Below are 57,671 nucleotides of genomic sequence, written 5' to 3' on the forward strand. Positions count from 1 at the left end.
GTGTACGCAACTCATGAGCGCTGTTGGCGGTAAAGCTGCGCTCGGCTTCGAGGGCCTTGCGCAAGCGCTCCAGCAGGTGATTGACCGCCTCGGCCAACGGATCGATTTCTGCCGGCAGGCGGGCCACGTTGATCGGTGACAGATCACCCACACCCCGCGCCTCGACCGCACGTCGATACGCCAACACGCTACGCAGGCTGATCCGCACGAACAACCAGGTGCCCAACAGGCTGACGGGAATCAGCGCCAACAGTGGCAACAACAAGGCAAACAAGGCTTCCCGCGCGGCTTCACGGCGATGATTCAGCGGCTCGGCGATTTCAATGAACAGCGTTCCACGCAATGCACTGGCGCCATACAAACGGTACTTTTCAGAGGTAGAAAAACCCTCGGTCGGTTGTTGATTGAAGATCTTCGGGTTGGCGTCGTGGGACTGCATCAGGATCTTGCCGCTGGCATCGCGCACCAGGTACGTCAGGTATTCCTTGTGCATTTTCAACGCCGCAACGTGCTGCGCTTCACGGGGTTCCTCCCGGTTGCTGATTTCCAACACGGCCAGCGGCAAGATGCGTTGCGCGGTCTCTTCCAGTGCGCTGTCAAATGCCTCGTCCAACTCATGCTGCACCACCAGCCAGGCGCCGACGGTTGCGCCCAGCCAGAGCAAGGTCATGCCCAGGGTCAAACCCAGGCCGAGACGTTTTTGCAGGCTCACAGAGGGCTTCATACAGCCATCAACCGGTAGCCCATGCCGCGCACGGTTTCGATCAGATCGCGCCCCAGTTTTTTACGCAGCCGACTGATATAGACCTCGATGGTATTGCTCTCGATTTCGGCACCGAAGGCATACAGCCGTTCTTCCAGCTGCGACTTGGACAGCAGCGCGCTGGGGCGCTGCACAAACGCTTCGAACAGCGCCCACTCACGCGCCGTCAGGTCCACGGTGGTGCCGGCACGCTGCACGGTGCGGGCGCTCATGTCGACCTGCAAATCACCGAGTCGGATCTGCGGATTGGGGTTGCCGCTGTAGCGTCGGGCCACCGCGGCCACACGGGCCGAGAGCTCAAACAGGTCGAACGGTTTGACCAGGTAATCATCGGCCCCGGCATTGAGACCGGCGATACGATCGGAGATCTGATCCTGAGCGGTCAGAATGATCACCGGGGTTACGTCCCCTGCCGAGCGCTGCTGACGCAGAAAGTCCAGCCCGCGACCATCCGGCAGCATCAGGTCAAGCAGGATCAGGTCGTAAGGCGTGGTGCGCACGCTGTTGCGCGCATGGTCCAGGCGCTGCACCCAATCGACGGCATGGCCGTCATCGGCGATCTGCTCGCGCACCGCCTCCCCCAACCCTGGTGCGTCCTCGACCAATAAAACCCGCATCTGGCACCTCCTGTGATGGTTGTCGTGCAGCACCTTAATCGCCTTACCTGACGTGAATCTGAAGATTCAGCTGGTTGTCAGGAATGCACCTTAGGGTATGCCACAGACGCCGACCTCGGCAGGAGACAGATCATGAAAACAGGTTTTATTGCCCAGGCCGCGCTGTTGAGCCTGCTGCTCAGCGGTTACGCCCTGGCCGATGACGACTGCAGCGACCCGGTGAGCGACTGGCAACCGCGCGAAACCTTGCGTCAGCAGGTCGAGCGGCAATACGGCTGGAGCGTGCAGCGCATCAAGGTCGACGACGGTTGTTACGAGCTCAAGGGCCTGGATCGCAAAGGCAATGCCATCGAAGCCCGTTACTCACCGGCCTCGCTGCGCCTGCACACACTTGAGATTCATTTCCGCGACGACGGCGATGCCAGGGATTACCTCGGCAGCCCGCCCACCGAATGACGCCGCATCTGTCGATGAATTTTTCCTGCGCTTCAGGTTGCTGTCAGCCAGCAGGTCCAGTCTCTCGACCTAACGATCAACAGGACACCCTCATGAAAAAGATCATCGCAGCGACCTGCCTCGCCAGCGCCATTGCCTTGCCGGGGCTGGCCCAGGCCCGTGAAGTGACCCTGACCACTCAGCTCAAGGACTACAGCGGCAACGACGCCTACCTGGCGATCTACGTCACCGACGCCAATGGCCAATATCAGAAAACCCTGTGGGTGGCCGGCAAAAAGGCCAAGTACTACAAGCACCTGGGTGACTGGGCCCGTGGCAGCGGGATGAACCCGAGCGAGTTTGACGGGGTCAGCGGCGCCAGTGTCGGCAGTGGACGCACGCTCAAAGTCAGCGTCGAACTGGCAGACACCCTGATTGATGCCGGGTACCAGATCCGCATCGACAGTGCCGTCGAGGACAAACGTGACGCCCGCGCCGATGTCAGCGTGCCCCTGACGTCCAAGGGCGCAGGCAAGCCGGCACCCGGCAGCGCCTACGTCGACTCCTTTACTTACGATCTGTAGCACCTGCCCTTTCTGGAGGCTGAACATGCTTCGCCAGTCCCATTCCCTGCCCGGCCTGATCGCTGCCCTGTTGGTCATGCTGTTGGCCATCAGCGGCGCGATTCTCTCGGTCAACCCGGCGCTGGAACGCTTGCACAGCACGTCCACTCCTGCCGGACAACTCAACGTCGGCCAACTGGCCGGGAGCGTTGCCAGCCACTTTCCGGGCGTAGAGCAGATCCAGCGCACAGCGTCCGGCACGGTCATCGTCTATTACAACCAGAATGGCCAGGCCGGTGCGGAAAAGGTCGACCCAATGACCGGCCAAGGCCTCGCGCCCTACGAACCATCTGCGTTCTCTCGCTGGGTGAAAGAGCTGCACCGCTCGATGTTCCTTGGCACGCCGGGCCATGGCGTGTCGGGTGTCGGCGCGCTGTTCATGCTGATGTTGTCGGTGTCCGGCGCGCTATTGCTGGCCCGGCGCCTGGGTGGCTGGCGCAACCTGCTGCGGCCGCTGCGGGGCACTTTCAGCCAGCGCTGGCACGCGGAAGTCGGGCGACTGGCCTTGCTCGGGCTGCTGCTGTCAGCATTGAGCGGGCTCTACATGTCCGCCACCACCTTTGGTTTTATCGCCGACGGCAGTCAGAGTGAACCCGCCTTCCCCGCCCACGTCAGTGCGGGTCCGGCCCTGCCCGTGGCGAATTTGCAAGCCTTGCAGGCCACCGACCTCAATGACCTGCGCGAGCTGGTCTACCCCAGCCCCAATAATGCGCAGGACGTGTTTTCTCTGCGCACGGCCCAGGGCGACGGCTACGTGGACCAGGCCAGCGGCGCTTTGCTGTCCTATCAGGCCCACGACTCGATGCACAACCTCTACGAATTGATCTATCGACTGCACACCGGCGAAGGCCTCTGGTGGCTGGGCCTGCCGCTCGGGCTCTGCGCCCTCTGCGTGCCGTTGATGAGCGTGACCGGCATTGTGTTGTGGTGGCGCCGCCGCAAGGCTGGCCCGAACATCCGCCACAACAGCCCGGCCCACTCCGCCGACAGCGTGATTCTGGTGGGCAGTGAAAACAACAGCACCTGGGGCTTTGCAAAAACCCTGCATGACGCTTTGCACCTGGCGGGACACCGGGTGCATAGCGCGACAATGAATCAATACGCCAATAATTACAGCAACGCCCAGCGCGTGTTCATCCTCACCGCGACCCACGGTGACGGCGATGCGCCGGCCTCGGCTTCGCAGTTCCTGGCGCGTCTGGCGAAAACCGGCCTCAAGCCCGGCCTGCCCATTGCTGTACTGGGCTTTGGTGATCGGCAGTTTGCGCAGTTCTGTCAGTACGCCCATCAGGTGCAGGACGCGATGTTGCAGGCCGGTGGCTCGCCGTTACTGGGGCTGGAAACTGTCAACCGCCAGTCGTCTCAGGAGTTTGCGCGCTGGGGCCACGCATTGGGCGAAGTGCTCCAGCATGACCTGACACTGGTCCATACGCCGCAGCGGCCACAGACCCATGCATTGGAGCTGACGGAGCGCATTGTCTACGGTGAGCAGGTGAACGCACCGACCCACGTCTTGCGCTTCAAGGCACCCGGCAAGCTGCCGGACTTTCTGGCCGGTGACCTGGTCGGGATTTTGCCCCCAGGCAGTCCGATTCCACGCTTCTACTCGCTGGCCAGCGGCTCGCAGGACGGCGTACTGGAAATCTGTGTGCGCAAACACGACGGTGGCGTGTGCTCGGAGTTTCTCCATGTCCTGGACATCGGCGGGCCAATCGAAGCGTTTATCCAGCCCAACCCGCAATTTCGCCCGGCGTCGGGCACACACCCGGTGATCCTGATCGGTGCCGGTACCGGCATCGGCCCCCTGGCCGGTTTTATCCGCAACAACACGGCTCGACACCCGATGCACTTGTATTGGGGCGGGCGCAACCCGGCCTCGGATTTCCTTTATGAACCGCAGCTCAATCAATACTTGGCGGACCGACGCCTCACGGCATTGCGTGCAGCCTTCTCTCAGGTTCAGGACCGCTGTTACGTGCAGGACCGGCTGATCGGCGATGCCCTGGCCTTGCGCCGACTGATTGAAAAAGGCGCCCAGGTGCTGGTGTGTGGCAGTCGCGAGATGGCCAAAGGCGTGATGCAGGCCCTCGATGAAGTGTTGGCGCCGCTCAACCTGAGCGTGCTGACCCTCAAGGCACAAGGACGCTACCGTGAAGACGTCTACTGAGTGGCAACGCTACAGCCTGAACGGCGAGACCATGGGCACTCGCTACACCGCCCTGTTCTATGCCGCTGCCGGGATTGATACCGACGCCGTCGGCCACAACCTCGCACGTGCCGTGGCCCGGGTGGATCAGCAAATGTCCACCTGGAAACCCGACTCTGACCTCAATCGCCTCAACGCCGCCCCAGAACAGCAATGGGTCTCGGTGCCTGAGGAACTGGCGACGGTGCTGTCTGCGGCACTGCGCGTCAGTCAGCAATCGGACGGTGCCTTCGACATCGCGGTTGGTGATCTGGTTGACGCCTGGGGGTTCGGCCCCGCAGAACAAGCGATCACAGCGCAGGCGCTCGCCACGACGTCGTCCCACGCACGACTGTCCGCCAGCGCCGCGCTGGTGGTTGATACGCAACGCAATCAGGTGCGCAAACGCGCACCACTGCAGCTTGATTTAAATGGCATCGCCAAAGGGTTTGGCGTGGATGAACTGGCCCGTTGCCTGGACGGATTGGGCATCACCCGCTACCTGGTCGGTATCGATGGCGAGATGCGCGCCCGGGGCGTCAAACCGGATGGCCAGTGCTGGGCCGTGGCCCTGGAAAAGCCCAACCGGGGCGTACGTGAAGTCATGGGCGTGATGGAACTGGGTGATGCGGCTATCGCGACCTCCGGGGACTATCGACACTGGGTCGACGTCGCCGGTCAGTCCTATGCGCATACCATGAACCCGGCCACCGGCGCGCCGTTGTGCAACCCGCTCGCCGCCGTCACCGTGGTGGCGTCCTCCTGCATGCTCGCCGATGCCTGGGCCACGGCGTTGATGGTGCTGGGTGAAACCGCAGGTCCACGTCTGGCCCAAGAGCGCGGGATGGACGCATTGTTCGTGCTGCGTGACGGCCAACAGTTCAAGGAAATATCCATTGTCGGCGGCCAATTGCAGGCGCAGATTGAAACCCGTCCGATATGAACCACCCAATGACAGTGAGTCGCGATCAACCATGAAATTCATGCACAGGCACACCGAGGCACACCGAAGCGATCGTATCGGCTGGTTGCGCGCCGCCGTCCTTGGGGCCAATGACGGGATTGTCTCCACCGCCAGCCTGCTGATCGGCGTTGCGGCAGCCAACGCCAGCCACACCACGTTGCTGGTCACGGGCATGGCTGGGTTGATGGCCGGCGCCATGTCCATGGCCGCAGGCGAATACATTTCCGTGCACTCCCAGGCCGATACCGAGCGCGCCGACTTGTCTCGCGAACGGGCCGAGTTAGCCAATGATCCGAAAGCCGAACACATCGAACTCGCCAACATCTACATGCACCGTGGTGTCTCCCCCGAGTTGGCGCATCAGGTGGCCGATCAATTGATGGCCCATGACGCACTGGGCTCTCACGCTCGGGACGAATTGGGCATCAGCGCCACCCTCACCGCCAAACCCTTGCAAGCCGCCCTCGCCTCAGCCGCCAGCTTCGTGGTGGGTGCCGCATTACCGTTGGCGGTCACGTTTGTCGCGCCGGAGCACAGTGTGGTGCCGTGGATATCGGGCATGTCGCTGGTGTTTCTCGGGTCGCTGGGCGCCATCGCCGCCAAGGCCGGCGGGGCCAATGTCATGACCGGAGCCTGGCGGGTGACATTCTGGGGGGCACTGGCCATGGGCATTACCGCACTGGTAGGGCACTTGTTTGGCGCCGTGGTCTAGTTCACGTTCTTTCCTGCAAAAAACAAAGGGCGCCCGTTAATGAAAACGGGCGCCCTTTGTACGCTGCCAACCTATGCCACGCCGACAAAATCACTCGCGGTAAGGGCCACATGCCCGACCAGATCAATCTGGAAGTCGGCGCCATTGCCGCTGTTTACGTTGCCCTCCACATAGGTGTGATCGACCCCGCCGACATTGACGAAGTGGTACTTCAATTGCGCCTGGTTGTTGAACTCGGTGCCGGCGCCGTTCCACGCGCCGAGGAACGTGAAATCCTGATTACCGGCGGCACCTGCGCCGGAGGTCCGTGCATCGATCTGGGACAAATCGATGTGATCGGTTCCCTGCGTAAAGTCGGTGATCACGTCGCGGCTTGCGGTCGTAGTCCCCGAGTCGTTCGTCGAGGTGAACACAAACATGTCCGCCCCCGCGCCACCGGTCAACGTATCGCGGTTGTCATTGCCGGTCAGTGTGTCGGCGCCACCGCCACCACTCAAGGTGTCGATACCGCCCTGCCCGGTCAGGGCGTTATTGGCGTTGTCGCCGGTCAGGGTGTTGGCACCCGTGCTGCCGATGACATTCTCGACACCGGTCAAGGTGTCGCTACCGGTTTGCGAACTGCTGGCCAGGCCGGTGGACAGGTTGACCGTGGCGCTGGCCGAGGTCCCTGACAGGTCATAGGTATCGGTGTCGCCACCGCCGTTGTAGATGTCGTTGCCGTCATTGACCGACGCCCGGAAGGTGTCATTACCAAGCCCACCGAACAGGCTGTCCGCGCCTTGCCCGCCAATCAACGTATCGTCACCGCTGCCACCGTCCATCCAGTCATTGCCGCCCTGGCCTTGCAACAAGTTGCTGACGCCGTCGCCCTGAATGTGATCGTCGCCAGAACTGCCGGTGACGTTTTCGATGCCGGTCAGGGAGTCGTTGCCGGTCTGGGTGCTGGTTGACGTACCGGCGATCAAATCGACCGTGGCGGGCGCCGAGGTGGCCGACAAATCGTAGGTGTCGGTGCCGGTGCCACCGTCATAGTGGTCGTTGCCGTCGTTCAGCGACGCCAGCATCGTGTCGTTGCCTGCCTCACCAAAGACCGTGTCGTTACCGGCCAGGCCGCTGAGCTGGTTGTTGCCGCTGTTGCCATGGATCACGTTGTCCAGCGCGTTACCGGTGCCGTTGATGTTGTTCGAGCCCAGCAAGGTCAGGTTCTCGACGTTGGCACCCAGGGTGTAGCTGACCGAGGACATGACCGTGTCGGTGCCTTCGTTCAAACTCTCCTGAACCACATCGCCATTGGCATCGACCATGTAGGTGTCGTTGCCGGCATTGCCGCGCATCGTGTCGTTGCCAGCGCCGCCGTCCAGCAAGTCGGAACCCAGCCCGCCATTGAGCACGTCGTTGCCCGAGTAGCCCATCAGGATGTCCTGATAGTTGGTGCCATTGAGCGTATCGCCGAAGAAGAATGAGTTAGTGCCTTCAATGAAGCGCCCTACCGCTTCCGAAGGGTCTGACGTCAGTTGTTCCACTGTGCCGCTGTTGTCGGTGTAAGTGGTGATGACCCGCAGCTGTTGGCCGAACTGCGCCGAGGTGGGCGCAAAGGTCGACGCGTTCGCCCCGGCGATACTCAGCCAGGTTGCGCCCACCAGTGCCTGCCACTGATAGGAGAACCCGCTTGGCCCAGGCAAGCCGTCCGCATCCTGGATGGCCGACGTGTTGGCGGTCAGCCGGTATTGAGCCGGCACCGGACGGCTGGGCGTGGTCGGCGCGGTGGCATAACCGGAGAGCACCACGTTGCCGGTCGGCAGGTGATTGGTGATGCTCAGGTTGATCGTGCGGTCGGCAAAGCGCAGTTTTTCAACGCCGATGACAATATCGGTGCCATCGACGTTAGCCGCGCCCACCCGCAGGTCCACCACTTTGAACGCCGTGATCAGCTCGCCGCCGGGCCGGGTATCGGTGAATTTGGTGATGCTGTAATTGGCATAGTTGCCCGAGTAGATGGCCGTGTCCGCCACGCCATCGGCGGTGCCGGCGGCCTGGTGGTTATCGCCCAGGACGAAGTCGGGGCGGGTCGATTGCAAGCCAGTGAAGTGCTCGGCAAACCCTTGACTGGCCAGCAGGTGATTGAGATCAGCGAGTTTGATCGAGTCACCGACGATCACGTCATTGCCGCCGTTGCCTTGGGAGACATCGTCACCACTGCCGCCAATCAGCCAGTTCTCCGTGGCATTCCCGATCAGGCCGGCCAGAGGATTGGCCGGCGTGGCGGTGTTGGCACGGGCGTCGCTGAAGCGTGAACCGATCAACCCTTCGATGTCCGTCAACAAGGCATTGAACGGCTGGAACAGCACGGAAGTACCCGGCGCGGCCACGATGTTCTGATTGTTGAGGTCAGCCGCCGCGTCCAGCGCAATATTCACATCGCTGAAGGCCGCAATATCGAAGCCCACATCGCCAAGGGCTTCGTCACCGTCACCCTGACCGGGCGCGCCACCCAGGCCCGGCAGCAGAATGTCGTCGCCGACACCGCCAAACTCCTGGTCACCGGTGGAGCCGCCGGAAATGATGTCGTCGCCGTCCTCACCGAACAGGATGTCCGGGCCGTCGCCGCCATAAATCTCATCATTACCGTCACCGCCATGCACCAGGTCGGTGTCGCCACCGGCGTCGATGTAGTCATTGCCGGCACCGCCGTACAACTCGTCGATACCGGCTTCGCCATAGAGATGGTCATTGCCGTTACCGCCAATCACCACATCGAGGGCACCGGCGCTGGTCCCGGCATAGATGGTGTCATCCCCTTCCCCGCCATCGAGGAAGTCTTCGATATCACCGCCATAGATCACGTCGTTGCCGTCGCCACCGTAGATGTGGTCGGCACCGGCCTTGCCATCCAGGATGTCGTCGCCGCCTTCACCGTAGATCGTATCGTCACCATCCCCGGCATCGAGCCAGTCGTTGTAGTCGGTGCCGACCAACACTTCGTGGGAGTTGTAACCCACGGCCGCGGTGCCATCGGGGTTCTCGCCCTGGTCCGGACGGTAGTCCCGGATATAGGTTTGCGCGGTATGCGTTTCCGGATTGGTCAGGCTGACCAGCAAGCCATTGCCGCCAATCCCGCCCGTACCACCGGTTGAGTAGACACCGACATGGTTGGCCGCGATCAGCGTGCCGTATTTGTGCTCGCTCTTGTACGCCGTGGCACTGGCGCCGGAATCGGTGTAGCTCAATTCGACGTAGCTGTCGGCATAGCCAAAGACATCACCGGCCAGGTGCCGGGCGTCGGTGGTGCGTTCAATGATGTCCTTGAACTGTTCGGTGACCACCTGCTCATTGAGGTTGGTCATCGCCGGCAAGCCGAGGTCGAGGCGGAACAGGTAATAGAAACGGTCACCGTCCATCAACCGTTCCATCTGGTCCTCGAAGATGGCGTTGAACGTGGTACCCAGTTGCCCGGTGTAGACGTGTTTTTCCGCCAGGCCACCGATCCACAGGTCAATCGCGTTGTAGCCGTCATAACCTGCCACATGATTGCCGTTGGCGTCCGCTGCGCCGGAGAGGAATAACGCCGCCTCTTCGGCCGTCACACTGCCCCCGGCATAGGTGGCAGTCACGCCGGACAAATCGGCATCGATAATCGCCTGGGCATGGGCCACGTCACCGTCGAAAGAATAGGCGGCGATAAAACTCACCAGGGACTCGGGGTGAATCATGTTGTTGGCGAAGTCACTCCAACTGGTATAGGGCGTCAAGCCATCGACGATCAGGTTGGTGTGGTGTTGCGCGCCGGCAGGTGAGGCCCGTTCGGCAATCAGCGCATCGTGGATCTGCTGACGCGCCTGGTTCAAGGTGGGCAGGCCGAGGTCGCGGCCACGGGCCAGGTTGATGGTCGCCAGGTCCAGCGGCTGTCCGAGCAAGCCTTGTTGCAACGCCGGGGTGACGAACTCGTCGATTTCGTTGCTGATCTGCCGGGTCATGCCCAACGCGATAGCGGTCGGCCCTACTTCGGCAAAACCGCCGGGGTTGAGGAAGGCCTGCTCCAGCGCATAGTGGGTGATCGCGCCGGTCAGGTCGTAGCCACCACTGGCATTTTTTTCCAGGGCATCGATGGTTTCACGCAATTGCGAGTGACCGAAACGGAACGCTGCCTGGCCATACTCCAGCGAGATGTTGGTATTGATGCCCGAGTCGTAAGTCACGAACTCTGGCAAGTCCGGGGTAATCAGCCGCGCGTATTGGTCGATCGCAACGTGCTGGTATTCCATCTCCACGGTCAACTTGGCGGCGTAGAACAACTTGTCCTGATCCCAGGACACGGTGACGCCATCGGCCAGGGTGAAGTTGCCATTGGCATCGGTATAGAAACCACCGCTGCCGTTACTCACCTGTACCTGCCAGTTGTGGCGCACAGTGGCGTCGGTCTGCGCCAGCACCTCGTTCTGCAGGTTGATCAGCTGCACGTTGTGGTCTTCGTGGAAGACGTGGTGAATGGCGGTCAGGCCGAAGTTTTCGTTCACCCGACCATCACCGGCAATGTAGTGGTCGCCCACCGATTGCAGGAGCAATTCGTTGGCCACCGCAAAATCGGCACTGCCGGGCGCGGCGCTGATAGAGAAGTCGGCAAAGTTGACGAAGCTGAACAGGTTCTTCGGCCCAGAGTTGTCATAGTTGATGACCATCCCGAACGGGTTGTTCGCGTCGAATGTGATGCTGGTGATGTGCGCATCCAGCGACATAAGCCTCGCCTGATCGATATGCAGATCATCGAAGTGCGGGTTCATGTCCAGCAGGATCGCCTCGCGGGTGTACACCGCTTGCACGCCTGCCGTGGTCGGGTCGGCGTCCAGCACATGGCCGTGGGCATCGCGCACGCGGAAGTTGGCGATGTCGTCCCAGGTCAGGTCGTCACGACCGGTGGCCAGCACGTGGGCGCGCAGCTCACTCAAGGTCGGCAGGGTCTGGTGGGTCAGCACACCGTTGAGGGTCCAGGCGGCTTCGTCACTGAGGGTCGTGCCGTCAAACAACGCCGCCCCGGCAATGAATTGGCCCGGGTGATTAGGGTCCGCCACCCACTGGCGCAGCAATTGCGTCACGGCATCGTTAGAACCATAAGTCTGGTTCTGATCGATGTACGGCGAGTCGAGGTTGACGTATTGCGCCTGGCCTTGCCCGTCCACTTCACTGACCGAGGCACGGTGCACCTTGATCGAGTAAACCGGCTGCCCGTCCGGGCCGATCGAGCCGTAAAGCGGATCATCCGGCGCCAAAGGAATAGTGATCGTCGCGTTTTGATTGGGCTTGTTGATGAAGTCCAGGCCATGGTCGAAGAACTGCCCGAACAAGGTGAACCAGCCGGTGGTCGACGGGTCGCCGCTGACGGTGTTCTGGTTGCGAATGTAGTACTGGCCGGAATCCGGTGAGGTGGTATCCACCTCGCCAATCGTGCCGAGAATGCCGGGATCCGTGACGATCGCCACGCCCGTGGCGGTGTGCTGGATGTGCCCATTGGCATCGGTGGCAAAGGTCACCCCACCACTGACGATGGTCTGGCTGATCATCCGTGGTGTGTAGTCCACCAGCGAGGCTGTCGGATCGCTATACAGTGAACTATTGTCAGTCAGGGGCGTGGCACCGGCGGGAACGCCCGGTCCTGCCAACGCGGCGTTACCCAGGTTCTGATGAACGTAGTGCGCGTAGTCCGAGTGGGTCAGGCGAATGAAGTTCTGCCCGAAACTGCCCCAACTCTGTCCGTCCTGGGTCAGGTTATTGAAGTGGCCAGAGACGTCACGCAAACCGATCGGGTCCCGTGCGCCGTTGTACCACTGGGTTTCGCCGGCCGGGATGTCCAGCGGGTTGAAACTGCCGAGAATCCCGAGCACATGGACATTGCCGTCCGAACCGTTGTAACCGTACAGCGGTTCACCGGCGGCGTTATAGCCCACGATATGAATGGTCGGAAACGTAACCTGCTGTTCAAGAAACGAAATATCGTTTTGATTGAGGGTAAAGCGCTTTAGCTCATACATGGCAAGCTCCAGATATCCGTTGAACAGCAGGGTTTTTCAACCGACTTATCACGATGATCAGGGAACAGGACCGATGGCAAAAGATGCAAAAGTCGAATCAAAAAACGAGACTTTTGTCGGTGACCAGACTGAGACTTTGGTCGAGCCTCTCTCGGCCAGCGAGCGTGGCCACAAGGCAAACTGGCGCATCAGGTTCAAGACCCGCGCACGCAACCTGAGTCGCTCTACACAATTCGTCATCGCCGCCGCGCTGATCCTCGGGCTGACGATGTTTTTCGTCGGCAAACTGGTCAGCGCGCGAATAGAACGCGCCGCCGTGCAAAGCGCCGCAGAGGCCGGTGCTCACTATATGGAAGCGTTCCTGGAACCCTACGTCCAGGAGATGAGCCGCGATAACGGGCTGTCGGCGTCGAGCATTGAATCCCTCGACCGCCTGATGGAGAGCCGCTCGCTGAAACGGCACATCGTCTCGATCAAGATCTGGCGGGCAGACGGCACGGTGGTCTACAGCACCGACAAATCCATCACCAATCGCAAATTCCCGATGGATGAAATCGCCGGTGCGATCAAGGGAAACGTGGTCACTGACCTTGAGGACCTGGATCAGGAAGAGAATGAGTTCGAGCGGAGGCTGAACGTACCGCTCTATGAAATCTATGCACCGTTGCGAGAGTTCAACTCCGGGAAAATCATCGCGGTGGGCGAGTTCTATGAAATGGCGGCCAGTCTGGAGCAAGAAATCAATCGCGTCCGCCAGCAAGTATGGATGGTGGTCGGTGCCGCGACCCTGGCGATGCTGACGCTGCTGTTCTTTCTGGTTCGGCGCGGCGACAAGATCATCCAGCGTCAACAAGTGGCGTTGCGTTTGCGACTGCTGGAGCAAACCCGGTTGCACATCAGCAATGCCGCGTTGCAACGCAAGATGACCAACGCGACTCAGGAGTTTTCACGAATAAACGAACTGACCCTGCGGCGCATCGGGGCCGACCTGCACGACGGCCCCGCGCAACTGTTGACCCTGATTCTTATCCGCCTCGACGACCTTGCCGAACACTGCACGGAGGTCGATCAGGAGTCGATGGAAACCATCCGGGGAGCAGCGACCGATGCATTGAGGGAGGTACGGGATCTTTCCCGGGGGCTGGCCCTTCCGGAAATCAACGATCTGACCCTGCTGGAGGAGTTGCAGCTCGTGGCGCAACGACATGAGCAGCGCACCGGCACCAAGGTCAAATTGAAACTGGGGCAACTGCCTGATGGGGTGCCGTTGCCGCTCAAGCTGTGCATCTATCGCTTCGTGCAGGAAACCCTGAACAATGCGTACCGCCATGCCGCAGGCAAAGATCAGGTTCTGAGCGGTAACCTTGTTGACGGGATGTTGCTCATCACGGTCAACGATAAAGGCCCGGGCATGAGCGTCGACGCCTTGGTGGCCGACACTCATGGCAGGACACGGTTGGGGCTGGCGGGGTTGCGTTATCGGGTGGAGTCGCTGGGCGGTGTGTTCCGCATTGATTCAACAACCGGCCATGGCACGTCGGTCACCGCACAATTCAAGCTGTAGTCAGGAGCCACCTCGGGCGTCCAGCGGTGGCGTCACCGACGTCACATGAAGTCGACCAATGCTCTCGCGCTCCCAATAGCGCCTCAAGGCCGTGACCGCTTCCACACGGTTGCGCGCATGCAGCTTTTGCATCACGCAGGTCATGTAGTACTTGACGGTTTTTTCGCTGATCAACAGTTTTGAAGCCACTTCCTTATTCGTCAGGCCCTTTGAGACTTCACGGATGATCTGCTCCTCCCGATGGGTCAGGTCGATCTTGCGAACCTCGGCCTCATGCTTTTTGAAATTGCTCAGCAGTTTGTTGGCAAATTCAGGGGTGATGTACGTATCGCCCCGGGCGATCGACCGGATCGCCAGCACCAGGTCCGGCCCGCTGACCCCTTTCAATACATAGCCACGTGCTCCCGCTTCGAGTGCTGAATAAGCATCATCTTCTGATTCGGACACTGTCAGCATCAACACCTTCACATCCGGCAACTGCGTAGAAATGAACCGCACGCAGCCAAACACGTCGCCCGGCATATTAACGTCCATCAGCATCACGTCCGGCCTCGTTCGCATCGCGATGCCCCGGGCTTCATCCGCGCTGCCACCCTGCTCCACGACTTGCAGATCCGCCCTCTTCCTCAACGTATTGGCAACACCTTCACGCAACAACGGATGATCGTCGACGATGCCAATCCGGATGAACGGGTTCATGACAAGCTCCTGAAAGGGCCAAGTATTCAAACACCCAATGATTAATAGCAGGTAACCCGAACGGGCGCCGGGCACCGGTCGGAAGTGCCGGGGACTTTGAGGGCAAAAATTAGACTTAAGTCGCACGAAATTTGACCGTCAATAAGCAATCTTCGTCATAAGCCTCTGAATAATCATCTTCCAACTCATTGTTTTTGAACGCTGTCAAAAACGTCAAAAAAACTTTTTGACGGAAAACCCGGATCAGCCCCCCATCCGACCAACAGTCGTTCCCCTACGCTGAGGTACATGAATCCACGGTTCGGGGACCCTCCGATGGACAAGAAAACCCAGCAGCGATCCGAGTTGGCCGAGGTGTTTTTTCGGCTGCGCCATACGTTTTATTCGCTGGCCGGGTTCAGTGGTGTGATCAACGTGCTGATGCTTGCCCCAGCCATCTACATGCTGCAGGTATATGACCGGGCGCTGGTCAGCAGCAACCTCACCACGCTGCTGATGCTGACCCTGCTGATGATCGGTTTGTACACCTTGCTGGCCATGCTGGAAGTGGTGCGCACCCGCGTGCTGATCCGGGTCGGCAACCGTCTGGACATGGCGCTGAACCGTCGTGTCTTTACCGCCGCGTTCGAGCGCAACCTGCAGCGGGCCGGCGGCAACCCGGCCCAGGCCCTGCAAGACCTGGCGCAGGTCCGGCAGTTTCTGACCGGCAACGGGTTGTTCGCGTTTTTCGATGCGCCATGGACGCCCATTTACCTGTTCGTTGCCTACCTGATCCACCCCTTGCTCGGAATCGTAACCCTGTGCGGATCGCTGATCCTGGTGTCCCTGACCTGGCTCACCGAGATCGCCACCAAAAAACCATTGGGCGAGGCGAACCTGGCGTCACAAATCTCGGGCACGTTCGCCAACAACAATCTACGCAACGCCGAAGTCATCGAAGCCATGGGCATGCTGCCAGCCATCACCCAGCGCTGGTTCGGCAGCCACCTGCGGATTCTCGAAATGCAGACCCTGGCCTCCGACCGGGCGGCCTACATCAGCGGATTGGGGCGGTTCGTGCGGATCGCCCTGCAATCGTTGATTCTCGGCACCGGCGCCCTGCTGGCCATCGAAGGCTCGATCACCCCCGGCATGATGATCGCGTGCTCGATCCTCAGCGGCCGCGCGCTGGCACCGGTGGAACAACTGATCGGCGCCTGGAAGCAATTGCTCACCAGCCGCCGCGCCTGGTCGCGGCTCAAGCAGCTGCTGCAAGCATTTCCGCCCCGAGCCGATGCGATGAAACTGCAACGGCCACTGGGCATGCTCTCGGTCGAGCACTTGCACGCCGGGGCGCCGGGCATGAGCCAATCGATCATTCGCGGGCCGCACTTCAACCTGTCGCCGGGAGAATCGCTGGGCATCATCGGCCCGTCCGCGTCGGGCAAATCCACGTTGGCGCGCCTGCTGGTGGGCATCTGGCCGGCGCAAAGCGGCAAAGTACGGCTCGACGGCGTGGACGTCTATTTGTGGAACAAGGAAGAGCTCGGCCCCTGGGTCGGCTACCTGCCCCAGGACGTGGAGTTGTTCGAAGGCAGCATCGCCGACAACATCGCCCGTTTCGGTGAAGTGGACAGTGACGCCGTGATCGTGGCGGCCAAACGGGCCGGTGTACACGACATGATTCTGCGGTTTGCCCACGGTTATGACACGACCCTGGATGTCGACGGCAACCCGCTGTCCGGTGGGCAACGCCAGCGCATCGGCCTGGCCCGTGCGTTGTACGGCGAGCCGTCGATCATCGTGCTCGATGAACCGAACGCCAACCTCGACGACGCCGGGGAAAAGGCCCTGATCGAGGTGCTGGAAGACCTCAAATCGCGAGGGTGCACCACGGTGCTGATCAGCCACCGCCCGAGCATCCTCGGCACCGTCGACAAAGTCCTGATGCTGCGCGAAGGCAGCACGCAATTGTTCGGTCCCCGGGAAGAAGTGTTTGCGGCATTGCGTCAAACCAGCGTGCTGCCGACGGTGGGCGCTCCGACCCTGTCAGCCGTTCGCGGGAGAGAATAAATGGGCGCCTTGAGTCTCGATCCGCATGCCCAGGATTTGGTGCGCGCGGCAGCCAATATCGATGTCGACGACCACCGTCCGGCACGTTGGGGCGTGTTGCTGGTGATCCTTGGTTTTGGCGGATTTCTGCTCTGGTCCTGGCTGGCACCGCTGGACGCCGGCATCGTCGCCACCGCCACGGTCAAGGTCACCAGCAACCGCAAAACCATCCAGCACCTCACCGGTGGCAGTGTCGAAGCGATTCTGGTGCGCGAAGGTGACAGCGTCACCAAGGACCAGGAGCTGGTTCGGCTCGACGCCACCCAGGCACTTTCGGAACAAGGGGTGGTGAACGCACAGTACATCGCCACCAAAACCATGGAAAACCGCCTCGAGGCCGAACGCGATGGCGCTGCCGACGTGGTGTTCGATCCCGCCATGTTGCAGCGTTTCGCGGGCAACGATCATCTGAACGACGCCATCAACCTGCAACGTCATCTGTTCGCCACGCGTCGCACCAGCCTTGAGGGCGAGATCGGCATCCTGCGCGAGTCGCTCAACTCCGCCGAAGCGCAGATCAAGGGTTTGCAGCACATCTACGGTGCCCGTACCGCGCAGATCGGGTTTCTCAATCAGGAGCTGGTCGGGGTCCGCCAACTGGCCGCCGAAGGTTATGTGCCCCGCAACCGGATGCTCGAACTGGAACGCACCGGTTCCGACCTCAATGCCTCCCAGGCCGACAACCTGAACAACATTGCCAAGGCACGGGGCCAGGTCGCCGACATCAAGCTGCGCATCCTTCAGCGCGAGTACGACTACCGCAAGGAAGTGCAGTCGCTGCTGGCCGACGTGCAGAAAGAAAACAGCGCCCTCACCGACCGTTTGCAGGCGCTGGACTATCAAGTCCGGCACACGGTGATCCGCTCGCCCATCGACGGCGTGGTCCAGGGCCTGAACGTGTCGACCATCGGCGGCGTGATCGCTCCCGGTTTCAAGATCATGGAAATCGTGCCGGCCCACGAACCGTTGCAGATCGACGCGATGGTGCCGGTGCAAGCCATTGACCGGATGACGCCAGGCCTGCCGGTGACCATTTCATTCCCGGCGTTCAATCACGTGCAGACCCCGAACATACCGGGGCAGGTGCTGACCATTTCCGCCGACCGCCTGGTCAGCGACGACAACAAACAGCCCTATTACCTGGCGCAGATCGAAGTGACACCCGCCGGCATGGCCCTGCTGGGCAGCAACCATATACGTGCGGGCATGCCCGCCTCCGTCACCATCAAGACGGGGGAACGCAACATGATGAGTTACTTGTTGAAACCACTGCTGGACCGTGTCAACAGCGCGTTCAAGGAGCAGTGACGTGAACCGCGGACGACGTTTTATCGGTTTTGCCGCGTCGTTGTGCGTGGCGCAGTCGGTGGCGGCGCTGGACCTGCGCGAGTCCTGGAACTTGATGCAGTTTCAGGGCCCGACTTACCTTTCCGCCGGTCACGAACGCGATGCCGCGCTGGAGAATCGCGCCATCGGTCAATCCGGCGTGCTGCCGAAAATCGGCATCACCGCCTTCGACAACCACATCAACGGCACGCAAAAGCAACCGGACTTTTTCGGCAACAGCCACACCAATGACCTGAACTACAACTCGAGGGGCGCGACCTTGCAGCTGCGCCAACCGCTCTTCAACAAACAGAAAATGGCCGAGTATCGCCAAGGCGAGTATCAGGCCGAGTACGGTGTGGCCGTGTTCGACGGCAAGGCGCAGGATGCCGCCGTGAAACTGGCCGGGCGCTATTTTGATGTACTGCTGGCCCACGAAACCGTAGCGCTGGCGACCGCCAAACTCAATTCCTTCAATGAACAAGTGGCCTCGACTCAACGGCGCAAGGACTTGGGCGACGGCACCATCACTGACGTCGACGAAGCGGTATCGCGCCGCGACCTGGCCCAGGCCGAGCTGATCGAAGCCGAGGACAGCGTGACCGTGGCCCGGCGCCTGCTGCAGGAGTATCTCGGTCAGACACCCGATGAAATCGCCACGCTGCAAGACACCTTCCCTACGCCGCCTCTGCAACCGGACAACCTGCAGGAATGGATCATCCGTGCCGGTACCGACAGCCCCTCGATCCGTGCACGACGCTTGAACGTCAACACCGCCGACGAGGAAGTCGCCAAGGCCAAGGCCGGTCACTGGCCGACCCTTGATCTGGTGGTGGGCTACACCGCTGCCGACAGCGAAACCCTGTCCACCCAGAACCAGCGCAACCGCTATTCTTCTGCCGGCCTGGAGTTGAACATTCCGTTGTACAGCGGCGGCTACGTCAGCGCCCGGGCGCGGCAAAGTGTTGCCACCCGAGATCAGGCCGAAGATGACTTGAATGCCACCCGGGAAGAAATCATCTCGGGGACCACCCGCGAGTTTCGCGGCGTGCAAAGCGGCGAAGCGCGTATCCACGCGCTGGAAAAAGCGGTGAAGTCCAGCGAACGCTCGGTGGACTCCTCGAAAAAAGGCTTCCTCGCGGGCAGCAGCACCAACGTCGACATCCTCAACGCCCAGGAACAGCTTTACACCGCCCGCCGCGACCTGTTCGAAGCCAAACTGCGCTACCTGTTGGCCAAACTGCGATTGGCGGCAAATGTCGGGGCATTGGGCGATGATGACATCGCCAGCGCCAATGCCTACTTGGGGCCAAAGTTGTCGTTTTGAGCTGAAGGTTTTTTTGCCCACGCCCGCTGCAACAGCCGCATGACCTCGGCATCCGACGTCTGGGAAAAATCCATGTACCAATGCCCGATCGACATCAGCCACTCCGGCATGATCGGGCACACCAGCTCATCGACTTCACTGCGCAACGCCTCGACCGTTTCGGGTGGGCCCACCGGCACTGCGACCACAATCCGGGATGGCCCGTGCAGCCGCACCGCGTGAATGGCTGCCCTCATTGAAGCGCCCGTCGCCAGGCCATCGTCGATCAGAATCACCACCTGATCCTTGAGCTGCACCGGCGCACGTGTTCCCCGGTAAACCTGCTCGCGCCGCAGCAACTCCCGCGTCTCCCGAGCCACCACTGCGTCGAACGCCGCCTTATCAATCGGGTGCGCCCGCAGCGCCTGTTGATTGAGAATCTGGATACCGCCACTGGCAATCGCGCCCATGGCGAACTCTTCGTGCGACGGCACGCCAAGCTTGCGCACCAGCATCAGGTCGAGGCGAACATCCAGCGCCGTGGCCACTTCATACGCCACCGGCACGCCACCTCGGGGCAAGGCGAGAACGATCACGTCCGGGCGATTGGCGTAAGCAAGCAACGGCGCCACCAGACGCCGCCCCGCCGCCGGCCGGTCCTGCAAAATCATGTGCGATGAGGGACTCATTAGAAAACCTCCTCAGGCGATCACGCCTGCCGGTTTCATCACGCAGTCCCGAGGAATTGTCGGCCTGAGCGCGGCCGACAGCAAGCCGCTTGGCTTACACCAATCGTTCGATCCGCTGGTGCCGCCAGACAAACCGGTAATACGCCGTCTGCAATGCCAGCATCCCCAGATACGCCACCGGAAACGCCATCCACACGCCCTGCAAACCGAAGTGCCCGTCCAGCACATACGCCACCGGCAACTGCACCAGCACCACGCAGAAAATCGACACCGCCATCGGCACCAACACCGTGCCGCTGGCGCGCATGATGCCGCCGACAATCGCCTGGAAGCCAAACACCAACAAGCTCCAGAGCATGATGTGCAACAGGTGCTCGGCCATCGCCCGCGTCGAGTCATCGGTGAGAAACAGCCCCAACAACCAGTGCGACAACAGGTAACCCAGCACCACCAATCCACCGGTCAGGCACACATTGATCAGCAACCCGGTGCGCAAAATCGGCCCCATGCGCTCAAGGCGCCCTGCCCCGATCGCCTGAGCCCCGAGGATCGACGCGGTGATCGCAATCGACAGCGCCGGAAACTGCACGTAATTGACGATCTGCGTCACCGCCCCATACGCCGCCGTCGCCTGCGAACCGTGCTGGTTCACCAGCGCCAGAATCACCAGCTCCGACACCGACAACACCACCATCTGCAACCCGGTCGGCAGACCGATGCGCAACACCTTGCCGAGAATCTCCCGGTCCAGCTTCATCGCCGCAAACATCTCCCGATCCGGCGCCAGCGGATGGCCCTTGCGAATCAACCGCCACGCCAGCCACCCCATCGCCGACAAGTTACCCGCCAACCCGGCATACGCCGCACTCTGAATCCCCATCATCGGCAACCCGAACCAACCCCGAATCAACGCCGGCGTCAGCGCCAAGCCGATACAGGTCGACACCACCAACGCAATCAGCGGCGACACCGTATCACTGACCCCGCGCAGCAGTTGGGTGAACAGCACGTAGACCAGCAACGACGGCATGATCCACATCATCACGTGGGCGTAAGCCACGGCGTCGTCCAGCACATCAGCCGGCGTGCCCAAACCCTGCAAGGCCGACCGCGCAAACACACTGCCGAGGACGGCGGCTGTCAGGCCGATCATTGCGCCTAGCAGCAAGGTGGTGCCGGCGATGGTTTTCACCAGATGCGGTTCACGGGCGCCCCACGCTTGGCCGATGAGCACACCCGCCCCCGCGCCGAGGCCGATGACCAGGGCGATGAAGAAAAAGACGATGGGGAACATGCCGGACACGGCGGCCAGGGATTGGGTGCCGAGCATTTGGCCGATGTAGATGCTGTTGACGGTGCCGGACATGGACTGGAGGAAGTTCGACAGGACCATCGGGGCGAGGAAAAGCAGGTAGGTTTTCCAGAGGGGGATTGGGTGGGTGGGGGTTTGCATTGAGGGTCCGTCTCGGGTGTGGGCGCGGTTTGGGGATTCTACGCCAGGGTCTTGTTCTGAGACCGCTGCTATTTGGAAAATTTGGAGGGTGTGACAAATGTATGGCGGTAATCCAGCCGATTGCTGCCCGTCGTGAAGGGCAATTAACGGCCAACAGCGGACTGTCCCGCAGCTACAGCAACCTCGGCTCTCGCCTGCAGCAAATGCGAAAAATGTGCGTGAAGAGCCAGGACGAAGCGGGCGCAATCGCCACTACGGCACACCCAAGCTTGCGATCGCCCTGCACAATACCGTCATCGGTATGATGAGAGAGCACGCCAGCAAGGCTAATAGGCCGCCTAAGTATGAGCTGTAGCTACCCAAAGCAGGACGGCTGGGTCATCATCAGCGCTGAAATCCCCCCAAAACAATGCCCCTCTTAAGGGCATTGTTTTGCCTCAGAAACGGTTCATACGTAGCAAAGCAGCGGGCACGAGAACGCCGCCATCGACTCCTGGGAAAACCCAGCTCGGTAATGATGAATGATCTTCGCCAACGGATTGTCGGCTGCCAGGAGCCCGGGCATGAGGCTAGCTTGTTTCTCATAATCCTGAGGCTTACTAACACCTGCATCGTGCATGACCCGAAATGCCTCAGGACTCGGCCCAAGGGTGCCCTTCGATAGGATCTCCTTGTTGGCGTTTACCAAGCCCTGTGGATCCGCATCGGGGAAGTAGTAAACCTCATGCACGCGCTTAGCCAAATGCACCACAGCCCCTATCGAGAACTGAGGCGACCCTCGGAACACGAAAGGAACGTCAATCAGCGCCTCTGGAAGCGCATAGCGCGACGCGTCAAGCATTGCCTGCAGGTTCTCAACAACGATAATCCGACGCTGCCCGGCAAGTAGCTCCGAAGGCACCGTCAACATGCATCCAGGCAGTAGCGGCTGAACGTTGTCACCCAGCAATATCTCTCCGGAAGGCGCCGAAACCAAAACGAGATTCCTGGCAACAGGCTCACGAGCCAGCTTCTCATCACGAGTGGAAGACGCGAGAACAGCTCGACTGCCCTGAACCTTGCTACCTGCCACATGAGGGTCCCAACCAGCGTGCCGCTCAGCAAGGCTGCGAAGTGCCTTCCTGTCAGCTGCGTCCAGCAGGAGTCTTTTGCCACTGATCTTGCCGACTCCGTATAGCTGATGAATTTTCATCCATACGCCGCCCAGTGCGACCTCATTTGAAGCCATACGAACAGCACGGCTAACCATCTCAACGACTCGCTTGCTGTGCAGCAACGAAGTCATGAACGCTCCCCATTTTTTCTAAGACGAAGAACCAGATCCACCACGACCTTATTGTCAAAGCCTTCATGTGATGGCGCCAGCACCGGTGCCAACATGAAGCGTGGCATCTTCCCGACTCGGGCGGCATCGGCCATAAGCGTCAGGTAGTAGGCATCCAACGCATAGAGCCAGATGGCGCTTCGGAAACCTTCATCAGCGATGTCATCCCAGTAAGCCTGGGCGCTTTGAGGAGAGAGATCACGCTTTAGCGCTGCAAGCATTCGATAAAAATGCGGTTCAACAAACGGCTCTGGCGCGTCCTCGACCTCCGGCACCACGGGGATCACTTTAACGGGCTCGCGACTAACCAACGGATCGTGGAATGACTTTCTGACCTTTGGCAAAGGCATTGCCTGAATCAGAGCCGACATTTCCTGAATGGCCTTTTCATCCTCGACAGGCGGGAACAGGTAGGCGCTGTTAGGCAAACGTGTAGCACGAATCCAGTTCTCCGCATCCACACGCTCAAGGATGTCGTCCAAGTCGGGGTTGTTGCCATCTTGCAGCCAGGAGAAGACGCTCTGTGCCACCCGGCGATAATGATTACGCCGACGCATGGTTGTGCCCAGCTGGTTCAACCGGTCGATCAGATCCCGGATACCCGTTTTGCAGTGGTCAATCGACTCATACAAACTGCTCAGCAACAGACGACGAAGCGAGCGATCACCCCGACACCAGTGACTCAGGGTGTCGCGATCAAAGGCCATGAGCTTTTCAGAAAGACGCCCGAGGCGCTTCACCGCGCTGTCGATATCTCTCAGACGGTCCTTGAATCGCGAGGAATACCCGTAGCGGGCCTCGATGAAGTCAGTTGCAGCCCGGTGCTCATCACGCAAGTGCGTAACGACCTGGCGAACAGAGAGCCGCACCTGTTGTAGCTCTCGATCCAGCTCAGAAGGCGCACTTTCCTTGGCCGAGTGGAATCGCTCACAGCCATGCTCAATCCGAATCAGCAGTTCCTGCAGGTCGGGGGCCGATAGTTCAAAGCGCTGCGCGCCAATACGAGACCCCAGGTCAAGCAACATCGACGACGGGTGCAGGCACCCGTCACAGTCATCGATAAGCCGCTGACTGACCAACCAAGAGAGCCCGGCCGTCATTTTCTCCGGCTTTGGCACACCCTCTTCGTCAGCCTGGCAAATATCCTCGATGATGTCCGCATTCGCGACCAGATGAGCACCGAACTCTCGCCAGTTCTCCGCCTTCACAGAAGCTCTCCCGTACCCTGTGACGGGTCAGCCTCAGGCTCTTCTGCAGGCAGCAATTTTTGACTGTCGGCGATCCAAGACACCACATGATAGAGATATCCCATCTTGCCGGTGGCCACATACAGGCTCGACTCAGCGCCCTTGCGAACTAGGTAACCGGCATCCACCAGCACCTTGAACACAACAGCCAGTTTTTCCTTGTTGCCTTCGACAGCCTTTACCCGAGCGAACAACGGGTAAACGCAGAGATCACGAAGCTGGTCACGGGCGACCGGGAATTGATCGATGTGCATAAGAAGGCCGCCAAAGGAAACCTCCTCGCCAGGTGACAGACAAACATCCCCTTGCCCTGCCCGGCCGCAGAGGTGAATGAAATCCAACACTGGCATTATCTGGTCGCGAATGCACTTCAGCTCATCCATAGCCTCGCGCCGATCGCCAGAATCGGACAGATCGACGTAGCGGGCGAAGAACGCCGTTACGTCGTCGCCTTCACCCAGATGCGCCAGCGCCCGTCCAAAAGGGCGAAGCGCGGCATCAATCGCGGCCGCAAATTCAGGCTGGCGAAGCTGTTCGTAAACCTCGCGACTGGAGTATGGACAAAAGAACCGCCCAGCGATTAGCCCCTCAAGAACTGCTCTCATGCAGAAACCTCCTCTTCCTCTGGAAGACCGGCATTCAGATCATCCAGAGCCACAGGGTCAGCGCCACGATACTCCTTCAGATAAACCCCGCCTGAGCGGCGTCGGTCGAGGGCATACAGATTTTTGAAATGCCTCATCAGCTCTGGCGCTCCACCCGGGAACCCCAGCATCAGCTTGACGTTGCGCGAGTTGAAATTGCCCACCAGCGTCGCCGCGTTGTTGACCTCAAGCTCCAGTGCCTCATCCACAGGCACGATCAGCTCAAAGTCGGCGTCACGCCGGATCATCTCGAATAGGGCGAGGTAGATCATCCCAACCACAATCTTCAGCTGACCGGTACTCAAGCCATCACCTAAGTCTGTCGTATTTCGGGCGACGCGCGGCTGACCATTCACCTGCCAGGAAAGACTGACCTCAAAGCACTCTTCGATCTGCGCGCCCCGCCACTGCTTATCAACCATGGCCGAGTGCAGCATGCGCAGAGCATGATCAAGACCATCGGGCGGGAAGGCGTCGTTGCCCATGGCATCCCATCTGGCCGACTGCATCTCAATCGCCCGGATGTGCTCCCAGATCGGCAGGTCGTTGAACTTCAGATCCTTGATCTTCGAGACGACATGAAGATGGAAATTGGTGAAGTCCGGGAAGCTACCGAGCACTTCAGATACTTGCAGTGTTGCTCGCCGGCCGACGTCCTGAATCGTGCGGTCGACTTCTGCAAGGATTTTGCCGCCCTCAACCAACTGGTTGCACAACGTGCGGATGTAGGTAACCAGCTTGCTCCTCTGCACATCGTGGCCGTCATCGATGTACATCTGCAGCTCAGGTGCTGCGTAAAACCAGACCCGCTCACCCGAGCTGTCAGCATGCCTGGCCCGCATGATGATGTCGTGCACGATCCCGGCTTCTGGGGTGGCACGATGTGCGAAATTAAAGGGCCCCTCCACATCACGGAGAAGCCCACGCCCCTCCTGTTTAATCTGGTGAGCATCCCTGAATATCCGGCCAACCTCCGACTCGATATCCGCTGCAGACAGCTTCTCCAGACTCTCGGTGCCGGAGGATGCCGTAGCGACTTGGCCCAGGCGCTCCAAGACCGAACGTAGCGCACTTGCCTGATCGAACAGCGTGCTGTTCCGGGCTGCCAGCTCGGCTTGGCGCACCTTGTAAGCCTTCTGCCGCTCTTCGTCCGCTGTGCGCATTGCCTGCAGATCGCGCCCAAGACGGCTAACCACCTGTTCCGCCTCTGCGTAGGCCGCCTCGCGGGCAGCCATGTTAGGCCAAGCCGTTTCAAGCCAGGCTCTGTAATCCTGAATGCGGGGCAGCTGCTCGACCAGATGTCGGACCGACTGATCGAGGCCGTTGACCGTCGATTCCAACCGGCGAACCGCCCCCGCATCAATGCCGGCACCCTTCAGGGCAGAATATCGGTCAGCCTCAATGCGCTTGATTTCTTCGCGATGAGCACGCTCAAGATCAGCCAGGGCAGCGGCAAGAGCCTCTTCAACGGAGCTTCGCTGGGCAGCAATGTCTTGCCGGGCCTGATCGGCGATGCTCTTCAGTTCCAACTTGTGCCGCCCGAAAGCGGCCTTCAGGCTTTCGATCTCAGCGATCTTTTCCAAGAGAGCGATCGAGGCCTTTTCGGCTAACTCCTGCGCCTTGGCGCGAGCAATGGAAAGCAGCTCTGCACCCTCATCACGAAGCGACTCCAGGCGCTGTTTTCTGGCTGAAGTATCCGCTTCAATGCTTGCCGTACGGGAGTCGAGAGGGATTCGCTCCTCGCGAAGCGTATTACGGCGAACCTGAGCGGCTGCTGATCGACGACTGAGAGCCTCCTCGGCATCATTGCTCTCTTCGATGCGCATATTCAGCCGCGCAATCTGCGATTCCAGCTCTTCCAGATTGAGCACGTCAACGGGATCAAGGCGCTCAAGATCAAGCTGCAAGCCAAAGAGCCCGGCACACGGAGCCGAAAGCGACGGTGACAGGTCTTCACGCATGAACAGTCGAGGATCGATGACGAGCCCGACCGTGGACTCCCAGTCAGGCATGCTGCCGCGAAGGAACGACAGCAGGGTATCGTCAGCTGCATTCAAGCGAGCGGTGAGCAATTTAACTTCTGTCCGCAGGTCATCGCGCCCTCGGGCAAGGCCCGACATCTCGGCGGCGAGGCCCTGCTGTTCAGTGATGATTTCAGCAACCTCTCTGTCGAGCCGGTCCAGATCCTTTCGCGTTTGCTCCTGCAACTCATAGAGCTGAGCGAGAGCGGTCTGCTCCGCATCAATCTGCTCAGCGATATCTGGCAGATGTTTCTGTCGAGACAGAAAGGCCACCTCTGCCGCCGAAGAAGCGGCGAGCGCTGCTAGTTCGCTGCGGGTTCGCTCATACTGAGCAAGGTCCTCAGTGTGTGCTTTGTGGGCCTGCCCAAACGCATCTTCCGAGGCTTCGTTGTGCAGTCGCAGTTGCGCATCGAACTCGGAGAGGCGCCCCTGGGCCTCGCCACGACGATTTTCGCGACGCGAAGACAGCGAGTCGATGGCGGCGCGTTCCATGGCCGAAAAACGAGAAACGATATCCGCACTTTTACTGGTCAACAGTGCCAATTGCTCTCGTTTGGCCGCCAGATCTTCCTGCATCGATGGAAGGTTGTCGATCTTAGCAAGCAATGCTGGCATGCCGGCCTTGTCATAGCCGGTTTTCTGATCTTCCAGTGTCTTCAGTAGTCGCAATTGCTCAGTAGAGGCTGCTCGGGCATCACCCAGGCGGCAATCAAGCTGACGCTGCTCGTCACGAGAACCATCCTGAGCAGCAAGCTCCTCTTTACGCTGCGTGTCCATAGTTGCAGCAACAGCTTCCTGCTCCTGCTTGACGTAAAGCTGCCGCGTCACGGCGACCGTCTTCAGGCGACCTAACTGCAGGTCACAAGCCATCAGGCGGCTACGCAAAGTCGCCAAACCAAGAATCTTGGCTTTGACTTCGCGATCCATCACGAGGTAACTCGCCCGGTTGCTGATCGCGCTCAGGAAAGACTGGACATCGATACCTGAAAGGTCGATCTCGCTGCGCATAGTCTCCTGCCGGATAATCTCCCCAACAGCAGACTCCATGGAGTCAAAGGTGCCCTTGGACTCCAGCAGGGAGAACATCAGGCTGTCGATGCCGGCGAAGTTGCGCCTCAACGGTGCGAGCGAATACATGCGCCGGAAAAGGTTGATCATCTTTTTCACGGATGCATCGGTGATGCCATCCATGTCTGCCGAGCCGGTGTTGTACTGGATGATCTTACTGTAATGGTTCCAACTCAACTCAGGTGTGCAGTCGATGCCCATACCTTGGATGCGGCTACCAACCTTGCCAGGCAGAACCAACTCGCCTGAGCCTTGATCCACATAAAGCAGCTTGGGCTTCCAGCCGGTAGCCGCCAGCCGGTAGGCGTAACCGTTAGAAGCCCGATGCAGGATGGCCGAGCGCAAAGCACCCTCGTGGTTCTCGTACTCGAAGACGATGTAGCTCGACGCATGAGGCAGATAGTGATCAGCGAAGCTGGTGGTATTGGTGCCCTTACGAACCATTCGACCAGCGGGGGCGCCGTAGAACAGTGGGATCAGCTTCAGAAAGGTCGACTTGCCGATGCCGTTGGTGCCTGTCAGGCAGGTGTTGTCGTCGGTTTTCACCTCGACGATCTCTCCTCGGCAAAGCGAGTCAATCAGGATGACCCGGAGAAGTTTGGCCACAGGGCCTCCGCGCGCAGAAAGGTGGACAAGTGTCAGCGCGGACGCGATAGTCGATACAAGCAAAGTGGCTATCGAATCTTTTTGATTCTGACATCGAATTAAAAAGATATATGATCGCATCAGGCAGTGGCAAGCTGAGGTTATATACAGTGTCCAACCCATCCCCCATTGAAGACATCCCACAGAAGCAACGGGACAGACTGGCGTTCATTGAGCAACAGGCATGGTTCTGCGGTGCGGTTTCTCGGCGGGATGTTGTCAGTCGCTTCGACATCCAGACGGCCGCAGCAACCAGGGATCTGTCGCTATACCGCGAACTGGCACCTGAAAACCTTTCTCTCGACCACCGAGACAAGGTGTATCGCCCAAACGAAGGCTTTAACCCTATATTCACCTACTCGGTTTCCCGCATCACAACTTGGTTGAGTCAGGGGTTTGGAGATGAGGAGCATTTGCGCTGGTCGACGGGGATCCCATGCACCGTCAGCGAATCCTTAGCACAACCCAAAATTGGCATCCTGGCGGCTGTCTGCCGCGCGATCAGGCAACAGCGCGCAATCGAGATCACATACGAGTCACTCACCCGATGCAGCACCAGGGTTATCGCGCCGTTCGGTCTGCACAGCGATGGCCGGCGATGGCACGCGAGGGCATACGATCGGGAAAGCGCGGAATTCAGGGATTTTGTGATAACCCGTGTGGGATCGGTACAAGATGCTGGACCGGCTCGCGAAGCCGAATGTGCCGATGAAGATGACCACTGGTCTCGCCGAGTCGTGCTTGAGCTGGTCCCTCACCCCGAGCTTGTGCGCAAAGAGCCAGTGCTATGCGACTACCCCTTCAACAAAGATGGCGTCATGTTCGTAAAGGTTCGCGCTGCCGTCGCTGGCTACGCTCTCAGACAGTGGGGCGTTGACTGCTCGCACGATCATTCTGGATCAGCGCGCGAGTATCAGCTCTGGCTGCGTAATCGGGAAGCATTACACGGAGTCCCCAACCTGGTGCTTGCGCCCGGGTACACCCTCTAATCCATTCCTGCAAAATGCTGATGCTGTCGCAGGTTCTGCCATAAGGGTTCTACCCCGTTAGCAAAGACCCGGTAAAAGTGGGTCGCAACGGCCCGAGTCACACTGGCGCTTGCCGAGGTGGCTCAGTCCGCCCAGGACTCGGCCATAGCCGCGGAAATGTACCTGGCCAGCGTGTGCTGGTGGATGACCAGCAGGACGCAGAGCGCGGGCTACATTGACGAACTGGCCGGCGCACTGCAAATCGACCCGACAATCCTGCACACATTTGATGGCTGCGCTGCCTGTGAGCTGCCTTCCATGTAGGGCAGCTATGGGTCGGATAGCGACGGTCTGTCGTAGACCGTCGCAGTGGATGGTCAGACTTCCGTCTGCTCTGCCATTTCCAAGGCATCATCGACCTCGATGCCCAAGTATCTGGCGGTGCTTTCAAGCTTCGTATGTCCCAGCAAGAGTTGAACTGCTCTCAGGTACTTTGTCCTGCGATAGATCAACGATGCCTTGGTTCGTCGTAGCGTGTGAGTCCCGTACATGGTTGGGTCAAGGCCAATGGCGGTCACCCACGCTTTGACTATTCGTGTGTACTGTCTGGTGGAAAGATGGTCTGAGTCGTGCAATCGGCTCGGAAACAAAAAGTCCTCGCTTCGGAGACGCGCCCGATGCATCCAAGCTTCCAATACCGTTCGGGTTTGCTCAGTGATTTCAAATTGCACTGGGTGCTGAGTTTTCTGCTGCATCACGATGGCCCGTGACGACACATGTTCCCCGTGGGCGATGTCGCGGACTCGCAGCTTGGTTAAGTCACAGGCACGCAGTTTGCTGTCGATGGCCAAGTTGAAGAGCGCCAGATCCCGTGTCTTCTCAGCAAGCTGAAGTCTTACGCGAATGGCCCAGATATCTCTGACTCGGAGCGGGGCTTTCTGCCCGAAAAGTTTTCCCTTATTCCAAGGCTGATGGCTGCATTTAGCAATAATGTTCATGGCTTGTCCTCCTGGTTGAGGGAGGACAAGGGTGGATCAGTCACGGTGCGTTGTGGTCGCTATCGACCCTTTCCGGTCATCCAGCAGTCTCTCAAGTAAGAAGGTGAAGAATTCGCCGCCCATTCAAATGTGATAAATCTTACTTGGGTCCAGCCAAAGCCAAATAGCGAGGGCCATGAGCAAAATCCAGGATAAGACGCGGACGACGATCGACGCAGACTGCCGCTTGCGCGGCACTGGCTCAGTCCCGTCGGCTCCCGGGAACAACCCAGGCGATTCGATCCACTCGGCGATCTTCTTCTGAACGGCGAGATCGTTGTAGAAGAAGCTGTGACGTTCTCCAGGTTTCGCCTCGCTTGGCGCCCTCCAGAATGACCACTTTGGACCGAAACCGGGTGATTTTCTGTCATGAATATCCAGCAACCAATTCAGCCAAAGAGACATTTCTCCATAGCCGTATTGGTGAAGCCTGATAAGCGGCCAGAGGATCATCAGACCATGAAGCAATAAAGACAACGCAAGCATCCATAAAAGCCCCCAAAACTGGAACTCCGCAATCCCGTAGATTGAGCGAATCAGAAATTCAACGATATCCGGAGTTCTTTCATAGAACAGATACAACCGTTTCAGAAGAACGGCGAAGCCGAGCACGAATGAAATGTAAACAGCCGGCCGAATTGCGTGAGACAAGACGTCGTGGGCGAGATGCGCGAGCCCACCTAGGCCACGCAACATTCGCAGGTACATGCGTGCTTCGTCAAAATCGACGGAAATGGCAAATAGTCTTAGGTCCGATACAAACCTGTAGGGCTCGCGCATAGAAGCGTAAAGAATATGCTGCTTGGTCCGGGCTTTTTTCAAGGTGGCAGCGAACACCGCGCGTAGGAAGCTTCTTCTCAAGCGCAGCTTGATGGACCACAAAAAAATTCCAATAAACAGGAGCAGACAGAAAACATCGACTGCATCGACTTCACCGTCTGCACCGTACACTATGCTCACCACTCCCAACAGGAGAGAGGCACTTGTCCACAGCCATGCTAGGGAAAGGTTTCGACCGAGTTTGACGATTTCTTCGCCCACGCGGACCGGTACTCGCAGGTCTCGTCGCCGGGAGTGAATGAAGGGCGTGCCGAGTGTGATGACGCCACTCAAAGACTTTCGAACCAGTTCGTCTCCACATGCGTGAAGGGCGATCGTTCCACCGTGGCTGTGCGCAATGACGAAGTGCTTGGCATCAGGATATTGTTGACGTTGACGCAGCAATACTTGGGCAATGTCACCCGATGCCTTCAACCGCCCCCCATGTGTGTTGATACCAGGCCATATCGGCGCAGTTATTAGACAGCCAGGAAATCTGCTCTCCAGGAACTTCCACATTAATGAGTTGGGTCGGATCCATTTGGCATCTGAACTGAAAGTGCCGTGGATCAACGTAAATACGAATGGCGGCTTCATGCATCATTCCCCTGAATGACGGCCGAGCCCACTAGCGACGCTAGGCTGGCGATCCTGGATCGAGTCAATGGGTAAGAAACGGATATCTCGAACGGCGGCTCCTGGCCGAAAGCAAACGTTCAATGCGAAGACAACAATCCAGCCCTACCCCACCCCGCCATGCAGCAACACCCCGTACGATTGCAAAAACTCCACCGTGCCATGAAAGATCAAACCAACCCCCATGGCAGAGACAAAGAACCCGACAATGCGCGTGGCAGCATCGATGCCTTGCGGGCCAATCGTCTTGAGGATGACTTGAGCGTAAGCCAGTGACAAATAGGTGGTGAACATGGTGGCGCAGATGGCCAGCGCCACGACGGCGAAAGACAGCACCGCATGACTGGCGTCCTTGATGGTGCTGGTCAGGCCGATCACGGTGGCAATCGCACCGGGGCCAAACATGATGGGCATGGCCAGGGGGATGAAAGACACGTCCTGGTCGGTGTCGTGCCCAGTGGGAATCAGGCTGCTGTTGGGGGTGGGGGCGAACAGCTCGAAACCGATCCGCATCAGAATCACCCCACCGACCACTCGAATCATGCTCAGGGGGACGTCGAACAAACGCAGCAGCAGGTTGCCGAAAATCAGGAAAAAGAACATCAGCAACAACGCAAAGAAACAGGCTCTGCGGGCTACCCGGCGCAGCTCGGCGACGTCCTTGCCTTGCAACATGCCAAGGAACACGGGAATCGCTTCCAGTGGGTTGATGATGGCCAGCAACGTGGTAAACATGCCGATAAACAGCGTGACATAGGTGTTCATAGCGCACCTTCGAGGAGAGACCGCGTTACATCACCTTAGCGGATGATGAGCAATGAGCCCGTCAGGAGCGCTGAACACCGCAATTTTTGTGGGAGCGAGCTTGCTCGCGATGACGGCGGCACAGTCAACACTTGTATTGCCTGACAGTCCGCCATCGCGAGCAAGCTCGCTCCCACAGGTTTTGTTCCCTGCCTGATAAACGTCGAGGCTTGCTCAATACATATGGATAACCGTATATTCGGATAACCATATGTATCGAGCCGTGTCCATGCTGACCCCCGCCGCCGTATTCAAATGCCTCTCCGACGAAACCCGTGCGCGGGCCACGTTGCTCATCACCCGTGAGGGTGAGTTGTGCGTGTGCGAATTGGTCTGCGCCCTGGACGACAGTCAACCGAAAATCTCCCGCCATCTGGCTCAGCTCCGTGCGTGTGGGCTGCTGCTCGATCGGCGTCAGGGTCAGTGGGTCTATTACCGGCTCAATCCTGATTTGCCGGGTTGGGTGCGCGCCATTCTTGAGACCACGCTCGCGGCCAACACTGCCTGGCTTGAGGAAAACAGCGCTCGACTCGATGCAATGGGCGACCGCCCGCTCAACACCACTGCCTGCTGCTGATTCTGTTCATCACCCTGGAGTCCCCATGCGCGTCCTGTTTATGTGTACCGCCAATAGTTGCCGCAGCATCCTGTCCGAAGCGATGTTCAATCATCTTGCGCCGGAGGGTTTCGAGGCTGTCAGCGCCGGCAGCTTTCCCAAAGGACAAGTGCTGCCGCGCAGCCTGACCACGTTGCAAGAGGCCGGGATTGCCATCGACGGGTTAAGCAGCAAAGGCAATGACGCCTTCGAGGCCAACCCGCCGGACATTGTCATCACCGTCTGCGACAAGGCCGCCGGAGAGTCGTGCCCGGTCTACTTCGGGCCGGCGTTGAAAGCCCATTGGGGGCTGGAGGATCCGTCCGAGGTGAAGGGCGATGAGGCAGCCGTCTCCGCCGCCTTTCACTCGACCCTGGCGCGCATCGAAACGCGCTGCCGGGCCTTCCTCGCCCTGCCCTTCACCGAACTTGATCGCGATGCATTGAAGCGCGAACTCGACCGCATCAGCACCCTATAACCGGAGCCCCCATGAACCACCCTCTGCCTAATCTCGATGCGTCTTTGATCGAGCCCATCGCCAAAGATCACGACGGCCAGCACAAGCCGCGAATCCTGTTGCTGTACGGGTCGACCCGCGCACGGTCGTTCAGTCGGCTGCTGGTGGAAGAAGCCGCCCGCCTGCTCGAACACTTCGGTGCAGAAACGCGGATCTTCAATCCTTCGGGTCTGCCGCTGCCGGACGATGCGCCGGGCGATCACCCTAAAGTCCAGGAGCTGCTTGAGCTGATGCAATGGTCCGAAGGACAGGTCTGGTGTTCACCCGAGCGCCACGGTTCCATGTCGGCCGTGTTCAAGGCGCAGATTGACTGGGTGCCGCTGGCATTGGGCGCCGTTCGCCCGACCCAGGGGAAGACGCTCGCGGTGATGCAGGTTTGCGGTGGCTCCCAATCGTTTAACGTGGTCAACCAGTTGCGCGTGCTGGGGCGCTGGATGCGCATGTTCACGATCCCCAACCAGTCTTCCGTGCCGAAAGCCTTTCTGGAGTTTGACGAAGGAAATCGCATGAAACCCTCCGCGCTGTACGACCGGGTCGTTGACGTCATGGAAGAGCTGGTGAAGTTCACGTTGCTGCTACGGGATCGTCCGGATCTGGTTGACCGTTATTCGGAACGCAAGGAATCGGCGCAAGAGCTGTCGCAGCGGGTGAATCAACGGTCGATTTGATCGCTCGGAGTACTCGCGCGGAATTGGCTTAGAGCGGATAAAGCCGATCATCGAACTGACTCAACCGCGGGTATTCGATGGGCTCATCGGCGTCGATGGTTTCCAGGCGCTGGCGATAGCTGAGCAGAAATGCCTGACGGGCTTCAGCGCTGATATACGGCACGTGCCACCCGACAAAAGGCGTTAGCACCTCCAACCCGACGTAAGCCAACGTCCCGCGCAACAGTGGGCGCAACATGTCCTCAAGGGGACCATGAATCGCGCCCTCGCCGAACATATGCTCACGCCCGCCCAACGTCACGGTGACCAGCGCTTTTTTGCCGCTCAGGCCACCTTGATCGTAGAAACGCTTGCCGCCGTAGCAGATGCCGGAGACCAGCACCCGATCAATCCAGCCCTTGAGGATGGCCGGTGTCGAGAACCAGTAAATCGGAAAGTTGAGGATCAGCAGATCCGCCCATAACAGCTTGTCCAACTCGTGTTGGATATCGGCCGCGAGTGTCTGCTCCTTGCTGTTGCACCGCTGTTCGAGCGCGTAAACCAGGTACTCGGGATTGTCCCTGACGCTGAAGTCTTCGGCACTAGCCACCGGGTTCCACTGCATCGCGTACAGGTCGGAGATCTGCACTTCATGCCCTTGAGCCTGCAAGGTCTCAACCGCCTGGTCGCGCAGTGCCGCGGTAAAGGATTTCGGCTCGGGATGGGCGTGGACGATGAATACTTTCATGGTGTTTCCTTGATCTTCGAGTAGCGGGGTTCACTGACGCGTCGACTGATCCGTGCGCCGTTCAACAGGAAATACGACAGGGCTGGAATCAGGATCAGCGCGCCGAGCATGTTCCACAGGAACATGAAGGTCAGCAGGATGCCCATGTCGGCCTGGAACTTGATCGGCGACCAGACCCAGCACACCACGCCCGCGGCCAGGGTGATGCCGACCAGCCCGACCACGCGACCGGTGAACGACACCGCGTTGCGGTACGACTGGGACAGCGACAGGCCCTGGCGCTGGAAGTGCAGCTGGACGCTGAGCAGGTACAACGCGTAGTCGACGCCGATGCCGACGCCCAGCGCAATCACCGGCAAGGTCGCGACTTTCACACCGATGCCCATCGCCACCATTAAGGCTTCGCAGAGGATCGAGGTCAGCACCAGCGGCAGCAGCGCCACCAGCGTCGCCCGCCAGCTGCGGAAGGTGATCAGGCAGAACAACGTCACCGCCGCGTACACGTACAGCAGCATGGTGTGATTGGCCTCACGCACGACGATGTTGGTCGCGGCTTCGATCCCGGCGCTACCGGCAGCGAGCAGGAACTGGCGATCCTCGGTGCTGTTTTCCTTGGCGAATTTATCGGCGATGGCGACCACGGCGTCGAGGGTTTCGGCCTTGTGATCCTTGAGGAACGCGATCACCGGCATCAGCGAGCAGTTGTTGTTGAACAGCTCCGGCGAGTTGACCGAGGCTTGTTGCGCCGCGTAGTTGAGCACGTCCTGGTTACGCTGGATGCTGTTGAGCTTGGGGTTGCCCTCGTAGGTGCCGGCGGTGATCTGGCGCACGGCGTTGACCAGCGACGTCGTCGCCCGCACACCCGGACTCTGTTGCAGTTCCCAGGCCAGACGGTCGGCCAATACCAGGGTCTTGTAGTTGAGGCAGCCTTCCGGCGCGGTCTTGATCATCACCGCGAACAGGTCGCTGGACAGCGCGTAATGCTGGGTGATGTAGGCGTTGTCGCGGTTGTAGCGCGAGTCGGCCCGCAGCTCCGGGGCCCCGCTTTCGAGGTCGCCGATTTTCAGGTGCAGGCTGACCATGAAGCCGCCGACGCCCATCAACACCGCGACCACGACTGCACCGGTGGCCCACTTGCGGGTGGTGAAACGGTCGAGCAAATCCCAGAGTCGGCCGAAGCCTTTGTTCTTTTCCGCGCGGGTGTCGATTTTCAGAGCACGTTCGGCGGCCTTGGCGCCCACGCCGACGTACGACAGCGCCACCGGCATCAGCAGCAGCGAGGTAAAAATCAGCACCGCAACACCGATGCTGGCGGTGATCGCCAGGTCCTGGATCACCGGAATGTCGATCAGCATCAACACCGCAAAACCCACGGCGTCGGCCAGCAACGCGGTGACGCCGGCGATGAACAGACGGCGGAAGGTGTAGCGCGCAGCGATCAGTTTGTGGGTGCCGCGGGCGATGTCCTGCATGATGCCGTTCATCTTCTGCGCGGCATGGGACACGCCGATGGCGAAGATCAAAAACGGCACCAGCACCGAATACGGGTCGATGGCGTAACCCAGCCAGGCGACGATGCCCAGTTGCCAGACCACCGCAATCAGCGAGCAGCCGACCACCAGCAAGGTGCTGCGCACGCAGCGGGTGTAGGCGTAAATAATGATCAGAGAAGTGATCACGGCCAGGCCGAAAAACATCATCACCTGAATCAGGCCATCGATCAGGTCGCCCATCAATTTGGCGAAACCGATCACCCGAACCTTGTAGTGACCCTTGCCCTCTTCACCGGACTTGCGCGCCGCGCTGTCACCGGCGTATTCAATCTTGTCGCGCAGCTGCTCTTCGAGCATCTGCGAGAATTCGTGATAGTTGATGCTCTGGCCGGTGGCCGAGGCTTTGTCCAGCAGCGGCACAATCAGCATGCTCGACTTGAAGTCGCTGGCGACCAGGCTGCCGACGATCCCGGCGCGGGATATGTTCTGGCGCAGTTGTTCGATTTGTTCAGGCTTGCCCTGGTAGGTGTCCGGCATCACCGAGCCACCCTGGAAGCCTTCCTCGGTGACCTCGGTCCAGCGCACCGACGGGCTCCACAACGACTTCATCCACGCCCGATCAACGCCTTCGGTGAGGAACAGTTGGTCGTTGACCTGCTTGAGCACGTCGAGGTATTCAGGGTCGAAAATGTCGCCCTGGGTGTTTTCCACCACCACGCGCACCGAGTTGCCCAGACCACGCAGCGATGCGCGATTCTCCAGGAAATTCTGGATGTACGGCTGGCTCTGCGGAATCATTTTTTCGAAGCTGGGGCGCAGCTCCAGGCGGGTCGCCGCCATGAAGCCCAGCACCACGGTGGCGAGCGCCATCAGCAGCATGAATACAGGGCGGTAGTTGAATACCAGGCGTTCCAGCAGGTTGCCGGAGCGGCGGTCGAAGTCCAGCAGTTCGCGGATCACCGGCATGGTGTCTTGCTTCAAATTGCCCATGTCTGGGTACTCACTCTGATTCTTATAATTATTCGACGGACAGCGTACGCACACCACGGCCACCGACCAGCACCAGAGCGCCATCGGCGGCCAATGCTGCACTGGCTACCGGCGTCTGTTGAGACTGTGGCATCAATTGCAGCGGGGCATTGTCTCCTCGGCTCATGAGCATGTGCCCGGCCTGGGTGAACAGCCGGAAATGGCCCTCGGCGTCCAGGGTGGCAGCGGTGATGCTGACCTGCAGACCGCTGTCGAGCCGAGTCCAGTTGAGACCACCGTCGGTGCTGCGCAACACATTGCCGCGCAAACCATAGACCAGCACTTCGCCGGGCTTGCCGAGCACGCCGAAAAAGCTGCCCTGATAAGGCGTCGGCACGGCGGCGAAGCGCTCGCTGGCGTCATCCCATTTGAGCAAAAGGCCTTGCTCGCCGGCGATGTACAAGGCGTCGCCGGTCGAGGCGATGGCGTTCAGGTGAAAACCTTGCGGATTCTCGGTGCAGTCCTGAAACGGAACCCAGGTCTGGCCGCCGTCCACGGTGCGCAGGATCAGGTTGAACACACCGATCGCGAAACCGACTTTGTCGTCGGCGAACCAGACGTCGAGCAAGGGTTTGTCCGCGCCCTGCTCCATCAGGCGCTGGCCTTCGGCGACCCACAGCGGCCAGTGTTCGTTGTCCGGCTCGGCATTCGCCAAGGCGGCGTAATGCTTGAGCATCAACTCGCCAATCTGGCGGCCATCGAGCTGCTTGCGCCAGGTCGCGCCGGCATCGCTGCTGTGCAAAATCACGCCATCGTTGCCCACCGCCCAGCCCTGCGCGGCGGTCGGAAAATACACGGCAGTCAAGTCGGAGCTGACCGGTACTTCGGCCTGCTGCCAGTTCTGCCCGCCATCATCAGAATAAAGAATGTGCCCGCGTTGCCCCACGGTGACCAGACGCTGGCCTGCATGGGCGATGCCCAACAAGGGGCTGCGCACGGCCAGCTCGCTCGATTGAGCCGGCAGGTCGAGCACGTCAATGTAGGTCGCGGCCTGCGCACTGCCCTGCAACACGGCCAGCAGCATCAGTAGCGTGATCTTCTTTTTACGGGAGCCCATGTTGCGCCCTCATGATAAAAAAAGGCGCCGGTGTGTACGCGAGTACAAGCCGGCGCAAAATACTGCACGATGCACATCGGCAGTAGCGGCGAAGAAGGTGTTAGCGGATACCGGCACCCGCCAGTGATTCAGGCGACCATTGGGTCTTGTTCAGCGCCTCGCTGTACCGGATGCCGCCGTAAGGGCCTGGAAAGCCGACGGCGCTGTAGGTGCCACCAACCAGGTCATAGCTCAGATAAGGCGTAGCATCCGGGACTTGCTGGTCATAGCTTTGGCTGAGGAAGGTGTACACGCCGCGGTAGAGTTGGCCGTTGGCATCGTATTGATCGGACGCCAGAGCGATCCAGCTGTCTTCATCCAGATAGAAACGGCGCTTGGCGTAGATATGACGGGCACCCGGTTTCAGCGTGGCTTCCACCACCCACACCCGGTGTTTCTCCCAGCGCACAAAGTCGGGCGCCAGGTGATTCGGGGTCATCATCGGCTTCAAATCGTTCTGGTAGGTCACGCGGTACGCGTTGTACGGCACGATCACTTCCTGCTTGCCGATCAGCTTCCAGTCGTAGCGATCCAGCGCACCGTTGAAGACGAACGCATCGTCCCAGGTGGCGGCGCCGGCAGTACCAGGGTTCGGCGTGTCGTAGGCCAGGCTCGGTGCCAGCTTCACACGGCGCTGCCCCGGCAGGTACTGCCAGCCACGGCGCGGTTGTTCCAGCGGGTTGACCGCGTCACGCAGCAGCACAGCTTCGCCGGCACGCCGGGCCGGGCCGGTGTAGGCCAGCTTGATCTGGTAGTAGGTGTCGGCGGCCGCCAGCGGTTTGGACAGGTCGTCATAGGCGGCGTAGTTGATCTGTGCGTTGCCGGTCGTGGCCAGGCTGGCGACACCGGCAGAGTCGACGTTCCAGTTGTCATACTTGCTCTGGATGTTCACGCCCTGGTAACGCAGCAAGTGGTTCCAGATGGCCTCGGCGCCTGTCTTCGGAATCGGAAATGGAATGCCTGGCAGTGCGTTTTCGATGGAGTTGCCGCCTTCGGTCGAACGCGCCGCAGTGGCATTTTTAACCGTGTTATCCAGCACGCCTTTAGGCAGGGAAGCCGTGCGGTGGGTCGGGTAAACCTCGATTTTGAACGTCGGATAACGCTTGGCCAATTCGGCGGTGACGGCGGTCAGTTGCCCCTTGTACTGGTCGACGTTCTTGCCGTCGATCACCAGCAGCGGCTTTTCATTGGCAAACGGATCCGGACGCATTCTGTCGCCGGTCTTGAAGCTGGCGGGCGGGGTGGTCAGGCCACCCTGATACGCCGGAATCGAACCGTCGGCATTCCCGGCTTTCTCGGCGCCGATCTGGGTCAACTGATTGCCCAGCTTGGCCGCTTCGGCGGCATCGACGGCGGCGTGTGAGGGGCCCGCGAGGGCCATGGCCAGGGAGGCGGCCATCAAGGTATAGGCGAATTTCATCTTATTGTTCTCCTGCTTGCACGTGGCAAAGGGTGGATCAGAAGGTGGTTTTCAGGGTCAGGTACAGCGCACCCCGATCCTCGGTAGCGCCGGAGCCGGAGGCCGACGCATAGCTGCCCGCGTAGCAGGTGTAACGCTGCGTGCCATCGAGGGCGTTAGGGGTTGAACCGTCGGTGGCGCCATCGTTGCATTCGCTGGTTTTGCCGAAGGCGTCGACGTATTTGAGGTCGACGTAATACTGGTTGTAGATGGCAGCGCTCACGCCGACGGCGTAGTTGCCGGCATCTTTCGCCCCGCCCGCTACCACCGGCGACACACCGTCGATGCCGACGTTGACTGACAGCGGCGCGCTCAGGTCCACGCCTGGGAATACCTGGTACCAGGTCGGCGTGAAGTTGACGGCGATGCCCCAGTTGTCACGGGTCGGTTTGTCGATACCGCGATAGCTGCTTTCACCTTTGTAGAGCGCCTTGTTCTTGCTATCCAGGCTCAGCAGATTGCTGTAGTACAGCTCGCCGAGCAGGGAGGCGGAATCGAACAGCGGGGTGTCGGCAATCGACACCAGGCCGTTGATGGTCCAGTGCAGCGTATCGCCCGTGGCCGCCAGGCTGTCCCCGTCGCGAGGCACATCGGTGATCACGCCGGTGCCTGGACTGCGCGGCGGGAGCAAGCCAAGACCGGCCTGCAACCCCGCGGCGCCGGGGGCACTGATGATCGCCGGAATGCTGGCGAGCGGCATGTTGTGGCGAATGTTCAGGTCGCTGCCGACGCTGACGCCACCCACTTCCTTGGACAGACTCAGACCATAGATGTCGATGTCATCGCCATAGGCAAACTCGTACGAGGTAGTGCCGATCGATCTACGCAACCCTGCGACACCGCCGACACTGGTCAGGCCACGGGTGTCGAGGACCGCTTGCGGGAGAATGTCCGAAGTCTTGCGGTAGTAGGCGCCCAGTGTGCCGTCCAGCCATTCGGGCGACCATTTGACCATCAGCCCCCAGTCACCCTGATCATCCGGGGTGTAGTCATGGCCACGGCGAACGGTGGTCAGTGTGCCGTTCGGCCCCGCCAGCCCTGCACCGCCGGTATGCCCCAGCAAGAACGACTGCGCGCCGAAGCCGACCACATCAGACCCACTGTAATAGGTACCGGCTTCAGGCAAACGCGCGCCGTCCCAATCGAGGAAATACTGCGCGCCGAAGGTCAGTTCGGGGTTGAGGTTGAACGTCGTTGAAATCTGGTTGCGCGGAACGAACAGTTCCTTGGCTTCGGTGCCGGGCGACGCCGCCAGTTTGGCGAGGTCGAGGCCGGACTGGCCATAGCTGATCGAGTGCACCGGGTTGAGGATGGTCTCGCCCCAGAACACGTTGTGTTGGCCGGCCTTGACATTGAGCTGGGACTCCTCCCCCACCTGGGTGTTGTAGAACACGAACGCATCGAGGACTTCGCCGGACGGGCCGCTGTAGTAACGCTGGGCATAGTTGCTCAGGTGCGGACTGCCGAAGATCGCCGGTGCCGGCGGACGCCCGCCAAACCCGGAAATCGACGAGTAATCACTGTTGCCGTTGACGAACGGGTTGGAGTTCGAGCCGGTGTTCTCATACGCCTTGTCGTACCAGGCGGCGGTGCTGACACGAAAGCCCATGTTTTTCTGGTAGACCACATCCAGTTCAGACAGCAGGTCGACACGGTTGGTGATGTTGGTGCCGGACTTGCGGAAGTTGTAATCACCGTCGTTACTGTTTGGCGAACCCAAGATGCGCTTGTCGGCACTTTCAGTGCGCACGCCATAGTTGTACTTGACGGTGTTGTCGAAACGGACGGCCCAGTCTTCGTTGCCAGTGTCCAGCTCGACAGCGTGGGCGGCCGGCAGGCTCGAGGCCAGGATAGCGGTGGCAAGCAGTTGGCGTCGTGCGGACAGGAGGTTGCGACTCTTCATCGAGCGATACACCTTTATTGTTTTTGTTGTGGCTTGACGTCAGACATGGCGGCTAACGACGGGTAATGGGGGTTTATGCTACGGATGGGTAAGCGGTAGTCCCGGAACTCACTCTAAGGGCAGCGCTTTGATCCGGATTGACTTTGGGGGGCATCGATTTGACATTTCGGGACGCCTGACAAAGCGTCCCGAAAAACCTCAGATGTAGGTACCGCCACCGGCGTTGATGATCGAGCCAACCAGGTAGCACTCATCAGACGCAAGGTGAGAGACCAGCGCGGCGTATTCCTCGCCCTTGCCCAAACGTCCCAATGGCATGACCTGCTTAAACACGCTGATTTGCTCTGGCGTTTGCTGGGCGAGATAGCGATCGAAAGCCGGCGTCTGTACGCCACCCGGGCAGATGGCATTGACCTGCACATTGGCGCCCGCCACCTCATAGGCCACCGCACGGGTGAAGGCAATGACCGCACCTTTGGCTGCGGAATAGTGCGGGCTGTGCGCCCCCATGGAGGAAATACCGGCAATGCTGGCGACGTTGATGATCTTGCCGTAGCCCTGCGGCTCCATGCGTTGCAACGCTGCACGGGTGCAATAGAACACGCCGTCGACGTTCACCGCCCAGAAGCGCTTCCATTCCGCATCGTCCATGTTGCGAGTGATCTCCAGCGACTGACGGGGCACCGGCTGGGTCACCAGCGCGTAATGACGCTTGCGTCGTTCGTCATCATTCGGCTTATCCGGCACCAGGGCGGCATTGTTGACCAGGATGTGTAGCGTACCGAAACGCGCGTCGATCTCGCCGAACATGGCGTTCACTTGCGCGCTCGACGAGACATCGCAGCGCAGCGCCAGGCACTGCGCACCCAGCGCTTCGATCATGGCACGCGTGGTTTCAAGCGCCGCTTCGTTGATGTCGCAAACAACCACGCTTGCGCCTTCGCTGGCCAGGCGCAAAGCAATAGCCTGACCCAAACCACCTGCGCCACCGGTAATCAAGGCCACTCGACCCTTCAATTTCATAGGGATCACTCCGTCTTATGGAAAACGCAGTATCACCCTGCCTTGTTCTTGAGCCTTGACTTGGCGGGACATCGATCTATCAAGCGGACGTAGCGCTACCGACCTGCTTGCTGCGGCTTCGCCACTCACGGGGCGAGCAACCGAACTCGGCGCTGAACCAGCGCGTGAAAGACGTCGGCACCGTATAGCCGATCATCATGCCCACGCGCTGCAGGGAGTAGTTGCGGTTTTCCATGTAACGCAACGCCAGCTCCCGACGCACGGCGTTGAGCACTGCGGAGAAGGTCAGGCCGACTTCATCGAGTTCACGTTGCAGGGTGCGCACGCTGACGGATTGCGCATAGGCCACTTGATGGATCGTCGCGCGCCCGACCGGCATCAACAAATAGATCGCCTTGCGCACATCGAAAATCACCGAACGTTCATTGTCGCCCGCCATCGAGTCCATGAACTGACGCGCATAACCCACCATCGCCGGGTCGGCCTGCGGGTTGAGTTGATCGATGGCCTCCTTGCTGCAGACGATGCCATCGAATTCGGCGTCGAACACCACCCGGCACCGAAAGAACCGCGCGTGTTCCTTTTGGTTTTCCGGGGCCTCATGGCTGAAGTGGACACTCAGCGGATTCCAGAGGCTACCCATGACCGATTTGCACGTACGGAACAGGATGCCGACCGCCAATTCAGTGCCTTGACGCTTGGCCGCGCCCGCCTCCGCCATGATCTCCTCGCGGATCACCACCATCTTGCCCATCGTCTCCAGGTTCATGGCCAGCGTCCGGTTGAGCAGGTGCCGGTACTCGATACTGGTGAGCAACATATCGCGCAGCGTGCGCTGGTGACTGAGCAGCAAACTGACGGCGCCGATGTCCGACATGCGCCGGGCTTCTGCCATGCGCAGGCCAAACGCCTGGCACGATGAACGCTGCGCAGAACGCTCCAGAAGTGTGAGCGCCGAATCGACCGGCAGCATGAATTCCGGGTCGCTGAGCATGGCTGGCGTCAGGCCTACGCTGCGCAGCATCTCGCCCGGATTGAGCCCAAGATCCTGCGCCACCTCGATGTAGTGCTTGAGCGTTGCCGCTCTTACAAACGCTCCCATCCCGCTTCCTCCAGTGATGTCGACCGCTGAATCAGCGAGGCCGGCACTCGATTATATGGCACCGATTGAAAGCTCACGCAACGTCTGCAGCGTCCCTCGTAGTTCGCGACCACTGGCACGTAATGAAAGGTTTTTGGCACAACATGAGAAGTTTCCAACGGCCTGCCAGCCCAAAGTAAAAGCCACGAACACACGCGTCATCAACATCCTTGAACTCACAAAAACAACAACGCCTGGAGACATGCATGAATTTTCTCGACGGATCCATGTACCCCGAACATCAGCAAAAACTGGTCATCACTGCCGCCCCGTATGCACCTTCATGGATTCCGGCGGACTTCCCGGAAGAAATCCCGGTAACCATGGATGAGCACGTCCAGATCGCCGTCGACTGCTACAACGCCGGCGCCACCGTGCTGCACTTGCATGTGCGCGAACTGGACGGCAAAGGCTCCAAGCGCCTGTCAATGTTCAATGAACTGATCGCCGGCGTGCGCGAGGCCGTACCGGATATGATCATCCAGGTTGGCGGTTCGATTTCCTTCGCCCCGGAAGATGACGGCGATGTCGCCAAGTGGCTCTCGGACGACACCCGCCACATGCTCGCCGAACTCACGCCCAAGCCTGATCAAGTGACCATCGCGATCAACAGCAACCAGATGAACGTGGTCGAGCAGATGCTCCCGGCCGACCTGGCCGGCACCAGCATGGGCACGCCCGAAGGCTTTCGTGCCTACCGCGAGATGACGATTCCGGCAGGTCCGGAATGGGTCGAGGAACACATCAAGCGCCTGTCGGCCAACGGCATCCAGACGCAGTTCCAGATCGGCAACATCCCCTCCTTCGAAACCGTCGAACGCATGATGCGCCGCGGCGTCTGCAACGTGCCGCTGATCCTGACCTGGGTCGCGATTGGTGGTGGCGCCGACTCGCCTAACCTCTACAACCTGGCGAATTTCGTGCGCGCCTGTCCGGACGGTTCCGTGCTGACACTGGAATCTTCCGTGCTCAATGTGCTGCCACTGAACGTGATGGCGATTGCCCTCGGCCTGCATGTGCGCTGCGGCACCGAGGACAACATCTGGACGCAAAGCCGTGATCGCAAGATGGGCACGGTCGAGCAGATCGAACAACTGGTGCGCATCTCCAAGGAAATGGGTCGCGAAGTGGCCACTGCCAAGGAAGCCCGCGAGATCTACAAGATCGGCACGTTCTACAAGGACGCCGATGAAACCCTGGCCGAAAACGGCTTTGCGCCGAACCGCACGCCTGGCCAGAAAGGCTTCACCCAGTACGGCTGAGTCAGTCCTCGCGGGGCGCACGCACCTGTGCGCCCGGCAACCCCCGCTACACCTCATTTCAAGAGCTGCGAATTGAACGCGGCCGTTACCAGAGGAAATCACCGTGGCTTTGCATGCTCCCGTGGAAATACGCAATGACACCTGGCGACGTGTCGCCCGGCCCTACGCCTGGATAGTGTTCGCCCTGACCTTCGGACTGCTGCTGTCAGACTTCATGTCCCGACAGGTACTGACCGTCGTGTTCCCGCAGCTCAAGGCCGAATGGGGCCTTTCAGATTCCGAACTGGGTGCGCTCTCCGGCGTGGTGGCCGTCGCTGTCGGCGTGCTGGCATTTCCGCTGTCGGTCGTGGCCGATCGATGGGGGCGCATCCGCAGCCTCATCCTCATGGCCGCTCTCTGGAGCCTCGCCACGTTGATGTGTGGCTTCGCTTCCAACTACCCGGAAATGTTCGTCGCGCGCTTCTTCATTGGCGTCGGCGAAGCGGCTTATGGCAGCGTCGGCCTGGCCGTGGTGCTGAGCATTTTCCCACCGCAGCAACGGTCGACGATCACCGGCGCGTTCCTCGCCGGAAGCATGGTCGGTTCCGTGCTGGGCATCGGCCTGGGCGGCGTACTCGCGACGCACTTCGGCTGGCGTGCGTCCTTCGTTGGCATGGCCATTTATGGCATCGCATTGACGGCGGTTTATGCACTGGTCGTCAGGCCTTCTCGTCTCGAATCGCCTCGGCAGAAAACGGCCGCGGGGCTGGCCAAAACCTATCCTCCGCTCAAGACCCTGTTCTCGACGTCTTCGGTATTGAGCGTCTACATCGGCAGTGGCCTGCAACTGTTCACCATCGGCGCCTTGCTGACCTGGCTGCCCAGCTACCTGAATCGTTTCTACGACATGCCGCTCACCAACGCCGGTGCCATCGCGGCGATTTTCATGCTCTGCACCGCGGTCGGCATGCCTTTGTGCGGTGCCATCGCCGACCGGCTGTGCAACGGTTCGCCAACACGCAAAATCCGCCTGACCATGGGTTATTGCCTGCTGTGCAGTGCGCTGTTGACCGTGGCGTTTCAGCTGCCGGTGGGCATGGCGCAACTGGTCATGATCGGCCTGGCCATGTTCGTCGGCGGTGGCATCGTCGGCCCCTCCGGCACCATGGTCGCCGACCTGACGCCGCCAGCCCTTCACAGCACCGCAATGGCCACCCTGGCGATTGCCAACAACTTGCTGGGCATGGCCCCTGGCCCCTTCGTCACCGGCTTGCTGGCCGATCGCATCGGCCTGGCCTCAGCCCTGCAATTGTTGCCGTTGGCCGGCGTTGCCGCCGCGTTGGTGCTGATGGTCGGGGTGCGTAATTATCAAAACGATCTTGGGCGCGTCTGTGCTCAGCCATGCTCCTGAGAAAGACGAGATCCCAGCCATGAAGCACACCATCGAGGTGCCCGCCTCTGTCGATCTGAGCCTTGGCAAACGCGCTCGCGTGCAGGCCAACGGCTCCGATATCGCGTTGTTCAATGTCGATGGCCAGATCTACGCCATCGACGATAGCTGCCCGCACAACGGCGCCTCGCTGTTGTTCGGCAAACTCGACGGGCGTTGGGTGCAATGCCCCGCCCACGGGCTGCGTTTCGATCTGGCCAATGGCTGCATGCGCGGTGGCGGGATGAACGTGCGCGCCTACCCCGTCGACGTCGTCGAGGGCTGTATTCGAATCACTCTGCCCACCCCAATCACCGACCCACAATAACTTCAAAAGCAGGTTGATCATGACCCCATCATTCTCTCCCGCCCGTCATTGGCAACAGAGTTACGACGCCCGCGTCCCGGCCGACATCAATCCCGACGCCTGTCCTTCGATCGTGGCCATGGCTGAAGATGCCATGCAACGCTATGCCAGTCACACCGCATTCCGCTGTTTCAAGCACTCACTCACTTATGCCGATGTCGACCAGCAGTCCCGGGCATTTGCCGCTTACTTGCAGCACCACGGTGTGCAACGCGGGGACCGGATCGCGGTCATGCTGCCCAATATTCCGGCCTTTCCCGTGGCGATGTTCGGCATCCTCCGCGCCGGCGCCGCCCAGGTGAATGTCAATCCGACGTACACCCCGCAGGAACTCTTGCACCAGCTCAACGACGCCGGGGTCCAGACCATCGTGATCGTCGCCAGTGCGCTGCCGACCCTGGAAGCGATTCTGGTCGGCACCACCATCCGCAAAGTCATCGTGGTCAACCTCTGCGACACCCTGGCCGGGCCAGTGGCGGGCGGCGAAATGGATATCCAGTCGTCGATGCCACTCACGCGTTTCGTCGATGCCTTGCACGAGGGCAGCACGTTGGACCTGACACCGGTCGAGCTGACGGGTGATGACTTGCTCTTCTTGCAGTACACCGGCGGCACCACCGGCCCGTCGAAAGGCGCCGCCCTGTCGCACCGCAACCTGATCGCCAACATCCTGCAGGCGCGGGCGTTTCTCCCGGACATGTTCGACGCCGACGGCGACAACGTGGTGGTCACCGCACTCCCGTTGTTCCACGTGTTTGCCTTGACGATCAATTTGCTGATCTGCTTTTCAGTCGGGGCCGAGAATTGGCTGATCCCCGATGCGCGCAATACCGATGACCTGGTCGACACGCTAATCGCCGCCCGGCCAACGCTGCTGACCGGGGTCAACACCCTGTACGGCGCACTGGTCCGTCATCCGCGCATTGGCGACGTGGATTTCTCGCGCCTGCGACTGGCCATTGGCGGTGGCGCCGCCGTGTTGCCGGCCACTTCGACGCAGTGGAAGCACATCACCGGCCAGGAAATCCTCGAAGGCTATGGCCTCTCCGAGACCTCGGCCATCCTGTGCCTGAACGTCATGGGGCGCCGCCAGTTCTCTGCGGCCGTGGGCTTGCCGTTGCCTTCAACCGACATCGTGTTGCTCAAGGACGATGATCAACCGGCCGCGCTCGGCGAAATCGGGGAAATTTGCGCCAAGGGGCCGCAGATCATGGCCGGTTACTGGCAAAAACCGCTGGCCAACGCCAATGCGTTTACGGCGGATGGTTACTTTCGCACCGGCGACATTGGCCACTTTGCCGCCGATGGTTTGCTCAAGATTGTCGACCGCAAGAAAGACATGATCATCGTCTCCGGCTTCAACGTGTACCCCAACGAAGTGGAAGTTGTTGTCGCCAACTGCGCCGGGGTCAGCGAATGCGCGGTGATCGGTCTGCCGGATGAGCGCAGCGGTGAATCCGTGTGCCTGTACGTGGTCAAGGCGGCCAATGCCGCACTCGATGAAGCGATGCTGATCGAACACTGCCGCGCACACCTTGTGGCCTACAAGATACCGCGTCAGGTGCAGTTCCTCGCGGCGCTACCCAAGTCCACGGTGGGCAAGATCTTGCGTAAAGACTTGCGGGCCCTGGCGATCTCGGGCGCGTCGACTGAATCGTCCCCGGTCAGTTAAGCATCGCTGCTTCGGGTCCGAAATTGACGTCAAATGAAAGGTGGCTGGCATCAAATGAGAAGTTCTCAGGCAGCCATCGGCCTAGAGTGAATCATCTGATCGGGGATTGTTCAGCGTGGGATGCGAAGGCCGTTATGGCCTTCGCCTTGGCGGGAGAATTCAGTAGGTGCCCTGAACCGGGCCCTCGGCGGCCAGTTTCTGCGCTTCCTCGATCAGTATCGGGGCGCCCAACGCCATGCTGTGGATGCCCAGGATCGACGTCAGCTGCAACACCGCCAGGATTTCCTCGACGGTGGCCCCCACTTCGAGTGCCTTACGGATGTGGCGGCGCACACCGGGTGCGTACAGGTGGGTGCAGGACACATCGACGGCGATGGCAATCAGCTCGAAGGTCTTGGGCTCCAGAATCCCCTTGCGTAGCGGGTGGGTGGCCATGCCGAGAAATTTTTCCATCCACTGCGCGTCCAGCGCGGCGAGCGAATCCCAGGCGGGATTCCAGTGGCCGGCCTCACGCATGCCATCGCAGGTCGGGGTGCCGGGGATAGTCGGTTCTTCATTCATTTGCAGTTCCTCAGGGTCGAGTGGTTGCTTTCAACTCTAAGCGTGCCGATGCCCCCTGTATTGACTCTACGGGGCGCGAAGATGACATATCGGGACACGCCAAACGCATGGGTAAATGCTCAATGAAAGGTCTTGTTCGAAGTGCCAGCCTCACTCACTACGCGGAAATCGCCCGTTCGTTGAACGTCGAGCCGATGCAGCAATTGCGTCAGGTCGGTCTTGATCCGCGCTGCTTGCTGCAGCCGGACCTGAAGATTTCCATCGAAGCCGTGGCGCGCTTGCTGGACAGTTCAGCGCGGGCCGCCGGCGTGGAGGATTTCGGCCTGCGCCTGGCAGAAAGCCGCAAAGCTTCCAACCTCGGGCCCCTTGCGCTGTTGTGGCGCGAGCCGACCCTGCGTGCCGCGTTGAAAGCGCTTCAGGAGTTTCTCTATCTGCACAATCAGGGTTTGGTCCTGGACATCGAGGAAAACGCCGGCGTAGCGGTGTTGCGGCTTGAGCTGGTGACGGTCAGCCATGTGTTTGTGCGCCAGTCGGTGGAGCTGGCGGTCGCGGTGACTCACCGAATGCTCAAGGCTTTGCTCGGCGCCCATTGGCACCCATCAGCGGTGTGTTTCCGTCACTGCGATCCGCGTGACGATAGCCGCCATCAGCGTGTGTTCGGTACGTCGGTACAGTTCAACTGCTTGATGGACGGCATCGTCTGCCGCACCAGCGATCTCGACCGCGCCCTGCCCAGCGCCGATCCGGAAATGGCCCGTCATGTTCATCAATATCTGAAAAGTATTCACGAAAACTCCCGCACCGCCCTGCTGGAGCAGGTGCACCAGATGATCTGGATGCTGCTGCCGACCGGGCGTTGCTCGGTGGAACAGGTGGCGGCCCACTTGGGTCGTGACCGACGGACATTGCATCGGCAACTGACGCGCGAGGGCGAGACGTTTTCTTCGCTGCTGGATCAGGTTCGCCGGGAGCTGGCGACACGTTACCTGGCCAATCCCCATCATCCGTTGAGCGAGATTGCCGGTGTGCTGGGGTTTTCCGAGCTCAGCGCGTTTTCACGCTGGTTCAGTCGGCTGTTTGAGTGCAGCCCATCGTCGTGGAGAGCAATGCCGACCTTGGAGATCCAATAGCCGCTGGTCGATACACTATTGATCTGCAGATTCAATCTATATAGTTTTGAGTCTACGGATCAATTGAGGCTTGGCACATGGCAGTCCCCCTTCAGGAACCAGCATTCACCAAAGGCCAATGCGTCACGGGCTTGCGTGCAGCCGTGGGCATTCTCGAAAAATGGTCTGCGTCCAGCGAGCAGGCCTGTCGCATCCTGCGCATTTCCCGCAGCACTTACACCCGCGCCCGGCAGCAAGACCCGGCATGGGCGGTGGCGCTGGACGCTGATCAGATGCAGCGCATCAGTTTTGTCCTCAACATCCACGCGACGTTGCGCCTGATTTTCGACAATCCGGAAAACGTCTACGGGTTTGTGTCGATGGCCAACGACAACGAATTTTTCAACGGGCGTACCCCGCTCGAGATCATGGCCCAGGGCGATATGATTTCGCTGTACGAAACCTTTCGGCGCATCGATGTGCTGCGGGGCGCGCAATGGTGAAGGTGAGCGAACTGGCGGAGTGTGCCGGTGAGCGGTTGAAAGCCTACCGACTGGTCAATTCCAAGTACCCGCCCATTGCGCTGTTTGATGACGTGGCGGACGCGGACGAATTTGATGTGCTGTATCAGATACAGGCACTGACCAATCCCCGGCTGCATAACGAAGTCGGTCGTCTTGAGTTGATTGCCCGGGATCAGATCCCCTTCGGCATTCCTGGCTGCTCTTACGCGATCGCGCCGTTTACCCACGTTAACCCGGCAGGTTCGCGGTTCAGCGATGGCAGCTTTGGGGTGTTGTACCTGGCGGATACCATGGAAACGGCGCTCGCCGAAGTGCGGCATCACCAGAGTCTGTATTGGTCGAATGTCCGTAACCTGAACTATGAGCGCTTTGTGTTCCGTGGGCTGTCCTGTGCTTTTGTCGACGTGGCGATGAAAGACGCGACGTCCATTGCGCTGACTGATCCTGTCTATTCGCCCGACGACTACACGCATTCCCGCCAACTCGGCAGCTTGATCAAAAAAACGCGTTGTCCCGGTATTCGTTACCACTCGGTGCGTCTGCCAGGCAGTGACTGCTGGGCGCTGATGACGCCGCGACCGGTTGCGTCGATTGTTCAAACGGCTCATTACGAGATGGTCTGGAATGGGCAGATCACCAGTGTCAGCAAGATCAGTGAAGCGTGAATGCGTCTAAAACGGGGGCCAGGTGCATCATTGCTGGCATCGATAGTCACCATTGACCCAATGAAGTTCTCATAAAAAATCCTCGGCGTAACATCCGCTCCATACCAACCAATAAACACCCCGGAGCACACCATCATGAAACGCCAAACTATCCTCGCTATCGCTTTCTCGGTTTTCGCAGTTAATGCTTTTGCCGCTACCTCGGCTCAACCTGTGGTCGCTGAAGGCGGCTCGGATCGTTTGATTGAAAGTCGTGTGGCTGAAGGGGGTTCGGATCGTTTGATCGAGAATCGTGTGGCTGCTGATGGCTCTGACCATCTGATGGAAAACCGCGTAGCCGCTGATGGCTCTGACCATCTAATGGAAAACCGTGTAGCCGCTGATGGCTCTGACCATCTGATGGAAAACCGTGTAGCCGCTGATGGTTCTGACCATCTGATGGAAAACCGCGTAGCCGCTGATGGTTCTGACCATCTGATGGAAAACCGCGTAGCCGAAGGTGGTTCCGACCGTCTGATCGAAAGCCGCGCCGCATAAATGCATGGCTTTACCGCGGTACTCAACGAAAAGCCCGGCCTAATCAGCCGGGCTTTTTTGTGAGCTATTTTTAGTGCACTCGCCACGCGGGCGTTGTACATGTAGCGCTGATAATCATTTGGTCAACTCGGCACACCCGCATGAACCACACTGAAACGCTCGCCAAAATCCTGCTCGGCCCCTTGCTGCTCATGCAGGGCATTTACACCCGGAAGGTAACGCCCAGGCTGCCGGAAGCCGAGGGCGAACGTCAGGGCAAGGCCGGCAGTGGCGAACACCTGCGGTTGTTGATTGTCGGCGACAGCGCCGCCGCTGGCGTTGGTGCATCGACTCAGGACGAAGCCCTCAGCGGGCAACTGGTCAGCCAGTTGGCCCATGATTACCGGGTGTCCTGGACACTCTGGGCCAGGTCCGGGCTTGATTCGCAAGCGCTGCTGGCGTTGCTCGACGACAACGCTTCACAACCTTTCGATGTGGCGCTGGTATCTATCGGCGTCAACGATGTCACCAGCACATTGGTGGCTGATGAGTGGGTCGCTCGACAACATCGATTGATTGGCGTGTTGCGCGAAAAGTTTGCGGTAAAGCAGATTGTGCTGTCCCCGCTTCCACCCATGCACCTGTTTCCCGCGCTGCCACAACCGCTGCGTTGGTACTTGGGGCTCAGGGCCAGCGCTTTCAACACGCGCCTTGCCGAACTGGCTGAGCGTATTGATCACTGCACGCTGCTGACGACCCGGTTGGCCCCGGTGAACGGCTCGATGGCACGGGATGGCTTCCATCCGGGTCCTGCGATATACAGTCAGTGGGCGGGTGATGTGGCGGCGGTCATCGGTCAGCGCTTTCGTAAAAATACGCCCCTCGACATTGAACAACCCACAATAAAAATACAGGAGTAGAAAATGTCTGAACTGAACCTGCATCCCAACGCCGCGGCCTCCTTGCAACAATGGCACGAGATGATTCGCACGGCGGACTTGAGCGCCCTGCCCGGTCTGCTGGACCCGCAAGCCGTGTTCCACTCGCCGATGGCCCACACGCCTTATCCGGGCGCGGCCGTGGTTTCGATGATTCTCAACACCGTGGTCAATGTCTTCGAGGACTTTGCCTACCACCGCGAACTGGCAACGGCAGACGGTTTGAACGTGGTCCTGGAATTCAGCGCCAACGTTGGCGGAAAACAGTTGAAGGGCATCGACATGATCCGCTTCAACGAAGCCGGGAAAATCGTCGAGTTTGAGGTGATGGTCCGTCCGTTGAGCGGTTTGCAAGCCTTGGGCGAGCAAATGGGTCAGCGCCTTGGGGCTTATCTGGCGGCCAGTAAAGCCTGATTCTAAACGCCTGAAACTTGTTCCGCGCGGTGATATCACCGCGCGCGATGACCCATTGCCGACATCGATAGTCACCATCAACTCAATGAAGTTCTCATAAAAAATCCCCGGCGTAACATCAGCTCCATACCCACCCATAAGCACCCCGGAGCACACCATCATGAAACGCCAAACTATCCTCGCTATCGCTTTCTCAGTTTTCGCAGTTAACGCTTTTGCCGCAACCTCTGCTCAACCTGTGGTCGCTGAAGGCGGCTCGGATCGTTTGATTGAAAGCCGTGTGGCTGAAGGTGGTTCGGATCGTTTGATCGAGAATCGTGTGGCTGCAGATGGTTCGGATCGTCTGATCGAAAACCGCGTAGCCGCTGATGGCTCTGACCGTCTGATCGAAAACCGCGTAGCTGCTGATGGCTCTGACCATCTGATCGAAAACCGTGTCGCTGCTGATGGCTACGATCGCCTGATGCAGAACCGCGTTGCCGAAGGTGGTGCTGACCGCTTGATCAAGTATCGCGCTGCATGAATGAATAGCCTTCACGCAACATTCGACAAAAAGCCCGGCCTGACCCGCCGGGCTTTTTCATGCATAAAATAAATCAGCCCTTACTTAAAGCCTCTGCCGCACCTGTGGTACATAAGACCTGATTGTGAATTCTGCGCTCAATGAGGTTTGCCCATGCTCCATTCGCCACGCCTGCCACAACTGCTGACCTGCGTTCTGTTCGGTTTATTCGCGTGCGGCGCCCAGGCCGGTACGCCCGCCCCGGCACCCGCCAGCTTGTTGCCGTTGCTGGTGACGATCAACGAGCGCTTGAGCATTGCTGATCTGGTGGCGTTGACCAAATGGGACAGCGGCAAGCCGATTCAGGATACGGCCCGGGAAAGCCAGGTCATTGACAACGCCAGGAAGATGGCCGTGAGCCGCAAACTGGACCCGGACGAGGTTGCCGAGCTGACGGCCGCACAGATCGAAGCCAACAAGCTGGTGCAGTACGGCCTGCTGGCTCAATGGCGCGCGGCGGACAAGGCCCCGGACACTCCACGGCCAGACCTCGTCAATCAAATCAGGCCACGGCTGGATGAGCTGCAGAACCGCTTGCTGCAGCAGTACGCCGACTTCGCGCCCTATCGCAATGACCCCAACTGCCCGGACTGGCTAGGGACCGAGCGAGCCAGCCTGATCAAGGATCAACTGCATGGCCAGGCGCTGATTCGCGCTACCGGGGAGCTGTGTGTCGTGGCTCAATGACCCGGTATTGCCCGGGTTGCTGCAACCATTGCCGGCATCGATAGTCACCATTGACCCAATGAAGTTCTCTTAAAAAATCCACGGCGTAACATCAGCTCCATACCAACCAATAAACACCCGGAGCACACCATCATGAAACGCCAAACTATCCTCGCTATCGCTTTCTCGGTCTTTGCAGTTAACGCTTTTGCCGCAACCTCTGCTCAACCTGTGGTCGCTGAAGGCGGCTCGGATCGTCTGATTGAAAGCCGTGTGGCTGAAGGTGGTTCGGATCGTTTGATCGAAAATCGTGTTGCCGCTGATGGTTCCGACCGTCTGATCGAAAACCGCGTAGCCGCTGATGGTTCGGATCGTCTGATCGAAAACCGCGTAGCCGCTGATGGCTCGGATCGTCTGATCGAAAACCGCGTAGCCGCCGATGGTTCCGACCGTCTGATGCAGAACCGTGTTGCCGAAGGTGGTTCCGACCGTCTGATCGAGAGCCGCGCTGCATAAATGCGGGGTTCTACCGCAATACTCAATGAAAAGCCCGGCCTAATCAGCCGGGCTTTTTTGTGCACGCGATTCAAAGCGTCTTAAGCATTCAACCCGATCCAGCCATGAATGCCGACGTACAAGCCCACAGCAATAATCAACGCACTAGACAGATAAGGTGCCCGACGTGCCACCGCCCCCAACCACGGCCAGCGGTTGCTGGCTTGCCGCGCGCCAATGGCCGCCGCCGCGCCGACCGATACCAGCGTAATCGCCAAACCGATACTGAAGCACAGGACAAGCATGCCGCCCAAGGCGATTTCCTTGACCTGAAGGCAGAGCAGCAAGACGGTGATCGCCGCCGGACAAGGAATCAACCCTCCCGTCAAACCGAACACGATGATCTGGCCGGTGGTCACTTCACGGTTGGTGAAACGCTTGCGGATGTCATTGGCGTGGGCACGTTCATGCGCATCCTGATAACCGTCAATCGACAACTCCAGGCCCTGCAGATCCGCGTGCGAATGCCCGTGGTCATGCTCCGAGTATTCCAGGTCGTAGTCATGCGAATGACCGGCATGCCCAAGACTCAGGCGAGCGCTGAATTCGTGGGGTTCGGGAATATCGGCCGTCGATTGCAGAAAACCTTCCTGCTCGACAAACGAGAACGCCTGGGTGCTGCCGTCAGGACGCGTGGTCAACACGCGGACATCCGCAGCACCCCAGGCTTGCCCGCTCAACGCTTTCAGGCGCCAGTGCGGCGGCATGCCGGTTTCGAAAATAGACAGTTCGACGCGGCCATGACCGGTATCGATTCGCTGGGTTTCGTCGTGGTGAGCGTGATCATGTTCGCCGTGGTGGTGGTCTTCACCTTGCTCGAACTTGAACATCTGCTCGCCACGCCAGGTACGCCATAGCATCCAGAGTGCGATCAAAATAATCAGCACCGCGGACGCGAGCTGGAAATACGGCTCCGTGGTTTGCGCATCCAGCCCGTTGCCCAGGTACATGCCACCGATAGCCACCAGCCACACCACCGCCGTGTGCGACAGCGTTGCGGCCAGGCCCAGCAACACCGCTTGTTTGACCGAGCCACGAATGGCCACGATAAACGCCGCCATCATGGTTTTTGAGTGCCCGGGCTCAAGCCCGTGCAAGGCACCCAGCAGTATCGCGCTAGGGAAATAGAGCCACGCGTGGGCGCCACCCTGTTGCAGCAGTTCTGCGAAATTGGGCATGACAGGACCTATTTTGAGTAGCGGCGGATGGCTTCGAGCAGTTCTTCGACACCCTTGGCCCGTTCCTCATCGCTGAGCTCCGGGTTGGCAACGTGGGCGTGGGCGTGGGCCTCGATGATTTCATCCATCAAACCGTTCATTGCGCCGCGGGTGGCCGCAGCAAGATGCAGGGTCTTGCCACAATCGGCACCCGATTCCAGCGCGCGTTCTATCGCCTGGACCTGCCCGGCGATGCGTCTTACCCGTTTTAACAGATCGTCTTTTTGCTCGTGAGTGTGCGACATACCATACCCCCCCTACCTATACAGGCGAGCATGATCACCTGCCATCGGGAGATATACAATCCCCCAAGCGCAGGCAGTCATGTCAGCTAGAAAGAAATGGGGGAGTCGTGGTCGCTAGTCGTAGAACGGCTCAACCGACACCCGACTGCCGACAAAGAAACTATCGGCCACCAATCGCAGCGGCTGGAGGTCCAGGTCACTGGCCTTGTCGCCAATCAGCTGCTGGAAATGCCGATACACCGCCGCGTATTCGCCCTCCTCCGATACGGCCTGGCGCACGCCGTCAATGCTCAACAAGGCGCCGCCGTTGTCCAGTCGCAGGAGGCCTTCGGCGCAACGAATCTCGATGCTCCAGAGTTCGTCATGACCGTGGTCGAAATCGAATTCCGCGCGGACATCAAGGTGACGTGCATCAGACATTTTGATCGACGCGGCAATCGGCGATTGGCAGTTGTCGGGGACGCGCAGTTCGGCAGATTCGACAAACAGCGGCAGCGCCAGCAGGTGGGTGACAATCGACAAGGCATTGATGCCGGGATCGAACACGCCGAGGCCACCGGGCTGCCAGATCCACGCCTGGCCGGGGTGCCACTTGCGCACATCTTCCTTCCAGTCGATCTGCACGCTTTGCAGGGTGCGGGTGGCCAGCCAGTCGCGGGCGGCTTCGATGCCGGGC

At 59.8% G+C, this 57,671-nt stretch carries 50 protein-coding genes and 1 pseudogene (2 of these 51 only partly in view); 27 read left to right on the forward strand and 24 right to left on the reverse strand.

The window, feature by feature from the left end; all coding sequences use genetic code 11:
• Together BK660_RS02765 and BK660_RS02770 are read right to left on the reverse strand one after the other, a co-directional pair.
• Positions 1 to 724: the 5' portion of a sensor histidine kinase gene (locus BK660_RS02765; protein WP_123431967.1), read on the reverse strand. 620 nt of this gene lie to the left of the window's left edge; only the first 724 of its 1,344 coding nucleotides appear in the window; the start codon lies at positions 722 to 724; its stop codon lies off the left edge, out of view.
• Positions 721 to 1,380, reverse strand: coding sequence for a response regulator transcription factor (locus tag BK660_RS02770; protein WP_123431968.1), 660 nt, complete (start codon positions 1,378 to 1,380; stop codon positions 721 to 723). Before BK660_RS02770 ends, BK660_RS02765 begins: the two co-directional genes overlap by 4 nt.
• A gap of 132 nt (positions 1,381 to 1,512) precedes the next feature.
• On the opposite strand from BK660_RS02770, the gene BK660_RS02775 reads away from it, so the two are divergent.
• From BK660_RS02775 to BK660_RS02795, 5 genes are all read left to right on the forward strand, one after another.
• Positions 1,513 to 1,836, forward strand: coding sequence for a PepSY domain-containing protein (locus tag BK660_RS02775; RefSeq protein ID WP_123431969.1), 324 nt, complete (start codon positions 1,513 to 1,515; stop codon positions 1,834 to 1,836).
• 92 nt (positions 1,837 to 1,928) lie between these two features.
• Positions 1,929 to 2,399, forward strand: coding sequence for a DUF2271 domain-containing protein (locus BK660_RS02780; protein ID WP_123431970.1), 471 nt, complete (start codon positions 1,929 to 1,931; stop codon positions 2,397 to 2,399).
• 25 nt (positions 2,400 to 2,424) lie between these two features.
• Positions 2,425 to 4,605 (forward strand): PepSY domain-containing protein, encoded by a 2,181-nt coding sequence (locus BK660_RS02785; RefSeq protein WP_123431971.1) that lies wholly within the window; start codon positions 2,425 to 2,427, stop codon positions 4,603 to 4,605.
• Complete coding sequence (locus tag BK660_RS02790; protein WP_259698468.1) at positions 4,589 to 5,566, forward strand: FAD:protein FMN transferase; 978 nt, start codon at positions 4,589 to 4,591, stop codon at positions 5,564 to 5,566. The genes BK660_RS02785 and BK660_RS02790 overlap by 17 nt, the downstream gene beginning before the upstream one ends.
• 31 nt (positions 5,567 to 5,597) lie before the next feature.
• Positions 5,598 to 6,299 carry a VIT1/CCC1 transporter family protein gene (locus BK660_RS02795; protein ID WP_123431972.1) on the forward strand — a complete coding sequence of 234 codons (702 nt, stop codon included), beginning with the start codon at positions 5,598 to 5,600 and terminating at the stop codon, positions 6,297 to 6,299.
• Positions 6,300 to 6,370: 71 nt separating this feature from the next.
• Here BK660_RS02795 and BK660_RS02800 read toward each other — a convergent pair whose 3' ends face one another.
• A complete protein-coding gene (locus tag BK660_RS02800; RefSeq protein ID WP_123431973.1) occupies positions 6,371 to 12,322 on the reverse strand; it encodes a peroxidase family protein in 5,952 nt (1,983 codons plus the stop codon).
• A 73-nt stretch (positions 12,323 to 12,395) separates the two neighbouring features.
• On the opposite strand from BK660_RS02800, the gene BK660_RS02805 reads away from it, so the two are divergent.
• Positions 12,396 to 13,886, forward strand: coding sequence for a sensor histidine kinase (locus BK660_RS02805; RefSeq protein WP_123431974.1), 1,491 nt, complete (start codon positions 12,396 to 12,398; stop codon positions 13,884 to 13,886).
• On the opposite strand, the gene BK660_RS02810 is transcribed toward BK660_RS02805, so the two are convergent.
• Entirely contained in the window at positions 13,887 to 14,585 is a 699-nt protein-coding gene (locus tag BK660_RS02810; protein WP_123431975.1) for a response regulator, read from the reverse strand.
• A 315-nt stretch (positions 14,586 to 14,900) separates the two neighbouring features.
• Here BK660_RS02810 and BK660_RS02815 point away from each other — a divergent pair, with 315 nt between their 5' ends.
• From BK660_RS02815 to BK660_RS02825, 3 genes are read left to right on the forward strand one after another with little or no spacing between them, the layout of a single operon-like run.
• On the forward strand, positions 14,901 to 16,637 hold the full coding sequence (locus tag BK660_RS02815) for a type I secretion system permease/ATPase (RefSeq protein WP_123431976.1): 1,737 nt from the start codon (positions 14,901 to 14,903) through the stop codon (positions 16,635 to 16,637).
• Positions 16,638 to 17,984 (forward strand): HlyD family type I secretion periplasmic adaptor subunit, encoded by a 1,347-nt coding sequence (locus BK660_RS02820; RefSeq protein WP_123431977.1) that lies wholly within the window; start codon positions 16,638 to 16,640, stop codon positions 17,982 to 17,984.
• Position 17,985: 1 nt separating this feature from the next.
• Positions 17,986 to 19,329, forward strand: a complete 1,344-nt coding sequence (locus BK660_RS02825; RefSeq protein ID WP_259698469.1) for a TolC family outer membrane protein — start codon at positions 17,986 to 17,988, stop codon at positions 19,327 to 19,329.
• Here BK660_RS02825 and BK660_RS02830 read toward each other — a convergent pair.
• The 6 genes from BK660_RS02830 to BK660_RS02855 all read right to left on the reverse strand — a co-directional run bounded on the left by BK660_RS02830 (position 19,302) and on the right by BK660_RS02855 (position 28,360).
• Positions 19,302 to 19,997 carry a phosphoribosyltransferase gene (locus tag BK660_RS02830; protein WP_123431978.1) on the reverse strand — a complete coding sequence of 232 codons (696 nt, stop codon included), beginning with the start codon at positions 19,995 to 19,997 and terminating at the stop codon, positions 19,302 to 19,304. The genes BK660_RS02825 and BK660_RS02830 overlap by 28 nt on opposite strands.
• 94 nt (positions 19,998 to 20,091) lie before the next feature.
• Entirely contained in the window at positions 20,092 to 21,450 is a 1,359-nt protein-coding gene (locus BK660_RS02835) for an MATE family efflux transporter (protein ID WP_123431979.1), read from the reverse strand.
• Positions 21,451 to 21,898: 448 nt separating this feature from the next.
• Positions 21,899 to 22,735: a DUF7281 domain-containing protein gene (locus BK660_RS02840; protein WP_123431980.1), complete on the reverse strand. Its 837-nt coding sequence runs from the start codon at positions 22,733 to 22,735 to the stop codon at positions 21,899 to 21,901.
• The gene (locus tag BK660_RS02845; protein ID WP_123431981.1) at positions 22,732 to 23,982 is read right to left on the reverse strand and encodes a hypothetical protein; all 1,251 of its coding nucleotides are present in this window, start codon (positions 23,980 to 23,982) and stop codon (positions 22,732 to 22,734) included. The genes BK660_RS02840 and BK660_RS02845 overlap by 4 nt, the downstream gene beginning before the upstream one ends.
• Positions 23,979 to 24,626, reverse strand: coding sequence for a hypothetical protein (locus BK660_RS02850; RefSeq protein ID WP_123431982.1), 648 nt, complete (start codon positions 24,624 to 24,626; stop codon positions 23,979 to 23,981). Before BK660_RS02850 ends, BK660_RS02845 begins: the two co-directional genes overlap by 4 nt.
• On the reverse strand, positions 24,623 to 28,360 hold the full coding sequence (locus BK660_RS02855; RefSeq protein ID WP_185044941.1) for an ATP-binding protein: 3,738 nt from the start codon (positions 28,358 to 28,360) through the stop codon (positions 24,623 to 24,625). The genes BK660_RS02850 and BK660_RS02855 overlap by 4 nt, the downstream gene beginning before the upstream one ends.
• A gap of 149 nt (positions 28,361 to 28,509) precedes the next feature.
• Between BK660_RS02855 and BK660_RS02860 the strand changes: the two genes are divergently transcribed.
• Both BK660_RS02860 and BK660_RS02865 read left to right on the forward strand, forming a co-directional pair.
• Entirely contained in the window at positions 28,510 to 29,388 is an 879-nt protein-coding gene (locus BK660_RS02860) for a BrxR family transcriptional regulator (protein ID WP_185044944.1), read from the forward strand.
• Between the two features lie 102 nt (positions 29,389 to 29,490).
• Positions 29,491 to 29,631, forward strand: a pseudogene (locus BK660_RS02865) (DUF533 domain-containing protein); the annotation flags it as partial.
• A 113-nt stretch (positions 29,632 to 29,744) separates the two neighbouring features.
• Here BK660_RS02865 and BK660_RS02870 read toward each other — a convergent pair.
• From BK660_RS02870 to BK660_RS02880, 3 genes are all read right to left on the reverse strand, one after another.
• Complete coding sequence (locus BK660_RS02870; protein ID WP_123431985.1) at positions 29,745 to 30,365, reverse strand: tyrosine-type recombinase/integrase; 621 nt, start codon at positions 30,363 to 30,365, stop codon at positions 29,745 to 29,747.
• A 123-nt stretch (positions 30,366 to 30,488) separates the two neighbouring features.
• Complete coding sequence (locus BK660_RS02875; RefSeq protein WP_123431986.1) at positions 30,489 to 31,820, reverse strand: esterase/lipase family protein; 1,332 nt, start codon at positions 31,818 to 31,820, stop codon at positions 30,489 to 30,491.
• Between the two features lie 144 nt (positions 31,821 to 31,964).
• On the reverse strand, positions 31,965 to 32,624 hold the full coding sequence (locus BK660_RS02880; protein WP_123431987.1) for a MarC family protein: 660 nt from the start codon (positions 32,622 to 32,624) through the stop codon (positions 31,965 to 31,967).
• 268 nt (positions 32,625 to 32,892) lie between these two features.
• On the opposite strand from BK660_RS02880, the gene BK660_RS02885 reads away from it, so the two are divergent.
• The 3 genes from BK660_RS02885 to arsH are packed head-to-tail and all read left to right on the forward strand — an operon-like array spanning position 32,893 to position 34,443.
• Positions 32,893 to 33,240 (forward strand): metalloregulator ArsR/SmtB family transcription factor, encoded by a 348-nt coding sequence (locus BK660_RS02885; protein ID WP_123431988.1) that lies wholly within the window; start codon positions 32,893 to 32,895, stop codon positions 33,238 to 33,240.
• Positions 33,241 to 33,265: 25 nt separating this feature from the next.
• Positions 33,266 to 33,736 (forward strand): arsenate reductase ArsC, encoded by a 471-nt coding sequence (locus tag BK660_RS02890; protein WP_123431989.1) that lies wholly within the window; start codon positions 33,266 to 33,268, stop codon positions 33,734 to 33,736.
• Positions 33,737 to 33,747: 11 nt separating this feature from the next.
• On the forward strand, positions 33,748 to 34,443 hold the full coding sequence (gene arsH / locus BK660_RS02895; RefSeq protein ID WP_123431990.1) for an arsenical resistance protein ArsH: 696 nt from the start codon (positions 33,748 to 33,750) through the stop codon (positions 34,441 to 34,443).
• A gap of 28 nt (positions 34,444 to 34,471) precedes the next feature.
• Here the strand turns inward: arsH and BK660_RS02900 are convergent, their stop codons facing one another.
• The 7 genes from BK660_RS02900 to BK660_RS02930 form a co-directional block, all read right to left on the reverse strand.
• Entirely contained in the window at positions 34,472 to 35,170 is a 699-nt protein-coding gene (locus BK660_RS02900; protein WP_123431991.1) for an NAD(P)H-dependent oxidoreductase, read from the reverse strand.
• On the reverse strand, positions 35,167 to 37,653 hold the full coding sequence (locus BK660_RS02905) for an efflux RND transporter permease subunit (protein ID WP_123431992.1): 2,487 nt from the start codon (positions 37,651 to 37,653) through the stop codon (positions 35,167 to 35,169). Before BK660_RS02905 ends, BK660_RS02900 begins: the two co-directional genes overlap by 4 nt.
• Before the next feature lie 28 nt (positions 37,654 to 37,681).
• Complete coding sequence (locus BK660_RS02910; RefSeq protein ID WP_123431993.1) at positions 37,682 to 38,749, reverse strand: WD40/YVTN/BNR-like repeat-containing protein; 1,068 nt, start codon at positions 38,747 to 38,749, stop codon at positions 37,682 to 37,684.
• Between the two features lie 100 nt (positions 38,750 to 38,849).
• Positions 38,850 to 40,208, reverse strand: coding sequence for a DUF1329 domain-containing protein (locus BK660_RS02915; RefSeq protein ID WP_123431994.1), 1,359 nt, complete (start codon positions 40,206 to 40,208; stop codon positions 38,850 to 38,852).
• 37 nt (positions 40,209 to 40,245) lie between these two features.
• Entirely contained in the window at positions 40,246 to 42,150 is a 1,905-nt protein-coding gene (locus tag BK660_RS02920; RefSeq protein WP_123431995.1) for a DUF1302 domain-containing protein, read from the reverse strand.
• Between the two features lie 198 nt (positions 42,151 to 42,348).
• The gene (locus BK660_RS02925) at positions 42,349 to 43,173 is read right to left on the reverse strand and encodes an SDR family NAD(P)-dependent oxidoreductase (RefSeq protein ID WP_123431996.1); all 825 of its coding nucleotides are present in this window, start codon (positions 43,171 to 43,173) and stop codon (positions 42,349 to 42,351) included.
• A 79-nt stretch (positions 43,174 to 43,252) separates the two neighbouring features.
• Positions 43,253 to 44,275, reverse strand: coding sequence for an AraC family transcriptional regulator (locus tag BK660_RS02930; RefSeq protein WP_123431997.1), 1,023 nt, complete (start codon positions 44,273 to 44,275; stop codon positions 43,253 to 43,255).
• A gap of 245 nt (positions 44,276 to 44,520) precedes the next feature.
• On the opposite strand from BK660_RS02930, the gene BK660_RS02935 reads away from it, so the two are divergent.
• From BK660_RS02935 to BK660_RS02950, 4 genes are all read left to right on the forward strand, one after another.
• Positions 44,521 to 45,576 (forward strand): beta-keto acid cleavage family enzyme, encoded by a 1,056-nt coding sequence (locus tag BK660_RS02935; RefSeq protein WP_123431998.1) that lies wholly within the window; start codon positions 44,521 to 44,523, stop codon positions 45,574 to 45,576.
• Between the two features lie 103 nt (positions 45,577 to 45,679).
• A complete protein-coding gene (locus tag BK660_RS02940) occupies positions 45,680 to 46,966 on the forward strand; it encodes an MFS transporter (RefSeq protein WP_404942929.1) in 1,287 nt (428 codons plus the stop codon).
• A gap of 19 nt (positions 46,967 to 46,985) precedes the next feature.
• Positions 46,986 to 47,312 carry a Rieske (2Fe-2S) protein gene (locus BK660_RS02945; protein ID WP_123431999.1) on the forward strand — a complete coding sequence of 109 codons (327 nt, stop codon included), beginning with the start codon at positions 46,986 to 46,988 and terminating at the stop codon, positions 47,310 to 47,312.
• 19 nt (positions 47,313 to 47,331) lie between these two features.
• Positions 47,332 to 49,023: an AMP-binding protein gene (locus BK660_RS02950; RefSeq protein WP_123432000.1), complete on the forward strand. Its 1,692-nt coding sequence runs from the start codon at positions 47,332 to 47,334 to the stop codon at positions 49,021 to 49,023.
• Between the two features lie 159 nt (positions 49,024 to 49,182).
• Here BK660_RS02950 and BK660_RS02955 read toward each other — a convergent pair whose 3' ends face one another.
• Positions 49,183 to 49,584, reverse strand: coding sequence for a carboxymuconolactone decarboxylase family protein (locus BK660_RS02955; protein ID WP_123432001.1), 402 nt, complete (start codon positions 49,582 to 49,584; stop codon positions 49,183 to 49,185).
• Between the two features lie 122 nt (positions 49,585 to 49,706).
• Here BK660_RS02955 and BK660_RS02960 point away from each other — a divergent pair, with 122 nt between their 5' ends.
• From BK660_RS02960 to BK660_RS03005, 9 genes are all read left to right on the forward strand, one after another.
• A complete protein-coding gene (locus BK660_RS02960) occupies positions 49,707 to 50,714 on the forward strand; it encodes an AraC family transcriptional regulator (protein WP_123432002.1) in 1,008 nt (335 codons plus the stop codon).
• 77 nt (positions 50,715 to 50,791) lie between these two features.
• Positions 50,792 to 51,196, forward strand: coding sequence for an antitoxin Xre-like helix-turn-helix domain-containing protein (locus BK660_RS02965; protein WP_123432003.1), 405 nt, complete (start codon positions 50,792 to 50,794; stop codon positions 51,194 to 51,196).
• Positions 51,190 to 51,882: an RES family NAD+ phosphorylase gene (locus tag BK660_RS02970; RefSeq protein ID WP_123432004.1), complete on the forward strand. Its 693-nt coding sequence runs from the start codon at positions 51,190 to 51,192 to the stop codon at positions 51,880 to 51,882. Before BK660_RS02965 ends, BK660_RS02970 begins: the two co-directional genes overlap by 7 nt.
• 135 nt (positions 51,883 to 52,017) lie before the next feature.
• Positions 52,018 to 52,419 (forward strand): hypothetical protein, encoded by a 402-nt coding sequence (locus BK660_RS02980; RefSeq protein ID WP_123432006.1) that lies wholly within the window; start codon positions 52,018 to 52,020, stop codon positions 52,417 to 52,419.
• A 140-nt stretch (positions 52,420 to 52,559) separates the two neighbouring features.
• On the forward strand, positions 52,560 to 53,318 hold the full coding sequence (locus tag BK660_RS02985) for an SGNH/GDSL hydrolase family protein (RefSeq protein WP_123432007.1): 759 nt from the start codon (positions 52,560 to 52,562) through the stop codon (positions 53,316 to 53,318).
• Between the two features lie 3 nt (positions 53,319 to 53,321).
• A complete protein-coding gene (locus BK660_RS02990) occupies positions 53,322 to 53,750 on the forward strand; it encodes a nuclear transport factor 2 family protein (protein ID WP_123432008.1) in 429 nt (142 codons plus the stop codon).
• Positions 53,751 to 53,910: 160 nt separating this feature from the next.
• Complete coding sequence (locus BK660_RS02995; RefSeq protein ID WP_123432009.1) at positions 53,911 to 54,273, forward strand: hypothetical protein; 363 nt, start codon at positions 53,911 to 53,913, stop codon at positions 54,271 to 54,273.
• Between the two features lie 153 nt (positions 54,274 to 54,426).
• Entirely contained in the window at positions 54,427 to 54,999 is a 573-nt protein-coding gene (locus BK660_RS03000; RefSeq protein ID WP_123432010.1) for a chorismate mutase, read from the forward strand.
• Positions 55,000 to 55,131: 132 nt separating this feature from the next.
• Positions 55,132 to 55,494 carry a hypothetical protein gene (locus tag BK660_RS03005; RefSeq protein WP_123432011.1) on the forward strand — a complete coding sequence of 121 codons (363 nt, stop codon included), beginning with the start codon at positions 55,132 to 55,134 and terminating at the stop codon, positions 55,492 to 55,494.
• A gap of 80 nt (positions 55,495 to 55,574) precedes the next feature.
• On the opposite strand, the gene BK660_RS03010 is transcribed toward BK660_RS03005, so the two are convergent.
• The 3 genes from BK660_RS03010 to BK660_RS03020 all read right to left on the reverse strand — a co-directional run.
• A complete protein-coding gene (locus tag BK660_RS03010) occupies positions 55,575 to 56,711 on the reverse strand; it encodes a nickel/cobalt efflux protein RcnA (RefSeq protein ID WP_123432012.1) in 1,137 nt (378 codons plus the stop codon).
• A gap of 8 nt (positions 56,712 to 56,719) precedes the next feature.
• Complete coding sequence (locus BK660_RS03015; protein WP_123432013.1) at positions 56,720 to 56,995, reverse strand: metal/formaldehyde-sensitive transcriptional repressor; 276 nt, start codon at positions 56,993 to 56,995, stop codon at positions 56,720 to 56,722.
• A 114-nt stretch (positions 56,996 to 57,109) separates the two neighbouring features.
• Positions 57,110 to 57,671 carry the 3' portion of a Gfo/Idh/MocA family protein gene (locus BK660_RS03020; RefSeq protein ID WP_123432014.1) on the reverse strand. It continues 365 nt past the right edge of the window, so only the last 562 of its 927 coding nucleotides appear in the window; the start codon falls outside the window, past its right edge; the stop codon is at positions 57,110 to 57,112.

Origin of the sequence: Pseudomonas brassicacearum, assembly GCF_003732265.1 — a bacterium.
GTDB classification, from domain to species: domain Bacteria; phylum Pseudomonadota; class Gammaproteobacteria; order Pseudomonadales; family Pseudomonadaceae; genus Aquipseudomonas; species Aquipseudomonas brassicacearum_D.

Excerpts from the sequence above, each read along its gene's own strand:
- BK660_RS02770 (WP_123431968.1), bottom strand. The coding sequence starts at position 1,380 with ATGCGGGTTTTATTGGTCGAGGACGCACCAGGGTTGGGGGAGGCGGTG.
- BK660_RS02775 (WP_123431969.1), top strand. The coding sequence starts at position 1,513 with ATGAAAACAGGTTTTATTGCCCAGGCCGCGCTGTTGAGCCTGCTGCTC.
- BK660_RS02780 (WP_123431970.1), top strand. The coding sequence starts at position 1,929 with ATGAAAAAGATCATCGCAGCGACCTGCCTCGCCAGCGCCATTGCCTTG.
- BK660_RS02785 (WP_123431971.1), top strand. The coding sequence starts at position 2,425 with ATGCTTCGCCAGTCCCATTCCCTGCCCGGCCTGATCGCTGCCCTGTTG.
- BK660_RS02795 (WP_123431972.1), top strand. The coding sequence starts at position 5,598 with ATGAAATTCATGCACAGGCACACCGAGGCACACCGAAGCGATCGTATC.
- BK660_RS02800 (WP_123431973.1), bottom strand. The coding sequence starts at position 12,322 with ATGTATGAGCTAAAGCGCTTTACCCTCAATCAAAACGATATTTCGTTT.
- BK660_RS02805 (WP_123431974.1), top strand. The coding sequence starts at position 12,396 with ATGGCAAAAGATGCAAAAGTCGAATCAAAAAACGAGACTTTTGTCGGT.
- BK660_RS02810 (WP_123431975.1), bottom strand. The coding sequence starts at position 14,585 with ATGAACCCGTTCATCCGGATTGGCATCGTCGACGATCATCCGTTGTTG.
- BK660_RS02815 (WP_123431976.1), top strand. The coding sequence starts at position 14,901 with ATGGACAAGAAAACCCAGCAGCGATCCGAGTTGGCCGAGGTGTTTTTT.
- BK660_RS02820 (WP_123431977.1), top strand. The coding sequence starts at position 16,638 with ATGGGCGCCTTGAGTCTCGATCCGCATGCCCAGGATTTGGTGCGCGCG.
- BK660_RS02830 (WP_123431978.1), bottom strand. The coding sequence starts at position 19,997 with ATGAGTCCCTCATCGCACATGATTTTGCAGGACCGGCCGGCGGCGGGG.
- BK660_RS02835 (WP_123431979.1), bottom strand. The coding sequence starts at position 21,450 with ATGCAAACCCCCACCCACCCAATCCCCCTCTGGAAAACCTACCTGCTT.
- BK660_RS02840 (WP_123431980.1), bottom strand. The coding sequence starts at position 22,735 with ATGACTTCGTTGCTGCACAGCAAGCGAGTCGTTGAGATGGTTAGCCGT.
- BK660_RS02850 (WP_123431982.1), bottom strand. The coding sequence starts at position 24,626 with ATGAGAGCAGTTCTTGAGGGGCTAATCGCTGGGCGGTTCTTTTGTCCA.
- BK660_RS02870 (WP_123431985.1), bottom strand. The coding sequence starts at position 30,365 with ATGAACATTATTGCTAAATGCAGCCATCAGCCTTGGAATAAGGGAAAA.
- BK660_RS02875 (WP_123431986.1), bottom strand. The coding sequence starts at position 31,820 with ATGAAGCCGCCATTCGTATTTACGTTGATCCACGGCACTTTCAGTTCA.
- BK660_RS02880 (WP_123431987.1), bottom strand. The coding sequence starts at position 32,624 with ATGAACACCTATGTCACGCTGTTTATCGGCATGTTTACCACGTTGCTG.
- BK660_RS02885 (WP_123431988.1), top strand. The coding sequence starts at position 32,893 with ATGCTGACCCCCGCCGCCGTATTCAAATGCCTCTCCGACGAAACCCGT.
- BK660_RS02890 (WP_123431989.1), top strand. The coding sequence starts at position 33,266 with ATGCGCGTCCTGTTTATGTGTACCGCCAATAGTTGCCGCAGCATCCTG.
- arsH (WP_123431990.1), top strand. The coding sequence starts at position 33,748 with ATGAACCACCCTCTGCCTAATCTCGATGCGTCTTTGATCGAGCCCATC.
- BK660_RS02900 (WP_123431991.1), bottom strand. The coding sequence starts at position 35,170 with ATGAAAGTATTCATCGTCCACGCCCATCCCGAGCCGAAATCCTTTACC.
- BK660_RS02905 (WP_123431992.1), bottom strand. The coding sequence starts at position 37,653 with ATGGGCAATTTGAAGCAAGACACCATGCCGGTGATCCGCGAACTGCTG.
- BK660_RS02910 (WP_123431993.1), bottom strand. The coding sequence starts at position 38,749 with ATGGGCTCCCGTAAAAAGAAGATCACGCTACTGATGCTGCTGGCCGTG.
- BK660_RS02915 (WP_123431994.1), bottom strand. The coding sequence starts at position 40,208 with ATGAAATTCGCCTATACCTTGATGGCCGCCTCCCTGGCCATGGCCCTC.
- BK660_RS02920 (WP_123431995.1), bottom strand. The coding sequence starts at position 42,150 with ATGAAGAGTCGCAACCTCCTGTCCGCACGACGCCAACTGCTTGCCACC.
- BK660_RS02925 (WP_123431996.1), bottom strand. The coding sequence starts at position 43,173 with ATGAAATTGAAGGGTCGAGTGGCCTTGATTACCGGTGGCGCAGGTGGT.
- BK660_RS02930 (WP_123431997.1), bottom strand. The coding sequence starts at position 44,275 with ATGGGAGCGTTTGTAAGAGCGGCAACGCTCAAGCACTACATCGAGGTG.
- BK660_RS02935 (WP_123431998.1), top strand. The coding sequence starts at position 44,521 with ATGAATTTTCTCGACGGATCCATGTACCCCGAACATCAGCAAAAACTG.
- BK660_RS02945 (WP_123431999.1), top strand. The coding sequence starts at position 46,986 with ATGAAGCACACCATCGAGGTGCCCGCCTCTGTCGATCTGAGCCTTGGC.
- BK660_RS02950 (WP_123432000.1), top strand. The coding sequence starts at position 47,332 with ATGACCCCATCATTCTCTCCCGCCCGTCATTGGCAACAGAGTTACGAC.
- BK660_RS02955 (WP_123432001.1), bottom strand. The coding sequence starts at position 49,584 with ATGAATGAAGAACCGACTATCCCCGGCACCCCGACCTGCGATGGCATG.
- BK660_RS02960 (WP_123432002.1), top strand. The coding sequence starts at position 49,707 with ATGAAAGGTCTTGTTCGAAGTGCCAGCCTCACTCACTACGCGGAAATC.
- BK660_RS02965 (WP_123432003.1), top strand. The coding sequence starts at position 50,792 with ATGGCAGTCCCCCTTCAGGAACCAGCATTCACCAAAGGCCAATGCGTC.
- BK660_RS02970 (WP_123432004.1), top strand. The coding sequence starts at position 51,190 with ATGGTGAAGGTGAGCGAACTGGCGGAGTGTGCCGGTGAGCGGTTGAAA.
- BK660_RS02980 (WP_123432006.1), top strand. The coding sequence starts at position 52,018 with ATGAAACGCCAAACTATCCTCGCTATCGCTTTCTCGGTTTTCGCAGTT.
- BK660_RS02985 (WP_123432007.1), top strand. The coding sequence starts at position 52,560 with ATGAACCACACTGAAACGCTCGCCAAAATCCTGCTCGGCCCCTTGCTG.
- BK660_RS02990 (WP_123432008.1), top strand. The coding sequence starts at position 53,322 with ATGTCTGAACTGAACCTGCATCCCAACGCCGCGGCCTCCTTGCAACAA.
- BK660_RS02995 (WP_123432009.1), top strand. The coding sequence starts at position 53,911 with ATGAAACGCCAAACTATCCTCGCTATCGCTTTCTCAGTTTTCGCAGTT.
- BK660_RS03000 (WP_123432010.1), top strand. The coding sequence starts at position 54,427 with ATGCTCCATTCGCCACGCCTGCCACAACTGCTGACCTGCGTTCTGTTC.
- BK660_RS03005 (WP_123432011.1), top strand. The coding sequence starts at position 55,132 with ATGAAACGCCAAACTATCCTCGCTATCGCTTTCTCGGTCTTTGCAGTT.
- BK660_RS03010 (WP_123432012.1), bottom strand. The coding sequence starts at position 56,711 with ATGCCCAATTTCGCAGAACTGCTGCAACAGGGTGGCGCCCACGCGTGG.
- BK660_RS03015 (WP_123432013.1), bottom strand. The coding sequence starts at position 56,995 with ATGTCGCACACTCACGAGCAAAAAGACGATCTGTTAAAACGGGTAAGA.